The sequence below is a fragment of the Agromyces excoecariae genome (genome assembly GCF_051715505.1).
Taxonomy (GTDB): domain Bacteria; phylum Actinomycetota; class Actinomycetes; order Actinomycetales; family Microbacteriaceae; genus Agromyces.
Genome location: NZ_JBPSLA010000012.1, coordinates 56,281 through 113,951 on the forward strand (window position 1 = coordinate 56,281; position 57,671 = coordinate 113,951).

General features: G+C 71.4%; 45 protein-coding genes, 1 tRNA gene and 1 pseudogene (1 of these 47 running past the window's edge). 3 read left to right on the forward strand and 44 right to left on the reverse strand.

Going from position 1 to position 57,671, the window contains the following annotated elements:
* Window positions 1-70 precede the first annotated feature (70 nt).
* From ACSJD1_RS12020 to ACSJD1_RS12075, 12 genes are all read right to left on the reverse strand, one after another.
* Window positions 71-697 carry a superoxide dismutase gene (locus tag ACSJD1_RS12020; protein ID WP_438855542.1) on the reverse strand — a complete coding sequence of 209 codons (627 nt, stop codon included), beginning with the start codon at window positions 695-697 and terminating at the stop codon, window positions 71-73.
* 127 nt (window positions 698-824) lie between these two features.
* A complete protein-coding gene (whiA, locus tag ACSJD1_RS12025) occupies window positions 825-1,805 on the reverse strand; it encodes a DNA-binding protein WhiA (RefSeq protein WP_438855543.1) in 981 nt (326 codons plus the stop codon).
* Window positions 1,806-1,847: 42 nt separating this feature from the next.
* Complete coding sequence (rapZ, locus tag ACSJD1_RS12030; protein ID WP_438855544.1) at window positions 1,848-2,720, reverse strand: RNase adapter RapZ; 873 nt, start codon at window positions 2,718-2,720, stop codon at window positions 1,848-1,850.
* Between the two features lie 42 nt (window positions 2,721-2,762).
* Complete coding sequence (gene uvrC / locus ACSJD1_RS12035) at window positions 2,763-4,733, reverse strand: excinuclease ABC subunit UvrC (RefSeq protein ID WP_438855545.1); 1,971 nt, start codon at window positions 4,731-4,733, stop codon at window positions 2,763-2,765.
* A gap of 2 nt (window positions 4,734-4,735) precedes the next feature.
* Window positions 4,736-7,627: an excinuclease ABC subunit UvrA gene (gene uvrA, locus ACSJD1_RS12040; RefSeq protein ID WP_438855546.1), complete on the reverse strand. Its 2,892-nt coding sequence runs from the start codon at window positions 7,625-7,627 to the stop codon at window positions 4,736-4,738.
* Window positions 7,628-7,735: 108 nt separating this feature from the next.
* Window positions 7,736-9,799: an excinuclease ABC subunit UvrB gene (uvrB, locus tag ACSJD1_RS12045; RefSeq protein ID WP_438855547.1), complete on the reverse strand. Its 2,064-nt coding sequence runs from the start codon at window positions 9,797-9,799 to the stop codon at window positions 7,736-7,738.
* 102 nt (window positions 9,800-9,901) lie between these two features.
* On the reverse strand, window positions 9,902-10,519 hold the full coding sequence (coaE, locus tag ACSJD1_RS12050) for a dephospho-CoA kinase (protein ID WP_438855548.1): 618 nt from the start codon (window positions 10,517-10,519) through the stop codon (window positions 9,902-9,904).
* A 203-nt stretch (window positions 10,520-10,722) separates the two neighbouring features.
* Window positions 10,723-12,171, reverse strand: coding sequence for a 30S ribosomal protein S1 (gene rpsA, locus ACSJD1_RS12055; protein WP_438855549.1), 1,449 nt, complete (start codon window positions 12,169-12,171; stop codon window positions 10,723-10,725).
* 219 nt (window positions 12,172-12,390) lie between these two features.
* Window positions 12,391-14,055, reverse strand: a complete 1,665-nt coding sequence (locus tag ACSJD1_RS12060) for a DUF885 domain-containing protein (RefSeq protein ID WP_438855550.1) — start codon at window positions 14,053-14,055, stop codon at window positions 12,391-12,393.
* Window positions 14,056-14,140: 85 nt separating this feature from the next.
* The gene (polA, locus tag ACSJD1_RS12065) at window positions 14,141-16,828 is read right to left on the reverse strand and encodes a DNA polymerase I (RefSeq protein WP_438855551.1); all 2,688 of its coding nucleotides are present in this window, start codon (window positions 16,826-16,828) and stop codon (window positions 14,141-14,143) included.
* Between the two features lie 52 nt (window positions 16,829-16,880).
* Window positions 16,881-19,220, reverse strand: coding sequence for a phosphoenolpyruvate synthase (ppsA, locus tag ACSJD1_RS12070; protein WP_438855552.1), 2,340 nt, complete (start codon window positions 19,218-19,220; stop codon window positions 16,881-16,883).
* 101 nt (window positions 19,221-19,321) lie between these two features.
* Window positions 19,322-19,927 carry an ANTAR domain-containing response regulator gene (locus tag ACSJD1_RS12075; protein WP_376950762.1) on the reverse strand — a complete coding sequence of 202 codons (606 nt, stop codon included), beginning with the start codon at window positions 19,925-19,927 and terminating at the stop codon, window positions 19,322-19,324.
* Between the two features lie 37 nt (window positions 19,928-19,964).
* On the opposite strand from ACSJD1_RS12075, the gene ACSJD1_RS12080 reads away from it, so the two are divergent.
* A tRNA-Leu gene (locus ACSJD1_RS12080) sits at window positions 19,965-20,050 on the forward strand.
* Window positions 20,051-20,149: 99 nt separating this feature from the next.
* On the opposite strand, the gene pyk is transcribed toward ACSJD1_RS12080, so the two are convergent.
* The 29 genes and pseudogenes from pyk to pyrR all read right to left on the reverse strand — a co-directional run.
* Window positions 20,150-21,565 (reverse strand): pyruvate kinase, encoded by a 1,416-nt coding sequence (pyk, locus tag ACSJD1_RS12085; protein WP_438855553.1) that lies wholly within the window; start codon window positions 21,563-21,565, stop codon window positions 20,150-20,152.
* Window positions 21,566-21,633: 68 nt separating this feature from the next.
* On the reverse strand, window positions 21,634-23,091 hold the full coding sequence (locus ACSJD1_RS12090) for a glutamate synthase subunit beta (RefSeq protein ID WP_438855554.1): 1,458 nt from the start codon (window positions 23,089-23,091) through the stop codon (window positions 21,634-21,636).
* Between the two features lie 50 nt (window positions 23,092-23,141).
* Window positions 23,142-27,665, reverse strand: a complete 4,524-nt coding sequence (gltB, locus tag ACSJD1_RS12095; protein ID WP_438855656.1) for a glutamate synthase large subunit — start codon at window positions 27,663-27,665, stop codon at window positions 23,142-23,144.
* 166 nt (window positions 27,666-27,831) lie between these two features.
* Entirely contained in the window at window positions 27,832-28,821 is a 990-nt protein-coding gene (lgt, locus tag ACSJD1_RS12100; protein ID WP_438855555.1) for a prolipoprotein diacylglyceryl transferase, read from the reverse strand.
* A 65-nt stretch (window positions 28,822-28,886) separates the two neighbouring features.
* Window positions 28,887-29,672 (reverse strand): tryptophan synthase subunit alpha, encoded by a 786-nt coding sequence (gene trpA, locus ACSJD1_RS12105; RefSeq protein ID WP_438855556.1) that lies wholly within the window; start codon window positions 29,670-29,672, stop codon window positions 28,887-28,889.
* Window positions 29,669-30,874: a tryptophan synthase subunit beta gene (trpB, locus tag ACSJD1_RS12110; RefSeq protein WP_438855557.1), complete on the reverse strand. Its 1,206-nt coding sequence runs from the start codon at window positions 30,872-30,874 to the stop codon at window positions 29,669-29,671. Before trpB ends, trpA begins: the two co-directional genes overlap by 4 nt.
* Window position 30,875: 1 nt before the next feature.
* A complete protein-coding gene (gene trpC, locus ACSJD1_RS12115) occupies window positions 30,876-31,646 on the reverse strand; it encodes an indole-3-glycerol phosphate synthase TrpC (RefSeq protein WP_438855558.1) in 771 nt (256 codons plus the stop codon).
* A 3-nt stretch (window positions 31,647-31,649) separates the two neighbouring features.
* The gene (locus ACSJD1_RS12120) at window positions 31,650-31,880 is read right to left on the reverse strand and encodes a DUF6704 family protein (protein ID WP_438855559.1); all 231 of its coding nucleotides are present in this window, start codon (window positions 31,878-31,880) and stop codon (window positions 31,650-31,652) included.
* Between the two features lie 32 nt (window positions 31,881-31,912).
* On the reverse strand, window positions 31,913-32,626 hold the full coding sequence (locus ACSJD1_RS12125; protein ID WP_438855560.1) for a Trp biosynthesis-associated membrane protein: 714 nt from the start codon (window positions 32,624-32,626) through the stop codon (window positions 31,913-31,915).
* Window positions 32,623-34,164: an anthranilate synthase component I gene (locus ACSJD1_RS12130; RefSeq protein WP_438855561.1), complete on the reverse strand. Its 1,542-nt coding sequence runs from the start codon at window positions 34,162-34,164 to the stop codon at window positions 32,623-32,625. The genes ACSJD1_RS12125 and ACSJD1_RS12130 overlap by 4 nt, the downstream gene beginning before the upstream one ends.
* Window positions 34,161-34,610 (reverse strand): phosphoribosyl-AMP cyclohydrolase, encoded by a 450-nt coding sequence (gene hisI / locus ACSJD1_RS12135; RefSeq protein ID WP_438855562.1) that lies wholly within the window; start codon window positions 34,608-34,610, stop codon window positions 34,161-34,163. The genes ACSJD1_RS12130 and hisI overlap by 4 nt, the downstream gene beginning before the upstream one ends.
* A complete protein-coding gene (hisF, locus tag ACSJD1_RS12140) occupies window positions 34,607-35,368 on the reverse strand; it encodes an imidazole glycerol phosphate synthase subunit HisF (RefSeq protein WP_438855563.1) in 762 nt (253 codons plus the stop codon). Before hisF ends, hisI begins: the two co-directional genes overlap by 4 nt.
* 11 nt (window positions 35,369-35,379) lie before the next feature.
* On the reverse strand, window positions 35,380-36,219 hold the full coding sequence (hisG, locus tag ACSJD1_RS12145) for an ATP phosphoribosyltransferase (protein WP_438855657.1): 840 nt from the start codon (window positions 36,217-36,219) through the stop codon (window positions 35,380-35,382).
* A 46-nt stretch (window positions 36,220-36,265) separates the two neighbouring features.
* A complete protein-coding gene (locus ACSJD1_RS12150) occupies window positions 36,266-36,529 on the reverse strand; it encodes a phosphoribosyl-ATP diphosphatase (RefSeq protein WP_438855564.1) in 264 nt (87 codons plus the stop codon).
* Window positions 36,526-37,218, reverse strand: coding sequence for a ribulose-phosphate 3-epimerase (rpe, locus tag ACSJD1_RS12155; RefSeq protein ID WP_438855565.1), 693 nt, complete (start codon window positions 37,216-37,218; stop codon window positions 36,526-36,528). The genes ACSJD1_RS12150 and rpe overlap by 4 nt, the downstream gene beginning before the upstream one ends.
* Before the next feature lie 31 nt (window positions 37,219-37,249).
* Window positions 37,250-38,752, reverse strand: coding sequence for an RsmB/NOP family class I SAM-dependent RNA methyltransferase (locus ACSJD1_RS12160; RefSeq protein WP_438855566.1), 1,503 nt, complete (start codon window positions 38,750-38,752; stop codon window positions 37,250-37,252).
* Window positions 38,749-39,684 (reverse strand): methionyl-tRNA formyltransferase, encoded by a 936-nt coding sequence (gene fmt / locus ACSJD1_RS12165; RefSeq protein WP_438855567.1) that lies wholly within the window; start codon window positions 39,682-39,684, stop codon window positions 38,749-38,751. Before fmt ends, ACSJD1_RS12160 begins: the two co-directional genes overlap by 4 nt.
* 17 nt (window positions 39,685-39,701) lie before the next feature.
* Entirely contained in the window at window positions 39,702-41,645 is a 1,944-nt protein-coding gene (locus tag ACSJD1_RS12170; RefSeq protein WP_438855568.1) for a primosomal protein N' family DNA-binding protein, read from the reverse strand.
* Window positions 41,646-41,680: 35 nt separating this feature from the next.
* The gene (gene metK / locus ACSJD1_RS12175; protein WP_438855569.1) at window positions 41,681-42,874 is read right to left on the reverse strand and encodes a methionine adenosyltransferase; all 1,194 of its coding nucleotides are present in this window, start codon (window positions 42,872-42,874) and stop codon (window positions 41,681-41,683) included.
* The gene (coaBC, locus tag ACSJD1_RS12180) at window positions 42,871-44,139 is read right to left on the reverse strand and encodes a bifunctional phosphopantothenoylcysteine decarboxylase/phosphopantothenate--cysteine ligase CoaBC (protein ID WP_438855658.1); all 1,269 of its coding nucleotides are present in this window, start codon (window positions 44,137-44,139) and stop codon (window positions 42,871-42,873) included. Before coaBC ends, metK begins: the two co-directional genes overlap by 4 nt.
* Before the next feature lie 19 nt (window positions 44,140-44,158).
* A complete protein-coding gene (gene rpoZ, locus ACSJD1_RS12185; RefSeq protein WP_092669843.1) occupies window positions 44,159-44,416 on the reverse strand; it encodes a DNA-directed RNA polymerase subunit omega in 258 nt (85 codons plus the stop codon).
* Window positions 44,409-45,395 (reverse strand): guanylate kinase, encoded by a 987-nt coding sequence (gmk, locus tag ACSJD1_RS12190; RefSeq protein ID WP_438855570.1) that lies wholly within the window; start codon window positions 45,393-45,395, stop codon window positions 44,409-44,411. Before gmk ends, rpoZ begins: the two co-directional genes overlap by 8 nt.
* Window positions 45,388-46,263: an orotidine-5'-phosphate decarboxylase gene (pyrF, locus tag ACSJD1_RS12195; RefSeq protein WP_438855571.1), complete on the reverse strand. Its 876-nt coding sequence runs from the start codon at window positions 46,261-46,263 to the stop codon at window positions 45,388-45,390. Before pyrF ends, gmk begins: the two co-directional genes overlap by 8 nt.
* Window positions 46,260-49,553, reverse strand: coding sequence for a carbamoyl-phosphate synthase large subunit (gene carB / locus ACSJD1_RS12200; protein ID WP_438855572.1), 3,294 nt, complete (start codon window positions 49,551-49,553; stop codon window positions 46,260-46,262). The genes pyrF and carB overlap by 4 nt, the downstream gene beginning before the upstream one ends.
* The gene (gene carA / locus ACSJD1_RS12205) at window positions 49,553-50,737 is read right to left on the reverse strand and encodes a glutamine-hydrolyzing carbamoyl-phosphate synthase small subunit (protein ID WP_438855573.1); all 1,185 of its coding nucleotides are present in this window, start codon (window positions 50,735-50,737) and stop codon (window positions 49,553-49,555) included. The genes carB and carA overlap by 1 nt, the downstream gene beginning before the upstream one ends.
* A complete protein-coding gene (locus ACSJD1_RS12210; RefSeq protein ID WP_328289114.1) occupies window positions 50,730-51,287 on the reverse strand; it encodes a PH-like domain-containing protein in 558 nt (185 codons plus the stop codon). Before ACSJD1_RS12210 ends, carA begins: the two co-directional genes overlap by 8 nt.
* Window positions 51,280-52,626 (reverse strand): dihydroorotase, encoded by a 1,347-nt coding sequence (locus ACSJD1_RS12215; RefSeq protein ID WP_438855574.1) that lies wholly within the window; start codon window positions 52,624-52,626, stop codon window positions 51,280-51,282. The genes ACSJD1_RS12210 and ACSJD1_RS12215 overlap by 8 nt, the downstream gene beginning before the upstream one ends.
* On the reverse strand, window positions 52,623-53,576 hold the full coding sequence (locus ACSJD1_RS12220; protein ID WP_438855575.1) for an aspartate carbamoyltransferase catalytic subunit: 954 nt from the start codon (window positions 53,574-53,576) through the stop codon (window positions 52,623-52,625). The genes ACSJD1_RS12215 and ACSJD1_RS12220 overlap by 4 nt, the downstream gene beginning before the upstream one ends.
* Window positions 53,573-54,142 (reverse strand): annotated as a pseudogene (gene pyrR, locus ACSJD1_RS12225) (bifunctional pyr operon transcriptional regulator/uracil phosphoribosyltransferase PyrR); the annotation flags it as partial. The pseudogene pyrR and the gene ACSJD1_RS12220, both read right to left, overlap by 4 nt.
* Before the next feature lie 97 nt (window positions 54,143-54,239).
* On the opposite strand from pyrR, the gene ACSJD1_RS12230 reads away from it, so the two are divergent.
* Window positions 54,240-54,884: a hypothetical protein gene (locus tag ACSJD1_RS12230; RefSeq protein WP_438855576.1), complete on the forward strand. Its 645-nt coding sequence runs from the start codon at window positions 54,240-54,242 to the stop codon at window positions 54,882-54,884.
* Between the two features lie 168 nt (window positions 54,885-55,052).
* Here ACSJD1_RS12230 and ACSJD1_RS12235 read toward each other — a convergent pair whose 3' ends face one another.
* Window positions 55,053-55,577 carry a DoxX family membrane protein gene (locus ACSJD1_RS12235; protein ID WP_438855577.1) on the reverse strand — a complete coding sequence of 175 codons (525 nt, stop codon included), beginning with the start codon at window positions 55,575-55,577 and terminating at the stop codon, window positions 55,053-55,055.
* Between the two features lie 252 nt (window positions 55,578-55,829).
* On the opposite strand from ACSJD1_RS12235, the gene ACSJD1_RS12240 reads away from it, so the two are divergent.
* A complete protein-coding gene (locus ACSJD1_RS12240) occupies window positions 55,830-57,134 on the forward strand; it encodes a glycosyltransferase (protein WP_438855578.1) in 1,305 nt (434 codons plus the stop codon).
* Window positions 57,135-57,150: 16 nt separating this feature from the next.
* Here the strand turns inward: ACSJD1_RS12240 and nusB are convergent, their stop codons facing one another.
* A complete protein-coding gene (gene nusB / locus ACSJD1_RS12245) occupies window positions 57,151-57,564 on the reverse strand; it encodes a transcription antitermination factor NusB (RefSeq protein WP_438855579.1) in 414 nt (137 codons plus the stop codon).
* Window positions 57,564-57,671, reverse strand: the end of a protein-coding gene (gene efp / locus ACSJD1_RS12250; RefSeq protein WP_438855580.1) for an elongation factor P. It continues 456 nt past the right edge of the window; 108 of the gene's 564 nt are visible here — the last part of the coding sequence; its start codon lies off the right edge, out of view; it ends in the stop codon at window positions 57,564-57,566. Before efp ends, nusB begins: the two co-directional genes overlap by 1 nt.

Below are 57,671 nucleotides of genomic sequence, written 5' to 3' on the forward strand. Positions count from 1 at the left end.
GCGATCGCGCTTTCGAGATGGATCTGTTCGGACGGCGGTGTCCCCGGACGGCGTCCGGGGACACCATCCGCTATGACAGTAGCAGCAGGCCTGAGGTCTTCTCAGTGGCGGCCTGGAAGCGCCGCTGGACGTTCTCCCAGCTCACGATGTTCCAGAACGCCTTCACGTAGTCGGCGCGCACGTTCTTGTAGTCGAGGTAGTACGCGTGCTCCCACACGTCGAGCATCAGCAGCGGCACGATGCCCGCGGGGAGGTTCGCCTGCTGGTCGAAGAACTGGACGATGATCAGGCGCTGCCCGATCGAGTCCCATGCGAGCACGGCCCAGCCCGACCCCTGCACGCCGAGCGCGGTCGCGGTGAAGTGCGCCTGGAACTTCTCGAACGAGCCGAAGTGGTCGCCGATCGCCGAGGCGAGCTCGCCGGTCGGCTCGTCGCCGCCGTCGGGCGACATGTTGGTCCAGAAGATCGAGTGGTTGACGTGACCGCCGAGGTTGAACGCGAGGTCCTTCTCGAGCTTGTTCACGTTGGCCAGGTTGCCGGAGTCGCGCGCCTCGGCCAGCTGCGCGAGCGCCGTGTTCGCACCGGTCACGTACGCCTGGTGGTGCTTCGAGTGGTGCAGCTCCATGATCGTGCCGCTGATCGACGGCTCGAGGGCGCCGTAATCGTAGGCGAGCTCAGGGAGGGTGTAGTCAGCCATTGCTTCTCCTTGTCAGCAGCCGGGTGAACCGGACGTCTGCCCGGGGACCGCGGCGTTCTCGATCCTATGCCCGTGGTCGGGCCGGATGACGGGGGTTGACGGCCTTCGGCCGCCGTTCGGGCATCGTTCAGACGTCGTCGAGGTCGGCCGGGAGGTTCGCCTCGGTGCCCGGCACCCCGAGTTCGACGGCGCGCTTGTCGGCCATCGCCAGCAGGCGGCGGATGCGACCTGCGACCGCGTCCTTGGTCAGGGGCGGGTCGGCGTGGTGGCCGAGCTCGTCGAGGCTCGCGTCGCGATGAGCGAGGCGGAGGTCTCCCGCGTACTTCAGGTGCTCGGGGATCTCGTCGCCGAGGATCTCCATCGCGCGTTCGACCCGCGCGCACGCAGCGACCGCGGCCTGTGCGGAGCGCCTGAGGTTCGCGTCGTCGAAGTTCACGAGCCGGTTCGCCGTCGCCCGGACCTCGCGGCGCTGGCGAAGTTCCTCCCAGTTGCGGACGGTCTCCTCGGCACCCATGACCGCGAGCATCGAGCTGATCGCCTCGCCGTCGCGGATGACGACGCGGTGCACGCCGCGGACCTCGCGCGCCTTCGCCGAGACGCCGAGGCGCCCAGCGGCACCGACGAGCGCCATCGCGGTCTCGCCGCCGGGGCAGGTCACCTCGAGTGCGGCCGAGCGGCCCGGATCGGTCAGGCTCCCCCGCGCCAGGAACGCGCCCCGCCAGACGGCGGCGACCTCGTCGCGCGAACCCGTGGTCAGCTTGTTCGGGAGCCCCCGCACCGGACGGCGACGCGCGTCGAGGAGCCCGGTCTGGCGCGCGAGCGTCTCGCCGCCATCGAGGACGCGCACCAGGTACTGGTTCGTCCGACGCAGGCCCGACGCCCCGATCACCGAGACGTCGGGCCGCACGCCGTACAGTTCCCCGAGGTCGCGGGTGACTCGGCGCGCGATCGAGGGCGCGTCGAGTTCGGCCTCGATGGCGATGCGCCCCGAGATGATGTGGAGTCCCCCGGCGAAGCGGAGCACGGAAGCGAGCTCCGCGGCGCGGACCGAGGTCCGGGTCACCTCGACGTTCGCCAGCTCCTCTTTCACCTCAGCGGTCAGGGCCACGTGGTCGTCCTCTCTGTGTTGCGTCGGCGCAGCGGCGCCCGTTCATTCCCGTCCGAGATCGCGGTGCTTGATGCTGACCGCCAGTCCGGGGATCGTGCTCAGCCTCGCCGCGAGCTCGCGGACGAGGGCCACCGAGCGGTGCTTGCCACCGGTGCAGCCGAGTGCGATGGTCGCATGGCGCTTGTTCTCGCGCTGGTACCCCTCGAGGACCGGCCGGAGCGCCTCGACGTACGCGTCGAGGAACTCGAGCGCTCCGGGCTGTGCGAGAACGTAGTCGGAGACCTCGGCGTCCTCGCCGGTGTGCGCGCGCAGTTCGGGCTCCCAGAACGGGTTCGGAAGGAACCTCGCATCTGCCACCATGTCGGCGTCGGTCGGCAGGCCGTACTTGAATCCGAAGCTCTGGACGATCACGCGCAACCCCGCGCGGTTCTCCTCGGCGAAGGTCTCGGTGACGAGGGTCGCGAGCTGGTGGATGTTGAGGTCGGAGCTGTCGACGATGATGTCGCTCGATTCGCGGACCTCCGCGAGCTTGCCCCGCTCGGCGGTGATCCCGTCGAGCAGGGTGCCGTCGCCCTGCAGCGGGTGGGGCCGGCGCACCGACTCGAACCGGCGCACGAGCACCGCATCGTTGGCGTCGAGGAAGACCACGCGGACGTCGACCCTGTCGCGGAGCGACTCGACCATCTCCTGCAGTTCGGAGAAGAACGTGCCGCCGCGGATGTCGACCACCGCGGCGATGCGCGGCAACGAGGCCCCCGCCCGCTGGGCGAGTTCGACGAGCGGCCGGAGCATCTGGGGCGGCAGGTTGTCGACGACGTACCAGCCGAGGTCCTCGAGCGCGTCGGCGACGGTGGAACGGCCCGCTCCCGACATCCCCGTGACGATGAGCATCTCCTGGCGATCACCGTCGGTCATCTCGCTCGGCGCTCCCTTCCTGCGTTCCCCCGATGATCCAGCCTAGTCCGCGGCGGACCGGCGCGTTCCCTCCAGGTGGGCTCGAATCGACGCCGCGAGGCTCGGGCCGATCCCCGGCACTTCCGCGATCGCGGACTCGTCGGCCTGGCGGAGTCGGGCCACGGAACCGAAGTGCTTCAACAGCGCCTTGACGCGTGCCGGCCCGAGACCCGGCACTTCTGAGAGGACCGTCGTGATGTCGCGCTTGCGGCGCTGGCGCTGGTGGGTGATCGCGAAGCGGTGCGCCTCATCGCGGATGCGCTGGAACAGGAAGAGGGCGTCGCTGTTGCGCGGGAGGATCACGGGGAATTCGGAGTCCGGCGTCCAGATCTCCTCGAGCCGCTTGGCGATGCCGCAGAGGTAGACGCCCTCGACGCCCGACTCGCGGAGCGCCCGCTCGGCGGCCGCCACCTGCGGTTGACCGCCATCGACCACGAGCAGGTTCGGGCGGTACGCGAACTTCGCACGACGCGTGGGAGTGACGATCTCGCCGTCGACCGTCGGATCGACGGTGGCGTCCGCCTCCCGCTCGCCCGAGGCGACCCGGGCGTCGCCGACGCCCGAGGCATCCGACCCGCCCGCATCGCTCGCCGGCGCTGCAAGGTAGGCGAGGCGCCGCGTGAGCACCTGGTGGATGGAGTCGGTGTCGTCGGTGGTGTTCGGGATGGTGAACCGACGGTACTCGTCCTTCCGCGGCAGGCCGTCCTCGAAGACGACCATCGAGGCCACGACGTTCGTGCCGCTCAGGTGCGACACGTCGAAGCATTCGATGCGCAGCGGCGCGTCGGCCATGCCGAGTGCCTCCTGGATGTCCTCCAGCGCGCGCGATCGCGCCGTGAAGTCGGCGCTGCGCCGCGTCTTGTAGAGCACGAGCGTCTGGCGCGCGTTCTGCGTCGCCGTCTCGAGCAGCGCGGCCTTGTCGCCCCGGCGGGCGGCGCGGAGGCGGACCTTCCGACCACCGAGCGCCGCCAGCCATCCCTCGAGCGCCTCGGCGTCGTCGGGCAGCGCGGGCACCACGACCTCGGCGGGTGGACGGGTGTCGTCGCCGTACGCGTTCTGCACCACCGAGTCCACGAGCTCGCCGAGGCTCATGTCGAGCTCGGTGTCGACGGTCCACGACCGCACGCCGCGGATCCGACCGCCGCGGACCATGAACAGGTGCACGGCTGCGGCGAGCTCGTCGTGGTCGATGCCGAAGACGTCGACGTCGACGTGCTCGCGGAGGACGACGGCGCTCTTCTCGAAGAACGACTCGGCCGCGACCAGCTCGTCGCGCCGCCGGGCCGCGGTCTCGTAGTCCTGCACGGCGGCCGCTGCGCGCATCTGCTGCGTGAGGTCGGTGATGATGCGGCGGTCCTGGTTCTGCATGAAGGCGACGAAGCGGTCGACGTTCGCCCGGTGCTCCGCCATCGTCACCCGGCCGGAGCACGGGCCGAAGCATCGTCCGATCTGCCCGGCGAAGCAGGGCTTTCCCGTCTGCATCGCGCGCTTGTAGTCGGAGTCCTTGCACGTGCGGATCGGGAAGAGCTTCAGCAGCAGGTCGAGCGTCTCGTTGACGGCCCAGACCTTCGGGTAGGGACCGAAGTACTTCGCGCCCGGGATGCCGCGCCGGCGCGTGACGATCGCACGCGGCGCCTCGTCGGCCAGCGTCACCGCCAGGTACGGGTACGACTTGTCGTCGCGGTACTTGACGTTGAACGGCGGATCGAATTCCTTGATCCAGGTGTACTCGAGCTGGAGCGCTTCGATGTCGTTGCCGACCACGGTCCATTCGACGGAGGCTGCCGTCGTCACCATCCGACGCGTGCGCTCGTGCAGGGTCCGGAGCGGCGCGAAGTAGTTCGACAACCGAGCGCGCAGGTTCATCGCCTTGCCGACGTACAGGACGCGTCGGTCGGCGTCGCGGAATCGATACACGCCCGGATCGGTCGGGATCTCGCCCGGACGCGGACGGTAGGGGACGGTGCTCGCCATGCTCAGCTGGCGGCGACCGCCGGGCCGGCGGCGGCCTCGAGGATCTCGCGCAGGAAGTACCCCGTGTGGCTCTCGTGGACCTCGGCCACCTGCTCGGGCGTACCCGTCGCGACGACCTGCCCGCCGCCCGAGCCGCCCTCCGGCCCGAGGTCGATGATCCAGTCGGCCGACTTGATGACGTCGAGGCTGTGCTCGATGACGATCACGGTGTTGCCCTTCTCGACGAGCTTGCCGAGCACCTTCAGCAGCTTCCGCACGTCTTCGAAGTGCAGGCCGGTCGTCGGCTCGTCGAGCACGTAGACGCTCCGACCGTTCGACCGACGCTGCAGCTCGGTGGCGAGCTTGACCCGCTGCGCCTCACCGCCGGACAGGGTCGTGGCGCTCTGGCCGAGCTGGACGTAGCCCAGGCCCACGTCGACGAGCGTCTTCAGGTATCGGTGGATCGCCGAGATCGGCTCGAAGAACGCGGCCGCCTCGCTGATCGGCATCTCGAGCACCTCGGCGATGTTCTTGCCCTTGTAGTGGACCTGCAGCGTCTCGCGGTTGTACCGCTGGCCGCCGCAGACCTCGCACGCGACGTACACGTCGGGGAGGAAGTTCATCTCGATCTTGATCGTGCCGTCGCCCGAGCAGGCCTCGCAGCGGCCGCCCTTGACGTTGAAGCTGAACCGGCCGGGCAGGTACCCGCGCGCCTTCGCCTCCGCCGTCTCCGAGAAGAGCGTGCGGATGCGGTCGAACACGCCCGTGTAGGTCGCGGGGTTCGAGCGCGGGGTCCGGCCGATCGGGGCCTGGTCGACGTGCACCACCTTGTCGAGGTGCTCGAGACCGCTCACGCGGCGGTGCTTGCCCGGCACCTTGCGCGCCCCGTTCAGCCGGTTGGCGAGCACCCGGTAGAGGATGTCGTTCACGAGCGACGACTTGCCCGATCCGCTCACGCCCGTCACCGCGGTGAAGGTCCCGAGGGGGAACTCGACGTCGACGCCGCGAAGGTTGTTGGCCTGCGCGCCCTCGACGCGGATGACCCGGGACGGGTCGACCGGGCGGCGCGTCGACGGGATCGCGATCTCCTTCCGGCCGGCGAGGTAGTCGCCCGTGAGGGACCGGGTGTTCTTCATGAGGTCGGCGTAGCTGCCGCTGTGGACGACCGTGCCGCCGTGGACTCCGGCACCCGGGCCGATGTCGACGATCCAGTCGGCCGTGCGGATCGTGTCCTCGTCGTGCTCGACCACGATGAGCGTGTTGCCGAGGTCGCGAAGGGCCACGAGCGTGTCGATGAGCCGCCGATTGTCGCGTTGGTGCAGTCCGATGCTGGGCTCGTCGAGCACGTAGAGGACGCCGGTCAGGCCGGACCCGATCTGCGTCGCCAGCCGGATGCGCTGCGCCTCGCCGCCCGAGAGCGTGCCGGCCGCGCGCGCCAGGTCGAGGTAGCTGAGGCCGACGCGGATGAGGAAGTCGAGCCGGAGCTTGATCTCGCGGAGCACCTGGGCCGCGATCGCCTGCTCGCGATCCGTCAGCTCGAGGCGGTCCATGAACGCACGCGCGTCGTGCAGGCTGAGCCTGCAGACGTCGGCGATCGACGCGTCGTGGATCAGGACCGACAGCACCTCCGGCTTCAGCCGGTCGCCGCGGCAGACCGGGCAGGGGATCTCGCGGAGGTACTCGGCCCAGCGCGCACGCTGCACGTCGGTCTCGGCCTGGAGGTACTGCCGTTCGATGTAGGGCACCACGCCCTCGAAGCCCGAGGTGTAGCTCATCTCGCGCCCGTATCGATTGCGCCAGCGCACGCGCACCTCGAAGTTGTCGCCGCGCAGGACGGCGTGGCGGGCGTCAGCGTCGAGCTCCTCCCACGGCGTGTCCAGCGAGAAGCCGAGGTCGCGGGCCAGCCCGTCGAGGAGCTTCTCGTAGTAGTTGTAGAGGCTCTTGCCCTGCGAGGTCCACGGGAGGATGACGCCCTCGGCGATGCTGAGGGCCGGGTCGCCGAGCAGCAGCTCCTCGTCGACCGACATCCGGGTGCCCAGCCCGGAGCACTCGGGACACGCGCCGAAGGGGGCGTTGAACGAGAACGTCCGCGGCTCGATCTCGGTGAGCGCGATCGGGTGCTGGTTCGGACAGCTCAGCTTCTCGGAGAAGGTCTGCCAGGCGGCATCGCCCTCGCGGTCGACGAAGTTGACCTGCACCAGGCCATCGGTGAGGCGCAACGCGGTCTCGAGCGAGTCGGTGAGCCGACCGAGGATGTCGTCGGAGGCCACGAGCCGGTCGATGACGACCGAGATGTCGTGCTTGACCTGCTTCTTCAGCTTCGGCGCCTCGTCGAGGCGGATGAGCTCGCCGTCGACGACGGCGCGGGAATACCCCTGCCCGGAGAGTTCGCGGAAGAGATCGACGAACTCGCCCTTCTTCTGCGAGACGACCGGGCTCAGCACCTGGAAGCGCGTGCCCGATTCGAGCTCCATGAGTCGATCGGCGATCTGCTGCACGGTCTGCCGCTGGATCCGCTCGCCGCACACCGGGCAGTGCGGCACGCCGATTCGCGCCCAGAGCAGGCGCATGTAGTCGTAGATCTCGGTGATCGTGCCGACCGTCGACCGCGGATTGCGGTTCGTGGACTTCTGGTCGATCGACACCGCCGGGCTGAGGCCCTCGATGAAGTCGACATCGGGCCGATCGACCTGGCCGAGGAACTGCCGCGCGTACGCGGAGAGCGACTCGACGTAACGACGCTGGCCCTCGGCGAAGATCGTGTCGAACGCGAGGGAGGACTTGCCCGACCCCGAGAGGCCGGTGAACACCACCATCGCGTCGCGAGGGATCTCGACGTCGACGTCGCGCAGGTTGTGGACGCGTGCCCCGCGGACACTCAGGCGCGAATGGGCATCGAGACGTGAAACTGGCACCCTACGAGTCTACGAACGGCCTCCGACACTCTCGCCGTGAGCGCACCTGCTGAGAGCGAACACACGTTCGAAGCGCTCTCGGATGTCGCGTGGTCGTACCGTCGTCGATCAGCCGAGATGCCCGGCCTTCTCCATCTGGCGCAGCTCGCGCTTCAACTCCGAGACCTCGTCGCGCAGCCGCGCCGCGAGCTCGAACTTCAACTCGCCGGCGGCCTCGAGCATCTGGTCGTTGAGGTCGCGGATGAGCTCCTCGAGGTCGTTCGCCCCGGCCGCGGCGATGCCGTCGCGTCGCATCGGGACCGGCGACGACTTCCGCCCGTCGCGCCCGGCGAGGAGCGCGGCGGTGTCGGCCTCCTCGCGGGCGAGCACTTCGGTGATGTCGGCGATCCGCTTCCGGAGCGGCGTCGGGTCGATGCCGTTCACCCGGTTGTAGTCGATCTGCCGGTCGCGCCGACGATTCGTCTCGTCGATCGCGAGCCGCATCGATTCGGTCATCACGTCGGCGTACATGTGGACCTGGCCGGAGACGTTGCGCGCTGCTCGACCGATCGTCTGGATGAGCGAGGTCGATGACCTGAGGAAGCCCTCCTTGTCGGCGTCGAGGATCGCAACGAGCGACACCTCGGGCAGGTCGAGGCCCTCGCGGAGGAGGTTGATGCCCACGAGGACGTCGTAGACCCCCGCGCGCAGCTCCGTCAGGAGCTCGACGCGTCGGAGCGTGTCGACGTCGGAGTGCAGGTACCGCACGCGCACGCCGGCCTCGGTGAGGAAGTCGGTGAGCTCCTCCGCCATCCGCTTCGTGAGCGTCGTGACGAGCACACGCTCGTCGCGCTCGGCGCGACCTCGGATCTCCTCGAGCAGGTCGTCGATCTGGCCCTTGCTGGGCTTCACGACGATCTCGGGGTCGACGAGCCCGGTCGGACGGATGATCTGCTCGACCACGCCGTCGGCGATGCCCATCTCGTACCGGCCCGGCGTCGCCGAGAGGTACACGGTCTGGCCGACCCGGTCCTTGAACTCGTCCCACTTCAAGGGCCGGTTGTCGAGCGCGCTCGGCAGCCGGAACCCGTGCTCGACGAGCGTGCGCTTGCGCGACGCATCGCCCTCGTACATCGCGCCGATCTGCGGCACGGTGACATGCGACTCGTCGATCACGACGAGGAAGTCGTCGGGGAAGTAGTCGAGCAGGCAGTGCGGCGCCTCGCCCGGCGCCCGGCCGTCGATGTGGCGCGAGTAGTTCTCGATGCCCGAGCAGAAGCCGATCTGCTCCATCATCTCGAGGTCGAACGTCGTGCGCATCCGCAGCCGCTGCGCCTCGAGGAGCTTTCCCTGGCGCTCGAGCTCCTGCAGCCGCTCGTCGAGCTCGTCGCGGATCGTGCCGATCGCCCGCTGCATGACGTCGACGCTCGCGACGTAGTGCGAGGCCGGGAACACCGGTACCGCATCGAGCTTCGCCACGACCGTGCCGGTCAGGGGGTGCAGGCTGTGCAGCGCCTCGACCTCGTCGCCGAACATCTCGATCCGGATGGCGTGCTCCTCGTAGACCGGGATGATCTCGATCGTGTCGCCGCGCACGCGGAACGTGCCGCGCGAGAAGTCGACGTCGTTGCGCTGGTACTGCATGGAGACGAACTTCCGGATGAGCCAATCGCGGTCGACGCGCTGGCCGACCTGCAGCGGCATCATCGCGCTGAGGTACTCCTCGGGTGTTCCGAGGCCGTAGATGCACGAGACGGTCGAGACCACGACGACGTCGCGGCGGCTCAGCAGCGAGTTCGTGGTCGAGTGCCGGAGTCGCTCGACCTCGGCGTTGATCGAGGAGTCCTTCTCGATGAAGGTGTCGGTCTGGGGAACGTACGCCTCGGGCTGGTAGTAGTCGTAGTACGAGACGAAGTACTCCACCGCGTTGTTCGGCATGAGCTCGCGGAACTCGTTCGCGAGCTGTGCCGCGAGCGTCTTGTTGTGCGCGAGCACGAGCGTCGGCCGCTGCACCTGTTCGATCAGCCAGGCGGTGGTGGCGGACTTGCCGGTGCCCGTCGCGCCGAGCAGCACCACATCGGTCTCGCCGGCATTGATGCGGGCCGCGAGATCGGCGATCGCCTGGGGCTGGTCGCCGCTCGGCGCGTACTCGCTGATGACCTCGAACGGGCGCACTGAACGGGTCGACTGCATGGATTCGAGTCTAGGTCGGTGCACCGACACTCGGTCCGGGTACGCCGTGGGCGTACCCGCACGTCGCTCGGCGCTCACCGGACCGGGTGGCACCGGCCCGGATCACGCGTGCTCGGCGCGCCTCGCGCGGTCGATGTCGACCCAGAGGGCATCGGCCTGGCTCATCGTGTGGGCGATCGTGCCACCCGTGTCGATGACGACATCCGCCACCGCACGCCGCTCCTCGTCGCTCACCTGCGCATCCACGCGCGCCTCGGCCTGGATCGGATCGAGCCCGCGCTCCTCGACGAGTCGCTTGACCTGGGCGCGCTTCGGCGCGCTGGTGACGACGACGAGGTCGAACGGATGGTCGACCTGCGCCTCCACGAGGAGCGGGACGTCGTAGACGACGACCGCCTCCGGATCGTCGGCTTCGGCCTTCGCGATGAGCTTCGCGGACAGCTCTCGGACCGCGGGATGCACGATCGCGTTCAGCCTGGCTCGTGCGTCGTCGTCGCGGAACACGAGCTCGCCGAGTCGCTGCCGATCGAGGGTGCCGTCGGGCCTTCGCACCTCCTCGCCGAACGCGTCGACGATCTCCTGCAGGCAGGTGGTTCCCGGCTCGACCACGCGTCGGGCGAGCTGGTCGGCGTCGAGGTGGATGGCGCCGTGCTCGACGAGTCGACGCGCGACGGTGGACTTGCCCGACGCGATGCCGCCGGTGAGGCCGATCAGATACACACGACCACTCTATTGGTGCGCGACTCCTCACCCGACGACGCGACGATGCCGAGGCGGGATGCTCTGGGCGGCCGCCGCGTCGCGCTGTCGTGCGCGGCGCCGTCCGAACCGTGCTCGAGCGTTCGCGGAGACGCCGGAAGGCCGGCCCCCGTGGGGACCGGCCTTCCGCGTGCCGTTCGCGCAGCGCGAGCCGCGCGTTTCGACTAGTTGCTCGAGAGCTTCTCGCGCAGCGCCGCCAGCGAGGCGTCGTCGGCGAGGGTGCCCGCGCCGGCCGAGTCGCTGGAGTACGACGAGGTGCCCGACGAGAACGAGTCGTCCGACGCCTGCGCCGCGAGCGAGGCCGCGACCTGCTTCTTGTGCGCCTCCCAGCGAGCCTGGGCGGCAGCGTACTCCTGCTCCCACTTCTCGCGCTGGGCGTCGAAGCCCTCGCGCCACTCGTTGGTCTCGGGGTCGAAGCCCTCGGGGTACTTGTAGTTGCCCTGCTCGTCGTACTCGGTGAGCATGCCGTAGAGCGCCGGGTCGAACTCGGTGCCCTCGGGGTCGACGCCGTCGTTGGCCTGCTTGAGCGAGAGCGAGATGCGGCGACGCTCGAGGTCGATGTCGATGACCTTGACGAAGACCTCCTCGCCCACCGACACGACCTGCTCGGCGAGCTCGACGTGACGGCCCGACAGCTCCGAGATGTGCACGAGGCCCTCGATGCCGTCCGCGACGCGCACGAACGCACCGAACGGCACGAGCTTCGTGACCTTGCCCGGGGTGACCTGGCCGATCGCGTGCGTACGCGCGAAGACCTGCCACGGGTCCTCCTGGGTCGCCTTGAGCGACAGCGAGACGCGCTCGCGGTCGAGCTCGACGGAGAGCACCTCGACGGTGACCTCCTGGCCGACCTCGACGACCTCGGACGCGTGCTCGATGTGCTTCCACGAGAGCTCCGAGACGTGGACGAGGCCGTCGACGCCACCGAGGTCGACGAACGCACCGAAGTTGACGATCGACGAGATGACGCCCTTGCGGATCTGTCCCGGGTGGAGGTTCTGCAGGAAGGTCGAGCGCGACTCCGACTGGGTCTGCTCGAGGAGGGCACGACGCGACAGGACCACGTTGTTGCGGTTCTTGTCGAGCTCGAGGATCTTCGCCTCGATCTCCTGGCCCAGGTACGGCGTGAGGTCGCGGACGCGGCGCAGCTCGATGAGCGACGCGGGCAGGAAGCCGCGGAGGCCGATGTCGACGATGAGGCCGCCCTTGACGACCTCGATGACCGAGCCGGTGACGACCCCGTCGTTCTCCTTGATCTTCTCCACGTCGCCCCACGCGCGCTCGTACTGCGCGCGCTTCTTCGACAGGATCAGGCGGCCTTCCTTGTCCTCCTTCTGGAGGACGAGGGCCTCGACGGTGTCGCCGACCTCGACGACCTCGCTGGGGTCGACGTCGTGCTTGATGGAAAGTTCGCGCGAGGGGATGACACCCTCGGTCTTGTAGCCGACGTCGAGGAGGACCTCGTCGCGGTCGATCTTCACGACGGTGCCCTCGATGAGGTCGCCGTCGTTGAAGAACTTGAGCGTCTTCTCGACCGCGGCGAGGAAATCGTCAGCAGATCCGATGTCGTTGATCGCGACCTGCTTGGGCGCCTTGGTCGTTGCGGTTGTCATGTAGTGGATGCTCCGAATGGACAGTATCGGGCCCGACGCGGGAAGAGCGGTGTCTTTGGTTGGTCCGCGACGGGCAGGCGGACAGGATCGTCACACGAGTGACACTCCATCCTAGCGGGACGCGACTGCACGCAGCAACCCGGGCGTGTCGCGGCATCGTCCGCCCCGACCGCCCGTGCGACGGTCCCGCGTCGCCGGCCGATCCGAGCCGGCAGCGCCTCAGGCCGCCAGGGCGCCGCGCAGCGTGTCGAGCCCGACCCCGCCGAGCGAGAGCGCCCGTCGGTGGAACTCGCGGATGTCGAAGCGCTCTCCGTCGCGCCGGCGCACGTCGTCGCGAAGCTGCTCCCAGATGCGCTGCCCGACCTTGTACGAGGGCGCCTGACCGGGCCAGCCGAGGTAGCGGTGCACCTCGAATCGCACGAACTCGGGCGGCATGTTGACGTTGCGTCCCATGAACTCGAACGCGTACTCCCCCGTCCACGCGCCTTCGCCGTCGGGGCGCTGCTTGCCGAGGTGCACGCCGATGTCGAGGACGACCCGCGCCGCGCGCATCCGCTGGCCGTCGAGCATGCCGAGCCGGTCGGCCGGGTCGTCGAGGTACCCGAGGTCCTGCATGAGCCGCTCCGCGTAGAGCGCCCACCCCTCGGCATGCCCCGACGTGCCCGCGAGCTGCCGTCGCCAGGTGTTCAGCTGCCTCCGGTTCACGACGGCCTGGCCGATCTGCAGGTGATGGCCGGGCACGCCCTCGTGGTACACCGTGGTCTTCTCGCGCCATGTGTCGAACTCGGTGACGCCCTCGGGCACCGACCACCACATCCGACCCGGGCGCGTGAAGTCGTCGCTCGGACCCGTGTAGTAGATGCCGCCCTCCTGGGTCGGCGCGATCCGGCACTCGAGCGTCCGGATCTCATCCGGGATGTCGAACTGGGTCGTCGCGAGCTCGGCGACGGCACGGTCGCTGGTCTCCTGCATCCAGCGTTGCAGCGCGTCGGTGCCGACGAGCTTGCGCGCCGGGTCGGACTCGAGGTGGGCGACCGCCTCCTCGACGCTCGCGCCCGGGAGGATCTCGTTCGCGACGGCCTCCTGCTGGGCCACCATCCGGGCCAGCTCCTCGATGCCCCACTCGTACGTCTCGTCGAGGTCGATCACCGCGCCGAGGAAGTGCCGCGATCGGAGCGCGTAGACCTCCCGCCCCACCGCGTCGGCCTCACCGGCGCGCGGTGCGAGCTCGCCCTCGAGGAATTCGGCGAGTCGGCCGTAGGCGGATGCCGCCTCCGCGGCGCCGGCGTCGAGGTCGCGTCGCAGCGCCTCGCCGGCCGCCGCGCCCGCGCCCCCGACGAAGGCGGCGAAGAAGCCATCGGGTCGGGCGTGCCGCTGGGCCTGGACCGCGACCTCATGGACCTGGCGGGCCGCCGGCACGATGCCGCGCTCGATCCCGAGGCGAAGGGTCTGGACGTAGCCGTCGAGCGCCCCGGCGACCGCGCCGAGCCTCGTCGAGATCCGCGCCCAGTCCTCTTCCGCGGCGGTGGGCATCAGGTCGAAGACCTCGCGGATCTCCTGGGCAGGGCTCGCGATGACGTTGAGGTCGCGGAGGTGCAGTCCTGCGGCATCCGCCTCGAGGTCGAGCCCGAGCTCGCCGCCGAGGTCGGCCACCGTGATCCGATCCACGTCGTCGACCGGGCCCGCCGCCTGGAGCGCCGCTCGTGTCGCCCGCGCCGCCGCGACGCGCGCCTCGTGGCCGTCGGGCGAGAAGTCCGGAAGGCGGTGGTCCTGGTCGGTGCGACCGATGTAGGTCCCGACGTTCGGATTCAGTCGGACGACCGTGTCGACCCACTCCTCGGCGATTCGGTCGACGTCTGTGGGAGTGCGGTCTTCGGTGGCCATGACGGCGAGCCTAGACGAGCGGATGCCGCGCCCGCGAAGTCGCGAGGAGGCCTCGCGTCCGGGCGATCGTCCGGGCCACCTGGGCTCAGTGCGCCGCATCCTCCCAGTCGCGCCCGCGACCGACCTGCACGTCGAGCGGCACGAGGAGATCGGCCGCGTGCGCCATCCGGTCGTGCACCAGCGCCTCGAGCTCGTCGCCCTCGCCCTGGGCCACCTCGAAGATGAGCTCGTCGTGCACCTGCATGAGCATCCGCGAGCGCAGGTCGCGCTCCCGCAGCTCGCGCTCGACGCCGATCATCGCGAACTTCATGATGTCGGCGGCCGAGCCCTGGATCGGTGCGTTGAGCGCGGCACGCTCGGCGTTCTCGCGGAGCACCCGGTTCGGGCTGTTCAGGTCGGGGAACGGGCGGCGTCGGCCGAAGATCGTCTCGGTGTACCCGTCGAGCTTGGCCTGGGCGACCACGCCGCGGAGGTAGTCGCGGACCGCGCCGAAGCGCTCGAAGTAGTCCTTCATCAGCTGCGTCGCTTCAGCCCGATCGATGCGGAGCTGCTTCGAGAGGCCGAACGCGCTGAGGCCGTAGGCGAGGCCGTACGACATCGCCTTCACCTTCGTGCGCATCAGCGGCGTGACCTCGGCCGGGTCGACGTCGAAGATTCGCGCGCCCACGAAACGGTGCAGGTCCTCTCCGGAGTGGAAGGCCTCGATGAGTCCCGGATCCTCCGAGAGGTGCGCCATGATGCGCATCTCGATCTGCGAGTAGTCGGCCGTGAGCAGCTCGACGTAGTCGGCGCCGTGCGTGAACGCGGCGCGGATGCGCCGCCCCTCCTCGGTGCGGACCGGGATGTTCTGCAGGTTCGGGTCGGTCGACGAGATCCGGCCGGTCGTGGTGCCGACCTGCACGTAGCTCGTGTGGACGCGGCCGTCGGACTGGATCGACTTGTCGAGCGTCTCGACGATCTGCCGGAGCTTCGTGGCATCGCGGTGCTCCAGGAGCAGGCCGAGGAACGGGTGCGGGTTCGTCTCCTGCAGATCGGCCAGCGCTCCGGCATCGGTCGAGTAGCCCGTCTTCGTGGCGCGCGTCTTCGGCATGCCGAGCTGGTCGAACAGCACCTCCTGGAGCTGCTTCGGCGACCCGAGGTTCACCTCGCGGCCGATCTCGTCGTACGCCGACTGCGCGAGCGCGGCCGCCCGCTCCCCGAGCTGGCCCGAGAGCTCGGTGAGCTTCGCGTGCTCGACCGTGACGCCGCGCAGCTCCATCTCGGCCAGGACCCCGACGATCGGGATCTCGATCTCGGCAAGGACCCGCCGCGATCCCTCGGAGAGCGCCGCGAGCACGTGCGGGGCGACGCGCAAGGAGTACCACGCGAACTCCGGCGCACCGGCCGTGCTGTCGGCGTCGGGCACGAGTTGCGACGGGTCGGCCATCGGAACGGTCTCGCCGAGGTAGCGGGAGACGAGGTCGACGAGGTCCTTCTCCGCCAGGCTCGGGCGGACGAGCCATCCGGCGATCAGCGTGTCGACCACGAGTCCGTCGAAGGGCAGCCCGGATCTCCGCAGCGCCTTGAGCTGCGGCTTCGCATCGGTCATCACCTTCGGGGCATCGCTCGCGAGCCAAGCCTCGAACGGTGCGAGCTCGATCGAGCCGGCGGTCCAGTCGAGCCGCACGCTCTCGGCCGTGCTCGCGATGCCGGCGCCGATCACCCGGCCGTCGAGCACCTCGAGGCTGAGGCCGAGGCCGGCGGGCTCTGCCGCCGTCGCCCGGGCGAACCAGGCTGCGAGCTCATCGCCCCGAAGTGCTCGCGCGACCGGGGCGACCGCGGCCGGCTCGGCCTCCGCGGAGAGCGCGGCGGTGCCGTCGGCAGTCACGCCGTTCGACTCGGCCGCCATCTTGGTGACGCGCTCGAGCAGGGTCTTGAACTCGAGCCGGTCGAACAGCTCGCGCACGGCGGCCTCGTCCATCGGCTGCGCCGCGAGGTCGGGGAGCTCGACGTCGAGGTCGAGATCGCGGACGAGTCGATTGAGCCGGCGGTTGCGGACCGCGTTCTCGCGCTCGCGGCGCAGGTTGTCTCCGACGACGCCCTTGATCTCGTCGATGTGCTCGAGGATGCCGTCGAGGCTGCCGTACAGGCCGAGCCACTTGACGGCGGTCTTCTCCCCGACCTTCGTGATGCCGGGCAGGTTGTCGCTCGTCTCGCCGACGAGCGCGGCGACGTCGGGGTACTGCTCGGGACGGACCCCGTACCGCTCGAGGACGGCGTCGGCGTCGTAGCGCTTCAGCTGCGACACGCCCTGCACGTTGGGGTACAGCAGCGTGACGTCGTCGTCGACGAGCTGGATGGTGTCACGGTCGCCGGAGACGACGAGCACGTCGAAGCCCTCCGCTGCGCCACGCGTGGCGAGCGTGGCGAGGATGTCGTCGGCCTCGAAGTCCTCCTTCTCGAGCACCGTGATCCGCATGGCGCGCAGCGCCTCCTTCAGGAGGCCGATCTGCCCCTTGAACTCCTGCGGCGTCTCGCTGCGGTTGGCCTTGTACTCGGTGTACTCGCGAGTGCGGAACGACTGCCTCGACGTGTCGAAGGCGACGGCCAGGTGCGTCGGCTTCTCGTTGCGCAGCAGCATGAGCAGCATCGACAGGAAGCCGTGGATGGCGTTCGTGTGCTGACCGTCTCGGGTGCTGAAGCTGTCGACGGGGAGGGCGTAGAAGGCGCGGTAGGCCAGCGAGTGACCGTCGACGACGAGCAGGGTGGGCTTCACGGGGGTGGGGTCGGGCACTCGTCAAGAGTACAAGCGGGCACCGACACCCCTCCGCCGCGAGTCCGGTCCGTCAGGGCGCCGACGCGCCCCGCGCCGCGTCGAGGAGGATCCGCCGCTCCGCGGCCGCGACGACCCGGCGCGTGCGCTCCGCGGCATCCGGGTTGACCGAGATCGAGTCGATTCCGAAGCGCACGAGGTGCTCGGCGAACGCCGGGTCGTTCGAGGGCGCCTGGCCGCACAGGGACGAGGTGATGCCGGACGCGTGACAGGCCGTGATGATGCGCTCGATCGCATCCAGGACCGCGGCGTCGGACTCGTCGAACAACTCGGCGCAGATCTCTGAGTCGCGGTCGACGCCGAGCATGAGCTGCGTGAGGTCGTTCGAGCCGATCGAGACGCCGTCGATGCCCATCGCGGCGTACTCCGGAATGCGATGGACCACCGAGGGGACCTCGGCCATCACCCATCGCCTGAGGCCGCGCTGGCGGCCCAGCGGGCTCGCGTCGATGAGCTCGAGGCACGCCTCCAACTCCCAGCGCGTGCGCACGAACGGCAGCATCACGTGCAGGTTCGGCGTCTCCTCGCGCACGATCGCGAGCATCTCGAGCTCGAGCGCGAAGAGCTCGGGCTCCTTCACGTACCGGTACGCGCCGCGGTACCCGATCATCGGGTTGTTCTCCTGCGGCTCGAAGCGGTCGCCGCCCTCGAGGCCGCGGAACTCGTTCGTGCGGAAGTCGATGGTGCGGTAGACCACCGGCCGTCGCCCGAACGCGCGCGTCACCGTCAGCAGCGACCCGGTCATGCGGCGGACGAACTCGTCGCGCTCCCCGCGCGCGAGCATCTCGCGCGGGTGCAGTCCGCCGAGGGCGTCGGTGATCATGAACTCCGCGCGCAGCAGCCCCACCCCGTCGACGTCGAGGGCGGCGACGTCCGCCGCACGGTCGGCGATCGCGAGGTTGACGTAGAGCTTCGTGGCGAGCGACTCGGCCCCGATGCCGCCTCCGGACGGCGGCGCGACCGGCGAGGTCGTGGCCGGGGATGCGGATGGCGCGGCCGACGCCGGCCCCGCGGCATCCGCCCCCTCGACCACCTCGCCCTTCGCGCCGTCGACCGTGACGAGTTCGCCGTCGCGCAGCAACGTGGTCGCGGTGCGCGCACCGACGACCGCGGGCACGCCGAGCTCGCGCGCGACGATCGCGGCGTGGCAGGTCATGCCGCCCCCGTCGGTCACGACCGCGGCCGCGCGGCGCATGGTCGGGACCCAGTCGGGATTGGTCATGGGCGCGACGAGGATCTCCCCCGCCTGCAATGCCCCGCCTTCGGCCGGGCTCTGCAGGATCCGGACGCGTCCGGTCACGTGCCCGGGCGCGGCGCCCAGGCCGCGCAGCAGCACCGTCCCGACGGGCGGGCCGTCGGCCGGCGAGGCCTCGTCCGCCGGTCCGCCCCCGAGCGTGGTCACGGGTCGCGACTGCAGCAACCACAACCGGCCGCCCGAATAGGCCCACTCGACGTCCTGCGGCTCGCCGTAGTGCGCTTCGACGCGAAGGCCGAGGGCGGCGACCTCGAGCACCTCGTCGTCGGTGAGCACGCGCGCGTCCGCTTCGGCACCGTCCAGGTCCTCGCGCACGACCGCGCCGTCGGCGGTGGGGACCAGCCGGTGCGTCTGGCGGCCGACCCGCACCGAGAGCAGGCGCGGGCCCTGCTTCGCGACGACGTACGTGTCGGGCTCGACGGCGCCGGAGACGACGACCTCGCCGAGCCCCAGCGCCGCCTCGACCACGAGCCGGTCACGGGCACCCGTCGACGGGTCGACCGTGAACATCACGCCCGAACGGTCGGACGCGACCTGCGCCTGCACGACGACGGCGAGCATCGGCTCCTCGTCCATGCGCTGGCTCGAGCGGTACGCGATGACGCGGTCGCCGTAGAGCGAGGCCCAGCAGTCCCGGATGCGATCGAGCACGGCCGCCTCGCCGATGACGTTGTTGTACGTCTCGTGCATGCCGGCGAACGACGTACCCGCGGCGTCCTCGGACGTCGCCGACGAACGGACGGCCACCGAGGCGCCCCCGAGGCGGCGGTACTCGCCGAGGACGGCGTCGCGCACGCGCTCGGGGAACGTCACCGCGCGCACCGCCTCGCGAAGCTCGGCGGCCGCACGCGGGAGCGCCTCCGGGTCCTCGGACACCGCGGCGGCGGCCCGGAAGCCGTCGAGCAGCCGCGACCGGATGCCGGCGTGCTCGATCGCCTCCAGGTAGGCCTCGGCCGTGACGATGAAGCCCGGCGGGACCGGAAGCCCCGCTGAGGTCGTCTCGCCGAGGTTCGCCCCCTTGCCGCCGACGGATGCCGCGTCGCCGAGGCGCACGTCCTCGAAGCGGGTGACCAGGGTGGACGTGACCTCGTGCAGCATCGTGCGCTCCGATTCGCTCGGCACCGGGGCCGGGCCGCCCGGGTACGCACACATCGTGCACATGGGCCCGCTCACCGGCCTAGGGCCGGAAGGCCCGGCGGCTACTTCTTGGGCGCGAGCTGCTCGATGATGGCCTGCGAGACGTCCTTCATCGTGAGACGGCGATCCATCGAGGCCTTCTGGATCCAGCGGAACGCCTCGGGCTCGGTGAGCCCCATCTTCTCGTTCAGCAGGCCCTTCGCGCGGTCGACGAGCTTGCGGGTCTCGAATCGCTCGACGAGGTCGCCGACCTCGGCCTCGAGGGCGATGATCTGCGCGTGGCGGGCCAGCGCGATCTCGATCGCGGGGAGCAGGTCGTTGGGGGTGAACGGCTTCACGACGTACGCCAGCGCGCCCGCCTCGCTCGCACGCTCGACGAGTTCACGCTGGCTGAACGCGGTCAGCAGGACGACCGGGGCGATGTGGCCCTTCGAGAGTCGCTCCGCCGCCGAGATGCCGTCGAGCTGGGGCATCTTCACGTCCATGATGACGAGGTCGGGTCGCAGCTCGGTCGCGAGCTGGACCGCGGTCTCGCCGTCGCCGGCCTCGCCGACCACCTCGTAGCCGTTGTCGCGCAGGATCTCGACGATGTCGAGGCGGATGAGCGACTCGTCCTCCGCGACCACGACGCGACGCGGTGCCGGCTGGGTGTCTTCGGTGTCTGTCACGCAGAAGAGCCTACGGTATTCTGGCCGGGGCCCTGAGGCCGGTGTGGCGGAATGGCAGACGCGGAGCACTCAAAATGCTTTGCCCGAGAGGGCGTGTGGGTTCGACCCCCACCACCGGCACCACGCGATCCGAAGCCTCGGTCGGAATCCCTTCGCGGCATCCACCGGGCACGGCGAACGGCCCGGCCACTGAGCGCGACCGGGCCGTTCGGACGAACCGTGTCAGAGCACCTCGCCGACGACGTGCACGCGCACGTCGTTGGTGGTGCCGGGGATGCCGGGGGGCGACCCCGAGATGATGACGATCTTCTCGCCGGCCTCGGCCTTCCCGGTCTTGCCGAGGACCTCGTCGACCTGGCCGACCATCTGGTCGGTGTGGGTCACCGGAGCGACGACGAACGACTCCACGCCCCAGTTGAGGGCCATCCGGCGGCGGATCTCGGGATACGGCGTGAAGGCCAGGATCGGGATGGTGCTGCGCAGGCGCGACATCCGTCGCACCGACTCCCCCGTCTCGGTGAACACGCAGAGGTACTTGGCCTCGACGAAGTCGGCGACCTCGACCGCAGCGAGCGTGATCGCTCCGGCCTGCGTGCGCGGCTTCGTGCCGAGCGGAGCGATCCGGTGCAGGCCGTGCTGCTCGGTCGACTCGATGATGCGGGCCATGGTCTTGACGGTCTGCACCGGGTACTCGCCGACGCTCGTCTCGCCCGAGAGCATGACCGCGTCCGCGCCGTCGAGGATGGCGTTCGCGACGTCCGAGGTCTCGGCGCGGGTCGGCACGGGAGCGTGGGTCATCGACTCGAGCATCTGGGTGGCGACGATGACCGGCTTGGCAAGGCGCCGGGCGATCTCGATCGCGCCCTTCTGCACGATCGGCACCGCCTCGAGCGGGAGCTCGACGCCCAGGTCGCCGCGCGCGACCATGATCGCGTCGAACGCCTCGATGATCTCCTCGAGGGCCTCCACGGCCTGCGGCTTCTCGATCTTGGCGATCACCGGCAGCCGGCGTCCCTCCTCCGCCATGATCTGGTGCACGCGGTCGATGTCGGTGGCGTTCCGGACGAAGGACAGCGCGATGAGGTCGGCGCCGAGCTTGAGCGCCCACCGCAGGTCGGCCTCGTCCTTCTCGGACAGCGCGGGCACGTTCACGGCGACGCCCGGCAGGTTGATGCCCTTGTTGTTCGACACCGGGCCCGCGACGACCACCTTCGTGGTCACGACGGTGCCATCGGTGTCGAGGACCTCGACGCGGACCTTGCCGTCGTCGATGAGGAGGTGGTCCCCGGCCTCGACGTCGTGCGGGAGTCCCTTGAAGGTGGTGCCGACGATCTCCTTCGTGCCGAGGATGTCCTCGGTCGTGATCTTGAAGATGTCACCCTCGGCGAGCTCGTGCGGCCCGTCGGCGAACTTGCCGAGGCGGATCTTCGGCCCCTGGAGGTCCACGAGCACGGCCACCGCCCGACCCGAGTCGTTCGCCGCCTTCCGGACGTTCTGGTAGACGCCCTCGTGCACGTCGTAGCTGCCGTGGCTGAGGTTCATGCGCGCCACGTCGATGCCCGCATCGATGATCGCGCGGATCTGCTCGTAGCTCGATGTCGCCGGCCCGAGGGTGGCGACGATCTTCGCTCTTCTCATGTGGTGTGTGCTCCAGGGGTTACGCGCCGAAGCGCTGGATCGGGGTCTGCAGGCGCCGTCGGCGCCGGTCACACGGCGAAGGCTCGCGCCGTCGCGGGGATGGGGCTGGGCAGCTGCGTCTCACCTTCAAGGTACCGGTCGACGGATGCCGCCGCAGCCCGCCCCTCGGCGATGGCCCAGACGATGAGGGACTGTCCGCGACCGGCGTCGCCGGCGACGAACACGCCGGGCTCCTCGGTCGCGTAGTCGTCCTCGCGGGCGAAGTTGCCGCGGTCCGTGGCGCGCAGGCCGAGCTGGTCGTTCGCCGCGTCGGTCTCCGGTCCGGTGAACCCGAGGGCGAGCAGCACCAGGTCGGCCGGGATCTCGCGCTCGGTGCCGGCCTTGGGCACGCGGCGTCCGTCGAGGTACTCGGTCTCGGCGACCCGGATGGCGCGCACCTCGCCGACCTCGTTCGCGAGGAACTCGACCGTGGAGGCGAGGTACTGGCGCTGGCCGCCCTCCTCGTGGGCGCTCTGCACCTCGAACACGTTCGGGTGCATCGGCCACGGCTGCTCCGCCGAACGGGTCGAGCTCGGCTGCTTGCCGATGGCGAGGTTCGTCACCGACAGTGCGCCCTGGCGGTGGGCGGTGCCGATGCAGTCCGCGCCCGTGTCGCCGCCGCCGAGGACCACGACGTGCTTGCCCTCCGCGCTGATCTGGTCGAACACGTCGTCGCCCGCGACCACGCGGTTGGACTGCACGAGGTACTCCATCGCGAAGTGCACGCCGGGAAGGTCTCGACCGGGGATCGGCAGGTCGCGGGGCACGAGCGCACCCGTGGCGACGACCACGGCGTCGTATCGACGACGGAGCTCGTCCCACGCGAGGTCGACGCCGATCTCGACGCCGGCCCGGAAGCGCGTGCCCTCGGCGGTCATCTGCGCGAGCCGCTGCTCGAGGTGCTTCTTCTCCATCTTGAAGTCGGGAATGCCGTAGCGGAGGAGCCCGCCGATGCGGTCGTCCCGCTCGTACACCGCGACCGTGTGGCCCGCACGCGTGAGTTGCTGGGCGGCCGCGAGTCCGGCGGGGCCGGAACCGACGACCGCGACCGTCTTGCCGGTGAGGCGACCGGGCGGCTGCGGCTGCACCCAGCCGCTGCCGAACGCCTGGTCGATGATCGAGACCTCGACCTGCTTGATCGTCACCGCGGGCTGGTTGATGCCGAGGACGCACGCCGACTCGCACGGGGCAGGACAGAGCCGGCCCGTGAACTCCGGGAAGTTGTTCGTCGCGTGCAGCCGCTCGATCGCGGCGCGGCCCTCGCCGCGCCATATCAGGTCGTTCCACTCGGGGATCAGGTTGCCGAGCGGGCAGCCCTGATGGCAGAACGGGATGCCGCAGTCCATGCATCGTCCGGCCTGGCGTCGGAGCTGGGCGGAGTCGCCCTGCTCGTAGACCTCTTTCCAGTCCATGATGCGCACCGGAACGGGGCGACGCTTCGGAAGCTCCCGCTCGGTGACCTTCAGAAAGCCCTTCGGGTCAGCCACCCGTCACCTCCATGCAGTCGATCGGGACCGTGCGGCCGTGCGTCATGAGCTCACCCACCGGTCACCTCCAGGATGCGGCTCCACACCACGTCGCCGTCGGGGTCGAGACCCTCGTCGACGGCGCTCTGCCGGGTCCGGAGGACTGCGGCGTAGTCGCGCGGGAGCACCTTCGTGAATCGGTCGAACGCGACGTCGCCCTCGGCGAGGAGCGTCGCGGCGACCGCCGAATCGGTGTGCTCGAGGTGCTGCTCGAGCAGGTCGCGGACGATCTCGTGGTCGGCGCTGCCGAGCTCGTGGAGCTCGAGCTCACCGCTCGAGAGGGACTCGCGGTTCACCTTGGGCTCGGCGAGGTCGAGTACGTACGCCGTGCCGCCCGACATGCCGGCGCCGAGGTTGCGGCCGGTCGGACCGAGGATCAACGCGAGCCCGCCGGTCATGTATTCAAGGGCGTGGTCGCCGACGCCCTCGACCACCGCGGTGGCCCCGGAGTTGCGGACGAGGAAGCGCTCGCCGACGATGCCGCGGATGAACATGCTGCCCCGCGTCGCGCCGTAGCCGATCACGTTGCCCGCGATGACGTTGCGCTCCGCGACGAAGCCCGCCTCGCGCGACGGACGGACGATGATCTGGCCGCCCGAGAGGCCCTTGCCGACGTAGTCGTTCGAGTCGCCCTCGAGGCGCAGTCGGATGCCGCCGGGGAGGAACGCGCCGAACGACTGGCCGGCGCTGCCCGTGAGCGTCACGTCGATCGATGCCTCGGGCAGGCCCTGGGCGCCGTGGCGCACCGTGACCTCGTGGCCGAGCATGGTGCCGACCGCGCGCTCGGTGTTCCGCACCGGCAGCTCGATCTCGACCCGGCCGCCCTGCTCCAGGACGAGCGCGCTGCGCCGGATGAGCTCGTTGTCGAAGTGCTCGTCGAGCTCGTGGTCCTGGCGGCGGCCGTTGCGCCGCGGCTCGGAATCGGAGAAGTCGGGTCCGACGAGGACGGGCGTGAGGTCGAGACCGGACGCCTTCCAGTGCCGGACCGCGCGCTCGACGTCGAGGAGCTCGCGGCGGCCGATGATCTCATCGAGCGAGCGGTAGCCGAGCTCGGCGAGGTACTCGCGCACCTCCTGCGCGATGAACTCGAAGAAGTTCACGACGAACTCGGGCTTGCCCGTGAAGCGCTTGCGGAGCTCGGGGTTCTGCGTCGCGACGCCGACCGGGCACGTGTCGAGGTGGCACACGCGCATCATGACGCAGCCCTCGACGACGAGCGGTGCCGTCGCGAATCCGAACTCCTCGGCGCCGAGCAGCGCGCCGATCACGACGTCGCGGCCGGTCTTCAGCTGCCCGTCGACCTGCACGACGACACGGTCGCGCATGCCGTTCAGCATGAGCGTCTGCTGCGTCTCGGCGAGGCCGAGCTCCCACGGCGTGCCCGCGTGCTTGAGCGAGTTGAGCGGACTCGCACCTGTGCCGCCGTCGTGGCCGGAGACCAGGATGACGTCGGCCAGCGCCTTGGCCGTGCCCGCCGCGACGGCGCCGATGCCCGACTGGCTCACGAGCTTGACGTGCACGCGTGCGCCGGGGTTGGCCCGCTTCAGGTCGAAGATGAGCTGCTTCAGGTCTTCGATCGAGTAGATGTCGTGGTGCGGGGGCGGCGAGATGAGGCCGACGCCGGCCGTCGCGTGCCGCGTGCGGGCGACCCACGGGTAGACCTTCGTCGGCGGCAGCTGCCCGCCCTCGCCGGGCTTGGCACCCTGCGCCAGCTTGATCTGGATGTCGTCGGCGTGCGTGAGGTACATGCTCGTCACGCCGAATCGACCCGACGCGACCTGCTTGATGGCGCTGCGCCGCTCCGGGTCGAGCAGGCGATCCAGGTCTTCGCCGCCCTCGCCGGTGTTCGACTTCGCGCCGAGGCGGTTCATGGCGATCGCGAGGGTCTCGTGCGCCTCCTTCGAGATCGAGCCGTAGCTCATCGCACCCGTCGAGAAGCGCTTGACGATCGACTCGACCGGCTCGACCTCGTCGATCGGCACCGCGGGACGCACGCCGGTCCGCAGCGCGAACATGCCGCGGAGGGTCATCAGCTGTTCCGCCTGCGTGTCGACCATGTCCGTGTACTCGCGGAAGACGTCGTAGCGTCGGTTCCGGGTCGAATGCTGGAGGCGGAAGACCGTCTCGGGGTTGAAGAGGTGCGGCGAGCCGTCACGACGCCACTGGTACTCGCCGCCGGTCTGCAACCGCTCGTGCGCCCGCACCGCGACATCCGCCGGATAGGCCACCGCGTGGCGCGACCGGTTCTCATCGGCGATCACGTCGATGCCGACGCCGCCGAGCTTCGAGGTCGTGCCAGTGAAGTACTCGTCGATGAACTCCTGCGCGAGCCCGACGGCCTCGAAGGCCTGCGCGCCGGCGTACGACGCGATGGTCGAGATGCCCATCTTCGACATGATCTTCAGGACGCCCTTGCCGAGGGCGGTGATGACGTTCCGCACCGCCTGCTCGGGCGTGACACCGGTGAGCACGCCCGAGCGGACGAGCTCCTCGCACGTCTCCATGGCGAGGTACGGGTTCACGGCCGAGGCGCCGTAGCCGACGAGCAGTGCGACGTGGTGCACCTCGCGCACGTCGCCGGCCTCGACCACGAGGCCGACCTTCATCCGGGTCTCGGAGCGGATGAGGTGGTGGTGCACGGCCGAGAGCATGAGCAGGGACGGGATCGGCGCGAGGTCCTTGGTCGTGTCGCGGTCGCTCAGGACGATGAACGACGCGCCCTCCTCGATCGCCTCGTCGACCTCCCGGCACAGCTCGTCGATCCGTTCGCGCAGCCCGGCCGCGCCCTCGTCGACGCGATAGAGGCCGCGGAGCGTGCGTGCGGCCCGGGCGCCCGACGGGGCGGTCATGTGCACGATCTTCGCGAGCTGGTCGTTGTCGATGACGGGGAAGTCGAGCGACACCTGGCGGGCGTGCTCCGCGCCTGCGCTGAGCAGGTTCCGCTCCGGGCCGAGCGAGGTCGAGAGCGAGGTGACGACCTGCTCGCGGATCGAGTCGAGGGGCGGGTTGGTCACCTGCGCGAACTGCTGGGTGAAGTAGTCGAACAGCAGTCGTGGGCGCTGCGAGAGCACGGCGATCGGCGTGTCGGATCCCATCGCGCCGATGGGCTCCTGGCCGGCCTTCGCCATGGGCGCGAGGAGGACCTTCACCTCCTCCTCGGTGTACCCGAAGGTGCGCTGGCGACGGTTCACCGAGGCCGGCGGGTGCACGATGTGCTCGCGCTCGGGCAGGTCGGCGAGGCGGATGCGGCCCTCGTCGAGCCACTCCTGCCACGGAGCGGATGCCGCGAGCTCGGCCTTGATCTCGTCGTCCTCGATGAGGCGGCCCGCCTCCGTGTCGACGAGGAACATGCGGCCCGGCTGCAGCCGGCCCTTGCGCACCACGCGACGCTGCGGCAGGTCGATGACGCCGATCTCGCTCGCGAGGACGACGAGCCCGTCGTCGGTCACGAGGTAGCGGCCGGGACGCAGGCCGTTGCGGTCCAGCGTCGCACCGACGAGCGTGCCGTCGGTGAACACGATCGCCGCGGGGCCGTCCCACGGTTCCATGAGCATCGAGTGGTAGTCGTAGAACGCCCGCCGTGCCGGGTCGATCTCGGTCTGCTTCTCCCACGCCTCGGGCACCATCATCATGACGGCGTGCGGCAGGCTCCGTCCGGCCAGCGTGAGCAGTTCGACGACCTCGTCGAACGAGGCCGAGTCGCTCGCGCCCGGCGTGACGATGGGCATGACCGGCGCGAGTTCACCGAGGACCTCGGACTCGAGCTGGGACTGGCGCGCGCGCATCCAGTTGCGATTGCCCTGGATGGTGTTGATCTCGCCGTTGTGGGCGATCATCCGGAACGGCTGAGCGAGCGGCCACGACGGGAACGTGTTCGTCGAGTACCGCGAATGGACGAGCGCGAGCTTCGACGCGAACCGCTCGTCGGAGAGGTCGGGATAGAAGGGCTCCAGCTGCAGGGTCGTGACCATGCCCTTGTAGACGAGGGTGCGGCTGGACAGCGATGCGAAGTAGAGCTCGAGCTCGCGCTCGGCGCGCTTGCGCAGCCGGAACGTCAGACGGTCCAGGGCGATGCCCGTGACGTGCGCACCCTCCGACGTCGTCGCGGACCCCCGGACGAAGAGCTGCTGGACCACCGGCATCGCCGCACGGGCGAGCGTGCCGAGCTCGTCGGGGCGGACCGGCACCTCGCGCCATCCGATGACCTCGAGGCCCTCGGAGGCGGCGATGCGTCGCAGCTGCTGCTTGACCTGGCTCCGCGCGGTCGGGTCCACCGGGAGGAAGGCGTTGCCGACCGCGTAGGCCCCGGCCTCGGGGAGCGGGAAGTCCGCGACCTCGCGGAGGAACGCGTCGGGCACCTGCGTGATGATGCCCGCGCCGTCGCCCGTGCCCGCGTCGGAGCCGACGGCGCCGCGGTGCTCGAGGTTCCGCAGTGCGTCGAGCGCCGCCGTGATGATGTCATGCCCGGCGGTGCCGCGCAGGGTCGCGACCATCGCGAGCCCGCAGGCGTCCTTCTCTGCGGCAGGGTCGTACATGCCCTGGGCGGGCGGGGTCAGACCGAACCTGGCGTGGGGAGGGGGAAGCGACACGTTGGACCGTCCTCGGTATCTCGGTGGCAACGGGGACGTCGTCGGCCCACGATGGAGGATTCGCAGCGCGAGGTGCGGCGCGGCGATGGGGAACGCGGTTTCGGCGTGGCCCCTATTCGGAGGCCGAGCGGCTCGAGCTTGTGGCAGCCGGCTCGCCGTGTGCGTTCTCGCCCTCGACGCCATCGTCGAGAGAGTCGGTGTCGGACTCGGTGTCGTCAGAGTCTACCTCAGCATCCGCGGGCACCCATTCACGCCCCGGTCGGTACACGCTCGGCTCGATGCCGGTGTGCCGACGGCTCTGGACGATGATGATCACGATGCCGATCAGGATCGCGGCGAACGACGCCCAGACGTTCGAGCGGATGCCGAGGAACATCTCGCTCGGGTCGACGCGGATCGTCTCGAACACGGCCCGGCCGGCGCCGTACCAGATGAGGTAGGCGCCGAACATCTTGCCCCAGCGGAGGCGGAATGCGCGCTCGAGCGCGAGCAGGACGACGACGCCGAGCAGGTTCCACACGATCTCGTACAGGAACGTCGGGTGGAACAGGGTGCCGTCGGGCAGGCCGGCGGGGAACGCCGCGTTGTCCGCCTCGATCTCGAGGCCCCACGGCAGGTCGGTCGGCCAGCCGAACAGCTCGTGGTTGAACCAGTTGCCGAGGCGCCCGACCGCCTGCGCGACGAGCAGGCCGGGAGCGAGTGCGTCGGCGAACGACCAGAAGCGCAGGCCGGTGAGTCGGCAGGCGATGATGACGCCGACCGCGCCGCCGATGAGCGAGCCGTAGATGGCGTTGCCGCCCTCCCAGATCGCGAAGACCTTCCACCACTCCTGGCCGGCGAAGTAGTCGTCGGGGTGCGTGACGACGTGGTAGAGCCGGGCGCCGATGATGCCGAGCGGAACCGCCCACAGGACGACGTCGAGCACGATCCCCGGCTCCGCACCGCGCTTCGTGAGGCGCCGCGAGGTGATGATGGTGGCCAGGATGATGCCCGCGAGGATGCACAGCGCGTACAACTGGATGTTGAGCGTCAGTCCGAAGATCGGGATCTCCAGCGTGCGCCACGCCGGGTCGGGACTCGGGATGCTGAGCGGTGCGATCACGCCGGGCTCTGCCTTTCGTCGATGATTCGGGAGACGCCGTGAGGGGCGGCCTCGTCGAGACTACTTCACTGTCGGACGGTGCCGCGCGCGAGCTCGGCCGCGAGCGCACCGGCCGCATCCACGCCGCCGTCGGCGAGCGCCTTGACGAGCGCCGAGCCGACGATCGCGCCCTCGGCGTACTCGAGCACCTCGGCGACCTGCGCGGCCGTCGAGATGCCGACGCCGACGCAGCTGGCGGGCGAGCCCGCCTCGCCGAGGCGGGCGACGAGCGTGCGGGCGGCTCGGTCGACGTCGCTTCGCGCGCCCGTGATGCCCATGGTCGAGACGGCGTACACGAACCCGCGGCTCGCGTCGATCGTCTGCCGGAGGCGCGCGTCGGTCGAGGTCGGCGCCGCGAGGAAGACGCGGTCGAGACCCGTGCGCTCGGAGGCGGCGATCCAGTCGGCCGCCTCGTCGGGGATGAGGTCGGGCGTGATGAGCCCCGATCCCCCAGCGGCGGCGAGGTCGTCGGCGAACCGGTCGACGCCGTACTGCACGACGGGATTCCAGTAGGTCATGACGAGCACCGGCGCGTCGACGCGGTCGGTCACGCGGCGCACCGCCTCGAAACCGTGCGCGAGCCGGAAGCCGTTCGCGAGCGCCTGCTGCGTCGCCGCCTGGATCACGGTGCCGTCCATGACGGGGTCGGAGTAGGGCAGTCCGAGCTCGAGCACGTCGACGCCGTTCTCGACGAGCGCGACCGCGGCCTCGACGCTCTCGTCGAGCGTCGGGAAGCCCACGGGCAGGTAGCCGATCAGCGCGCCGGCGGCCTCCTCGTTGCGCCTCGCGATGACGGGGCCGACGTTCCTCACTGCTCGCCTCCGTCGTACAGCCCGAAGTAGCGGGCGGCGGTGTCCATGTCCTTGTCGCCACGGCCCGAGAGGTTGACGAGGATCGTGGCGTCCCCTCCGAGTTCGTTGCCGAGCTCGATCGCACCGGCGAGCGCGTGCGCCGACTCGATCGCCGGGATGATGCCCTCCGTGCGCGTGAGCAGTCGCAGGGCCTGCATGGCCGCGTCATCCGTCACCGCACGGTAGGTCGCCCGGCCGAGCGCGGCGAGCCAGGAGTGCTCGGGGCCGACACCCGGGTAGTCGAGGCCCGCGGAGATGGAGTGCGACTCGATGGTCTGGCCGTCCTCGTCCTGCAGGAGGTAGCTGCGCGCCCCGTGGAGCACGCCCGGTCGGCCCTTGGCGATGGTCGCGGCGTGGCGCGGCGTGTCGACGCCCTCGCCGCCCGCCTCGAAGCCGAAGAGCGCGACGTCGGCGTCATCCAGGAACGCGTGGAAGATGCCGATCGCGTTCGACCCGCCGCCGACGCACGCGGCGACCGCGGTCGGCAGCCCGCCCGTCAGGTCGAGCACCTGCTGGCGCGCCTCCTCGCCGATGATCTTCTGGAAGTCGCGCACCATCTCGGGGAACGGGTGCGGGCCGGCCACCGTCCCGAAGATGTAGTTCGTCGTCTCGACGTTCGTGACCCAGTCGCGCATCGCATCGTTGATCGCGTCCTTCAACGTGCGCGAGCCCGTCTTCACGGCGACGACCTCGGCACCGAGCAGGCGCATGCGCGCGACGTTCAGCGCCTGGCGCTCGGTGTCGACCTCGCCCATGTAGATGGTGCAGTCGAGCCCGAAGAGCGCTGCCGCGGTCGCGGTCGCGACGCCGTGCTGGCCGGCGCCCGTCTCGGCGATGACGCGCTGCTTGCCGATCCGCTTGGTGAGGAGCGCCTGGCCGAGCACGTTGTTGATCTTGTGCGAGCCGGTGTGGTTCAGGTCCTCGCGCTTGAGGATGACCCGCGCGCCGCCCGCATGCTGGGCGAAGCGAGGCACCTCGGTGATGATGGACGGTCGCCCCGTGTAGTTGCGGCCGAGGTCGGCGAGCTCGTCGCCGAACGCCGGGTCGAGCTTCGCGAGCGCGTACGCCTCGGAGAGCTCGTCGAGGGCCGCGACGAGGGATTCGGGCACGAAGCGCCCGCCGAACTCGCCGAAGTAGGGACCGGTCTGGGCACGCAGGGCCATGTCACACCGCCAGGAATGCAGAGAGGTTCGAGATGGGGTCGCCCGTCACGAGCGCCTCGCCCACGAGGACCGCGTCGGCGCCGGCCTCGCGGTAGTGCGCGACATCCGCCGCCGAGAGCACGGCCGACTCGGCGACCTTGATCGCCCCGTCGGGGAAGCGATCGACGATTCGGCCGAACAGGTCGCGATCGAGTTCGAAGGTGGTGAGGTCGCGGGCGTTCACGCCGATGAGCTTCGCACCGACCTGGGTGGCGCGGTCGAGCTCCTCGGCCGAGTGCGTCTCGACGAGCGGCGTCATGCCGAGCTCGGTGATCAGCCCGTACAGCTCGGCGAGGGTCGCGTCGTCGAGCGCGGCGACGATCAGGAGCACCATGTCGGCACCCGCGGCGCGCGCCTCGAACACCTGGTAGGCCGACGCGATGAAGTCCTTGCGGAGGATCGGGAGCGAGACTGCGGCGCGCACCGACTCGAGGTCGGCGAGCGAACCGCCGAACTTCCGTCCCTCGGTCAACACGCTGATGGCGCTGGCCCCGCCGAGTTCGTAGGTGCGGGCGAGTGCGGCGGGATCGTCGATCGCGGCGAGCGCGCCGCGCGAGGGGCTCGACCGCTTGATCTCGGCGATGACCTTGACCCGGTCGGCCGGGGCCAGGGCGACGAGCGCGTCGAGTGCGTCGGGGCGCGCGAGCGCTGCGGCCTCGACCTCGGCCATGGGGCGGTCGGCACGACGCGCTTCGGCGTCGGCGACGGCGTTCGCGGTGAGCTCGGAGAGCACGCGTCAGTGCGCCTTGGGCGCGACCTTGTCGCCGTCGACACCGTAGCCCGCGCGGGCGAGCGCCCACCCGACCACGAGGCCGACGACGAGGAGCACCGCGGACGCCCACACGAGCCACTGCACGTCGAGGAAGAAGGCGACCGTGCCGATGGTGAAGGCGAGGAGCATGATCACCACGGCCGTCCAGGCCGCGGGCGAGTGTCCGTGGCCGGGGTCAACGTGCTCAGTGCTCATGGTGCTCCTTCTGTGCGGGGTCGGGGAAGAGTCTAGCGGGTGGGCTCGGCGCCCTCGTCGCCATCGCCAGCGTGGTCGGGTTCGCCGCCGAGCGGCCGGTCGTGCGCATCGCCGAGGGTCGACGGCGCGGATGCCTCGGTCGGATCATCGCCGCGACTGAGGTCGTCCCACGCGTCGACGGCACGGTCGGATGCCGGACCCGGCGTCGAGCCGTCGGCCGCCATGCGCACACCGCCGCCGTACCGGCGCGACGTGGGCCAGGCGCGGCCCGTGACGACGACCGCCAGTCCGGCGAGCAGCACGACCACGCCCCCGGCGACCGCGACCGCCGGCCATGGCGACGAGACCACGTCGGCGACGAGCTCGGCGGTCGGCTCCGCGCCGGCGACGCCCGTGGCGTCGGCGACCGCCGAGGACACCGCGGCGACCGGATCGGCGATCGCGAGCGAGGCGGCGAGCACGACGCTCCCGCCGAGCAGCGCCGCGAGGAGCCCGAGGACGATCCGGATGAGCGGACCGGCGATCGTGAGCGCGCCGGCCAGCGCCAGTCCGGCCAACGCGAGTGCGGAGAGGGCCGGAGACGCGGTCCGGCCTCCGACGTCGAGGGTCGACGCGGAACCCGCGGTCGCGCCGTCGACCAGCGTCGCCGTGTACCATACCTGGCTCCACGACAGGAGCGCGAGCCCGGATCCGACGAGGATGCCGAGGATCGCGACGAGCTTCACGCGACGGGCCGGCACGCTCACCCCGCCTGCACGGGACGCATGGCGTTCGCGACGGCGACCGCGCGCAGCGGCGCGGCCGCCTTGTTCACCGACTCCTGGTACTCCGACTCGGGATTCGAGTCGGCCACCAGGCCGCCGCCCGCCTGGACTCGGGCGATGCCCCCGATGATGGTCGCGGTGCGGATCGCGATCGCGAGGTCGGCGTCGCCGCCGAAGCCGAAGTACCCGACCACTCCCCCGTAGACGCCGCGCTGGGCCGGCTCGAGCTCGTCGATGATCTCCAGCGCACGCGGCTTCGGCGCGCCCGAGAGGGTGCCCGCCGGGAACGTCGCACGGAACACGTCCACCGCGTTCGCGTCGGGTGCGAGGTCGCCTTCGACGGAGGAGACGAGGTGCATGATGTGGCTGAACCGCTCGACCCGCATGAACTCGGTGATCTCGACCGTTCCGGCCGTGCACACCTTCGCCAGGTCGTTGCGCGCCAGGTCGACGAGCATGAGGTGCTCGGCCTGCTCCTTCGGATCGGCGATCAGCTCGGCCTCGAGGTCGGCGTCGTCCTCGGGCGTCGCGCCGCGCGGCTTCGAGCCGGCGATGGGATGCGTGTACACGCGACCGTCCTCGACCTTGACGAGGGCCTCGGGCGACGAGCCGACGATCCAGTACGGCTCCCCCGCGACGTCCTCGAGGTGGAGCAGGTACATGTACGGGCTCGGGTTGAGGCTCCGGAGGACCCGGTACACGTCGATCGGGTGCGCCGTCGCCTCCTGCTCGAACCGCTGCGAGACCACGACCTGGAAGATGTCGCCCTCGCGGATGTACTCCTTGGACCGTTCCACGGCGGCGAGGAAGTCGGCCTTCTCGGTGCGGTGGCGCGGCTCGGGGGCGCGCGACAGGTCGATCTCGGCGAGGTGCGCCGCAGCCGGCTCCGCGAGCGCCGCCTGCATGCGGTCGAGCCGCGCCTGCGCGTCGGCCCAGAGCTGCTCGGCGGGCTCGTCGCGGTCGTTGAGCACGGATGCGACGAGCTGGACGGTGCCCGTCCGGTGATCCATCACGACGAGCTCCGAGACGAACGCGAACGCCTGCCCGGGCACATCGAAGTCGGCCGGCGGCCGGTTCGGCAGGTGCTCGATCTGGCGGATGGCCTCCCAGCCGATGAACCCGACGAGCCCTCCCGTCAGCGGCGGCGCGCCCGGGACGTCCTCCGTCCGCCAGCGCGCGTACAGCGCCTCGAGTGCGGCGAGCGGCGCGAGGTCGGCGGATGCCTCGCCGAGTGCGCGCTCGCGTGACATCCCGTAGTCGAGCCACTCGACGCGTCCGTCGCGGTCGGTCAGCACGCCGTGCGACGCCGCGCCGATGAACGAGTACCGCGACCAGATGCCGCCCTGCTCCGCGGACTCCAGCAGGAAGGTGCCGGGCCGGCCGCCCGCGAGCTTGCGGTAGATGCCGACGGGCGTCTCGCCGTCGGCGAAGAGCTCGCGCACGACGGGCACGACGCGTCGGCCGGCACGCAGCGTCGTGAACTGGTCGAAGCGGGTCGTGGCGGTGCGTGCGGCCGTCATCGTGCTCCTCCAAGCGTCTGGTCGGGGTCGGGTGCGCGCTCGACGGTTTCCGGAGTTCCGACCAGCACCTGCAGCGGGTCGCCGTCGAAGCACGTGCGGGTACCGGTGTGGCAGGCCACGCCCACCTGCTCGACCCGCACGAGCAGCGTGTCGGCGTCGCAGTCGAGCGCGGCGGACCGGACGTACTGCGCGTGTCCCGAGGTGTCGCCCTTCCGCCAGTACTCCTGGCGCGAACGCGACCAGAACGTCACGCGCCCCTCGGTGAGCGTCCGACGCATGGCCTCGCGGTCCATCCAGCCGAGCATGAGCACTTCACCCGTGTCCCACTGCTGGATGACCGCGGGCAGCAGCCCGTCGGCGTTGAATGCGGCCCGGTCGACCGCGGTCGCGTCGGGCGCCCAGCCCTCGACGTCGCGCTCGAGCTCCTCGTCGTCGCGGTACGTCATCGCACGACCCTTCCGTCCGCGGCGAGGGCCTGCTTGACCTCGCCGATGGTGAGCTCGCCGTTGTGGAACACGGATGCCGCGAGGACGGCATCGGCGCCCGCCTCGATCGCGGGCGCGAAGTGCTCGAGCGCACCGGCGCCGCCCGAGGCGATGACCGGCACGCTCGAGAGCTCGTGCATGAGACGCACGAGCTCGAGGTCGAAGCCCTGCTTGGTGCCGTCGGCGTCGATGGAGTTGACGAGCAGCTCGCCCGCGCCGAGCTCGATGGCGCGGCGCGCCCAGTCGAGCGCGTCGAGGTCGGTCTCCGTCCGACCGCCGTGCGTGGTGACGACGAATCCCGACTCGGTGCGATCGGAGCGCTTGACGTCGAGCGAGAGCACGCAGACCTGGGCGCCGAACCGGTCGGCGATCTCGGCGATGAGCTCCGGGCGCGCGATCGCCGCACTGTTCACGCCGATCTTGTCGGCGCCGTGGCCGAGCAGCCGCGCGACGTCGGCCGTGGAGCGGACGCCGCCGCCGACCGTGAGCGGGATGAAGACCTGCTCGGCGACCCGCCGGACCATGTCGAACGTGGTCGAGCGGTCGTCGACCGTAGCGGTGACGTCGAGGAAGGTGAGCTCGTCGGCACCCTGCTCGGCGTAGCGCGCGGCGAGCTCGACCGGATCTCCGGCATCGCGGAGGTTCAGGAAGTTGACGCCCTTGACCACGCGGCCGCCGGCCACGTCGAGGCAGGGGATCACGCGGACGGCGAGGGACATGCGTCGCTCCCCTACAACCGCGCGGCGTGGATCGCGCTCACGAGGATCGCGCGCGCGCCGAGCTCGTACAGGGCGTCCATGACGTGGTTGGTCTCGACGCGCGGGATCATCACGCGCACGGCGACCCATTCGGGGTCGTGCAGCGGCGAGACCGTGGGCGACTCGAACCCCGGCGCGGCGGCGGTCGCCGCCTCGAGCTTCGCGACCGGCACGTCGTAGTCGACGAGGACGTACTGCCGGGCGACGAGGACGCCCTGCAGCCGCCGCACGAGGGTCTGCGTGCCGGGCCGCTCCACGCCGGAGCCGATGAGCACGGCCTCGGAGTCGAGGATCACCGGGCCGAAGATGTCCAGGCCGGCCTTCCGCAGCGTCGACCCCGTGGAGACGACGTCGGCGACGGCGTCGGCCACGCCGAGCCGAACGGCCGACTCGACGGCGCCGTCGAGCTTGACGAGCTTCGCCGTCACGCCGTGGCGGCCGAGGAAGTCGCCGACCAGGCCGGGATAGCTGGTCGCGACGCGAACGTCCTCCAGGTCGGCCAGCTCGGCGTACGCGCCGGGCGGGCCTGCGAACCGGAAGGTCGAGTCGCCGAAGCCGAGCGGGGCGATCTCGACGGCCTCGCTGCCGGAGTCGAGCAGCAGGTCGCGCCCGGTGATGCCGACGTCGAGCGCGCCGGATCCCACGTAGGTCGCGATGTCGCGCGGGCGGAGGTAGAAGAACTCGACCCCGTTGCGGGGGTCGGCGACCACGAGTTCGCGCGAGTCCCTGCGGCCGGTGTACCCGGCCTCGTGGAGCATCTGCGCGGCGGTCTCGGAGAGCGAGCCCTTGTTGGGCACGGCGATTCGGAGCATCCCCTGGCTTTCGTGTCGACGGAACTGATCTGCGGTCATGGCGTGATCAGAGATGTCGGTACACGTCGGCGGGCTCGAGGCCCTTCGCGAGCATCAGCACCTGCAGGTGGTAGAGGAGCTGCGAGATCTCCTCCGCGGTCTCGTCGTCGCTCTGGTACTCGGCGGCCATCCAGACCTCGGCCGCCTCCTCGACGATCTTCTTGCCGATGGCGTGCACGCCGGCGTCGAGCTGACGGACGGTGCCACTGCCCTCGGGGCGGGTGCGGGCCTTGTCCTGGAGCTCGACGAAGAGGTCGTCGAAGGATTTCACCCGTCCAGACTAGCGGGGTCGTCGCGGCGCTCGTGGCGGTGTGACGCCACCGCGTCGCGGAGCTGCGCGATCCGCTCCTCCGGCACGCCGCGGAACACGGCCGACCCGGCGACGAACGTGTCGGCGCCGGCCTCGGCGGCGATCCCGATCGTGTCCACCGTGATGCCGCCGTCGACCTGCAGCCAGACGTCGAGTCCGGCCGCCTCGACCGCGTCGGCGACCCGGCGGAGCTTCGGCATCGTCTCGGAGATGAAGGACTGCCCGCCGAAGCCCGGCTCGACGGTCATGATGAGGACCTGGTCGAACTCGGGCAGGAGATCGAGGTACGGCGCGGCATCGGTCCCCGGCTTGAGCGCGATGCCCGCGCGCGCGCCGATCTGCCGCAGGTGCCGGGCGAGTGCGACGGGCTCGTTCACGGCCTCGGCGTGGAACGTCACCGATGCCGCCCCCGCCTCCGCGTAGCCGGGTGCCCAGCGGTCGGGGTCGTCGATCATGAGGTGCACGTCGAGCGGGATCGGGCTGACCTGCTGCAGCCGCTGCACCATCGGCAGGCCGAAGGTGAGGTTCGGAACGAAGTGGTTGTCCATGATGTCGACGTGCACGAGGTCGGCGGTGCCGATGCGACCGAGTTCCCGCTCGAGGTTCGCGAAGTCGGCCGCGAGGATGCTCGGGTTGATGCGCGTCGCCATGTCCGCAACCCTATCGGCGTCGGCCGCCCGTTCAGCGCTTGCGCACGAGCGCGATGAACATCGCGTCGGTCCCGTGCCGGTGCGGCCAGAGCTGCACCGTGCTCCCGTCGCCTGCGAGGTCGAGCGGATGCTCCGCCAGCCGCTGCACGACCGCGGCCGTGTCGATCGCCTCGGCCGCGTCCCCCCATCGTGCGAGCGCGCGCCCGAGGCTGCCGTGCGTCTCGGCCGTATGCGGCGAGCACGTGACGTAGGCGAGCACGCCGCCGGGTGCGAGCGCGGCGAACGCGGCATCCGCCAGCTCGCCCTGCAGCTCGGTGAGCTCGGCGACATCCGTCGGCGATTTCCGCCAGCGGGCCTCGGGCCGGCGGCGCAGCGCGCCGAGGCCCGTGCACGGTGCGTCGAGCAGGATTCGGTCGAAGCCGCCCTCCGCGCCGAATGCGGCCGGATCCAGCTCGCGACCGTCGCCGACGTGCACCGCGACGTCCAGGGGCACCGGCGCGACGGCCTTCCTGACGAGTTCGGCACGCGCAGGGACGACCTCGTTCGCGACGAGCGACGCACCGCCCGCGAGCGCCTCGGCCGCGAGCAGCGCGGTCTTTCCGCCGGGTCCGGAGCACAGGTCGAGCCAGTGCTCGCCGGGTCGGACCGGGGCGACCCGGCTGAGCGCCAGCGCCGCGATCTGCGAACCCTCGTCCTGCACGCGAACCGTGCCGTCGTTCGCGGAGACGAGGTCGAACGGCGCCTCGGCCGTCAGGCCCGTCGGCGAGTAGCGATCGGGCTCGCCGAGCTCGGCCGGGTCGCCCGCGAGGCCTGGAAGGGCGGCGAGGTTGACGCGCGGCGACGCATTGTCGGCCTCGAGGAGGGCGACCAGCTCGTCACCGCGACCCTCGCGCTCGAGCGCCGTCCGAAGCGCTCGGATCACCCAGAGGGGGTGCGAGTGCACGGCGGCCAGCGCAGCGTCCGCCGACCCGGCCTCCTCCGCGATCATCTGGAGCCAGTCCGCGGGTTCGCGCCTCGACACGGTGCGCAGCACCGCGTTCGCGAACCCCGCCGCCGACGGCGCGACGCGGCGTGCGAGCGCGACCGACTCGTTGACGGCGGCGTGCGTCGGCACGCGCGTGGCCAGCAGCTGGTGGCTGCCGAGTCGGAGCACGTCGAGCACCGGCGGGTCGATCGCGGCGACGTCGCGACCCGCCGCGAGCGCGATGATCGCGTCGTAGCGGCCCAGGAGGCGGAGCGTGCCGTAGGTCAGCTCGGTCGCGAGTGCCGCGTCCGCCGGACCGAGCTTCGCCCGCTCGATCCGAGTCGGCAGCAGCAGGTTGGCGTACGCGTCGGAGTCGCGGACGGCCGCGAGGACCTCGTAGGCGACGACCCGCGCGGGCGAGATGCGTTCCTGCCGCGGGCGCGCGCTGCGCCCCCGTTCCGCTTGACCCCGTCGGTGCGGCCCGCGTCCGCCCGCTCCCCGGGCACCGCCCGACCGACCTGCGTCGGCAGCGCCGTCCGGCCGGCCGTTTCCGTGCGCGTTCCCGCTCATCGTGCCTCCGCCTGGTCGATGCCGAGCCCACGCCACCAGTCGGCGGCGGCCATCGCGTTCCGTCCCGCCGGCTGGACGCGACGGAGTTCCATGGCCCCATCGGCCGTGCCCACCAGGAGACGCTTCCGATCGAGCCGGAGTTCGCCCGGCGCGAGTCGCAGAGCCTCGGCCGCGGCCGGAGCGGGCCGGGCCTCCAGGACCTTCAGCCGGATGCCGTCGACCTCCGTGTGCGCGCCCGGCTCGGGCGTGACGCCGCGGACGCGCGCGTCGACCTCGACGGTCGATCGCGCCCAGTCGATCCGGCCGTCCTCGATGGAGAGCTTGGGCGCGAACGTCGGTTCGCCCGCCTGCGGGACGGCGACGGCGGTGCCGGACGCGATCGCGTCGACGACATCGAGCACGAGGTCGGCCTCGGTCTCGGCCAAGGACTCGAGCGCCAGGCCCGCCGTCTCGCCCGGTGCCACCGGCCGGGTGCGTGAGGCGTACACGTCGCCCGCGTCGAGCTCCGGCACGAGCCGAAAGACGCTCGCGCCGAGCTCGGCATCGCCGGCGATCAGTGCCCTCTGCACGGGCGCGGCACCGCGCCAGGCCGGAAGCGCCGAGAAGTGCAGGTTGATCCAGCCGTGCGCGGGTGTCGAGAGGAGCGGCTCGCGGACGAGTCCGCCGTAGGCGACCACCACGCCGAGGTCGGGACGAAGCGCCGCGATGCGCTCCGCGGCCTCGGCGTCGAGGCGCGCCGCGTCGATCACCGGGAGGCGGAGGCGCTCGGCGGCCTGTGCGACCGGCGACGGCGTGAGGACGCGCTTGCGGCCGAGCGGTGCGGGCGGCCTCGTGACGACGCCGACGACCTCGTGGTCGGATGCGGCGAGTCGTTCGAGGGTGGGCACGGCGACGGCGGGGGTTCCCGCGAACACGATCCGGAGGTGGGGCACACCCCATTGTCCCAGTGTCACGGGAGGTCGGGATCGTCCATGCGGACGCGCACCACGGGCGGCCGGCCCGGGCGTCGACCCGCGACCGGGCGGCGGCGTTCGGTCGCGGCGCGGATCGCCTCGCCCTTCAGCCGCTGGGCGACCTCGACGCCGGCGCCGTAGCCGAAGCGGACGATCGCCCGCTCGAGGCCCTCGTCGTCAGCGGGCGTCGGGCCGAGCACGTCGACGCCGTCGACCCCGCGCACGCGCTCGAGCGCCGCGGCGAGCCGGTCGTGCGACGAGACGACGGAGGCCATTCGCACGGCGGGCGGGAATCGCAGGGCGCGGCGCGTCTCGAGCTCCTCAGCGGCCCAGGCCGGCTGACGCCACGTCGCGAGCGCCGTGCCGAGCGCGCCGCCGACCCCGACGAGGAACACCGGAGCGGCCGGAGCCGCCAGCGCGGCGGCGTTCGACCACCACCGCAGGCAGTCCTCGGCGACGCGGAGCGATTCCCGCAGCAGCATCCGCTCGCCGTCGAGCAGCAGCACCGCGCGGTACCCGCCGTCGGCGATCGGCTCGGCCCCGCGGGTCGCCACGACGAGCTGCGGGTCGGCGCCGACGCGGAGGATCGGTCGCTCGCCGTCGGAGACCACCACGCGCGATCGCGGGAACGCGCGACCGAGTTCCTCGGCGGTGCGACTCGCGCCGACGACCGCCGCGCGGAGCTTCGTGCCCTCGCACACGCCGCATCGCCACGTCGCGGCGACGGTTCCGCAGAGCCCGCACGCCGGCGTGCCGCCCGTTCGAGGCACCGTGAGCGCGCCACCGCACGCCGCGCATCGCGCCGGCTCCCGGCAGCGGTCGCACACGAGCATGGGCGTGTGGCCCGGTCTCGCCACCTGGACGAGCACGGGCCCGTCGACGACGGCGGCCTGCGCCTCACGCCAGGCCGCTGACGGGATGCGGGCCCCGCCGCTGTCCGGGGCGGCCTGCTGCTCGGTGAGCACGACCCGCGGTCGGGAACCCCGTTGCAGCGGCACGTCGTCGACCCAGCCCACCTCCACCAGGCGCTGCACGTCGACGCTCCGGCTGTGCGCGAGGAACAGCAGCGCCGCGCCCGACTGCTCCTGTCGGATGAGCGCCGCGTCGCGGCTGTGGACGCCCGGAGCGAGTGGCTCGGACTGCAGCGCGTCGCCGTCGTCGACGATCACGATGAGCCCCAGTCGCGCTGCGGGCGCGTACACGGTGGACCTGTTGCCGATCACGACGCGCGCGGCGTCACCGGTCGCGTCGAGGAATGCTCGATACCGTGCGGGCCCGGTCTGGCGCGCATCGGTGCGGAGCACGCGACGCGCATCGACCGACTCGGCGAGGGCGGCTTCGAGCTGCTCCTGGTCGCGGTAGTCGGGAACGGCGACGATCGTCGAGCGGTCCTGCGCGAGCGCGTGCGCGGCGGCCTGCGCGACCGTGCGAGCCCAACCGCCGACCCACTCGCCGGACGCCAGTCGGACCGGCCGTGCGTCGGCGACCAGGGCCATCCGCTCGCCCGCCGCGATGCCCTGCTCGACGCGCCCTGGCGGGTACCCCTGGAGCGCCGAGGGCGCATCCGGCAGCGGGCCCGGATCGGGCTCGGCCGCGCGCCAGGCCTTCTCGGCGCGGACGTACCTGGGAGGGATCGCGATGCGGAGGACGTCGCTCGCATTGCCCGCCGCCCGGTCGGCGGCGGCTCGCGCGAGCCGCCAGACGTCGGGCACGAGGACGGGGACGTCGGAGACGACGTCGTCGAGTTCGCTGAGCTCGCCACGGTACTCGGAGCGCTCGGCGAGCTCGACGATCCAGCCCTGCGCGATGCGCCCACCCGAGCGGAGCGGCACTCGTACCCGCGCACCGCGCACTGCGGCCTCGGCGAGCCGGTCGGGCACGCGGTAGTCGAACAGCTGGTCGAGCTGCGGCAGCGGCGAGTCGACGAGGACCCGCGCCACCGGACGATCGGTCACCTCAGCGCCCGCAGGCCACGTCAGAGCCCGGCGGCGGCGCGCAGGTCGTCGACGCGGTCGAGCCGCTCCCAGGTGAAGTCGGGCAGTTCCCGGCCGAAGTGGCCGTAGGTCGCCGTCTGCGCGTAGATCGGACGCAGCAGGTCGAGATCGCGGATGATGGCGGCCGGGCGCAGGTCGAAGACCTCGCGGATCGCCTCGGTGATGCGCTCCTCAGGCAGGTGGCCCGTGCCGAACGTCTCGACGTAGAGCCCGACCGGCGCGGCCGCGCCGATCGCGTACGCGACCTGCAGTTCGAGCCGGTCGGCGAGTCCGGCCGCGACCGCGTTCTTCGCGACCCAGCGCATGGCGTAGGCGGCCGACCGGTCGACCTTGGACGGGTCCTTGCCGCTGAAGGCGCCGCCTCCGTGGCGGCTCGCGCCGCCGTAGGTGTCGATGATGATCTTGCGCCCGGTGAGCCCGGCGTCGCCCTGGGGGCCGCCGATCTCGAATCGACCCGTCGGGTTGATCAGGACCTTGAGGTCGGGGCGCGCGAGCTCGACGCGGTCGAGCGTCGGCCGGATCACGAGCTCCTCGACCTCCGCGCGCAGTTGCTCCGTCGAGACCTTCGGGGAGTGCTGCGTCGAGAGCACGACGGTCTCGATGGTCCGCGCGGTCTGCCCCTCGTAGCCGACCGTGACCTGGGTCTTCCCGTCGGGACGGAGGTAGTCGAGCTCGCCCTGCTTGCGGACCTCGGCGAGGCGCTCGGCGAGACGGTGCGCGACCCAGATCGGCACCGGCATGAGCTCGGGGGTCTCGCGGACCGCGTAGCCGAACATGATGCCCTGGTCGCCGGCGCCCTGGCGGTCGAGCTCGTCGACGCTCGTGCCCTCGCGCGTCTCGAACGCGTCGTCGACGCCCTGCGCGATGTCGGGCGACTGGCCCCCGATCGACACCGAGACGCCGCACGAGCGACCGTCGAACCACACGTCGGACGAGTCGTAGCCGATCGAGGTGATCCGCTCGCGCACGATCGCCGGGATCTCGACGTAGCCCTCGGTCGACACCTCGCCGGCGACGTGCACGAGGCCCGTGGTCACGAGCGTCTCGACGGCCACGCGCGACGTCGGGTCGACCGTGAGGAGTGCGTCGAGGATGGCGTCGGAGACCTGGTCGCAGATCTTGTCGGGGTGCCCCTCGGTCACGGACTCGGAGGTGAATTGGCGCAGTGCGCTCATGCGGGGTCTGTGTCCTTCGTCGTGGGCTCGGCGCCGTGCACGATGCGCGCGGCGATGACATCGACGATGGCGTGCGCCACCGACATCTTGGTGCCGGACGCCTCGGCCGCGACGGCGTCGTCGGCGCCGATCACGCTCACCGCGTTCTCGTCGGACGCGAAGCCGTGGTTCCATCCGACGCGGTTGACGACGAGCAGGTCGGCGCCCTTCGCCCGGCGCTTGGCCCGCCCCAGCTCGAGCAGGCGCGTCGGGTCGGACTCGGTCTCGGCGGCGAAGCCGACGAGCACGGTGCCGTCATGCGGCGCTGCGCCGAGCCCGGCGAGGATGTCGGGGTTCCGGACGAGTTCGATCGACATGCGCTCCTGGCCGTCGACCTTCTTGATCTTCACGTCACTGACGTCGGCGGGTCGGAAGTCGGCCACCGCAGCGGCCATCACGACGACGTCGGCATCGGCCGCGGCCGCGGTCACGGCCTCCTGCAGCTCGAGCGCGGTCGAGACGGGCACCACGCGGCATCCGCCGGGCGAGGCGACCTCGAGGTTGGCGGCGATGAGCGTGACCTCGGCGCCGCGCGCCGCGGCCGCCTCGGCGATCGCGACGCCCTGCTTGCCGCTGGAGCGATTGCCGAGGAAGCGCACGGGATCCAGCGGCTCGCGCGTGCCGCCGGCGGTCACCACGATGCGGCGATCGGTGAGGTCGCGAGCGGATGCCGCAGCCGACGCCCCGATGTCGAGGCCGTGCCGCTCGGCGACCTCGAGGGCCGCCGCCACGATCACGTCGGGCTCCTCGAGGCGTCCGGGTCCGCTGTCGGCGCCCGTGAGCTGGCCGACGGCGGGGCCGACGATCGTGACCCCCCGTTCGCGGAGCGTCGTGATGTTCGCCTGGGTCGCCGGGTGCCGCCACATCTCGGTGTGCATGGCCGGCGCGACGACGACCGGTGCCTCGCTCGCGAGGATCGTGTTGCCGAGCAGGTCGTCGGCGAGGCCGGTCGCGAGCTTCGCGATCGAGTTCGCCGTCGCCGGGGCGATGACGATGAGGTCGGCCGCCTGGCCGATCGCGACGTGCCGCACCTCGGCCACGCCCTCGAACAAATCGACGTGGACGGGATTGCGCGAGATCGCCTCGAGCGTCGGGCGCCCGACGAACCGCAGCGCCGACTCGGTCGGCACCACGTGCACGTCGTGGCCCGCGAGGACCAGCGAACGCACCACCGACACGGCCTTGTACGCCGCGATGCCGCCGGTGATGCCGACGACGATGTTCAGCGGCATCCGGGCCTGCCGGCTACTCGCCGATCGGGCGGAGGCGCAGCTTGTCCTCGTTGACCTCGTGGAGGGCGACCGAGAGGGGCTTGTCGTCGATCGACGAGTCGACCAGCGGGCCGACGTTGTCGAACAGGCTGCCCTCGTGGAGGTCGGCGTAGTAGTCGTTGATCTGGCGCGCCCGCTTGGAGGCGAAGATGACCAGCTGGTACTTCGAGTCGACCTTCGACAGCAGGTCGTCGATCGGCGGGTCGATGATGCCGGACAGCTTCTCAGCCATGGAGGGACTCCTTCAGGTGGGGCGCACCCGCGGTGCGCGGAAATTCGTGGCGCGAGGCAGGCTGACGCCGACCCCGACGAGGCCGCATCAAGTCTACGACCTTTTGCGCGGCCTCGCGGACCTCGTGGTTGACGACCTGGTGGTCGAACTCCTCGACGGCGGCGAGTTCGACCTTCGCGGTCTCGAGCCGGCGCTGCTGCTCGGCGGGGCTCTCGGTGCCGCGACCGACGAGCCGTCGCACCAGTTCGTCCCACGTCGGCGGGAGCAGGAACACGAGCGTCGCCTCGGGCATCGCCCGGCGGACCGAGCGGGCGCCCTGGATGTCGATCTCGAGGAGCACGCTGTTGCCCGCGGCGATCGCCTCCTCGACGGGACGACGCGGCGTGCCGTACCGGTACGCGTTGTGCACGGTCGCCCACTCGAGCAGCTCGCCGGCCTCGACCATGCGGTCGAACTCGTCGTCGGAGACGAAGAAGTAGTGCTCGCCCTCGACCTCGCCCGGCCGTGGCGCCCGCGTCGTCGCCGAGACGGAGAGCTTGACCTCGGGATGGTGCTCGCGGATGTAGCCCGCGACCGTGCCCTTGCCGACGGCCGTCGGGCCCGCGAGGACGACCAGCCGGTCGCCCGTGCCGCCATGGGCGGCGACCCAGCCGGAGGTGAACTCGCGCAGGCGCCGGCGCTGGAGGCGGCCGAGGCCGCCGAGCCGCTTGGAGTTCGCGATCTGCAGCTCCTCCATGATGCGCGCGCACTTGGTCTGCCCGATCGCGGGGATCGAGGTCAGGAACTCCGACACCCGCAGTCGCCCCTCGACGCCCTCCGGTTCGTCGTAGGCCGCACGGAGCACGTCGAGCGGGCTCCGTGCGCCGTCGGCGATGTCGTGCTTCACGGCGGCGCGGGCGCGGCGGGCGGCGACCGCCGCGCGCGATGCGGCGACCCGGTCGACCTCGGGCGGAGCGGATGCCACGGCGCGGTCAGACATCGAGCGCTCCCACCTCGTCGGCCCGGCGCGAGATCGCGTCGGCGATGCCGTCGGGGCCGGCGGCGAGGAGCCCGCGGCTGTCGGTGAGGATCGCGCCGGGCGCGAGCGCACCCAGTCGCGCCGGGACGTCTCGCAGTTCGCCGCCCTGGAACCCGATCCCGGGCACGAGGACGGGCACGCGCGGCCGCGCGTCGCTCGAGATGTCGATGCCGAACTCCTCCGGCACGATGGTGGCGCCGAGCACGACCCCGATCGAGCCGAACGGCCGGTCGTCGGCGCCCTCGCGGCTCCGGTTCCACGCGTCCACGCCAGACACGATGGCACCGGCCACCGACGATCCCTCGCGACTCGAGCCCTGCAGGACGGCCTGCTGGATCGCAGCCGCCTCGGGGTTCGAGGTCGCCGCGACGACGAACAGTCCGGCCTGGGCGGCTTCCGCCTGGCGCATGACGCCCTCGATCGAGCCGAGGCCCTGGTAGGCATAGATGGTCATGGCGTCGGCTCGGAGCGGCGAGCCGGGCGAGAGCCAGGCCTCGCCGTACGCCTCGACGGTCGAGCCGATGTCGCCGCGCTTGACGTCGGCGATCACGATGAGGCCCGCGTCCCGCGCGAGGTCGAGCACGCGTTCGAGCGCGGCGTAGCCGGCCGAACCGTGGCGCTCGAAGAACGACACCTGGGGCTTCACGATCCCGGCGCGGCCGGCCGCGGCATCCACCACCCGGAGGCCGAACTCGCGGGCGCCGGCGCCCGAATCGGGCAGCCCCCACTCGTCGAGGAGCCACGCGTGCGGGTCGATGCCCACGCAGAGGCGCCCACGGGTGCCGAACGCCTCGTCCAGGCGCTCGCCGAACGTCGCGGCGACGCTCACGCGACCACCTCTGCCGCACGACGGCGCGCGTACTCCTGCAGGCTCGTGACGTCGAAGCCCCCGTCGTTGGCGTCGAGCGAGGCGACCGCGGCCGACAGCTCGGCGATGGTCGTGAACAGCGGGATGTCGGCGGCGACGGCCGCCGCGCGGATCTCGTAGCCGTCGGCACGTGCCGACCGACCGCTCGGCGTGTTCACGACGACGTCGATCTCACCTCGGTGGATGAGCTCGACCACCGAGGTGGCATCCTCGCCCTGCTTCTCGCTGTACTTCAGGACGACGTCGGCGGCGATGCCGTTGCGACGCAGCACCTCGGCGGTGCCCTCCGTCGCGACGAGGTCGTAGCCGAGCTGCTGCATGCGCAGCACGGGCAGGATGATCGCGCGCTTGTCGCGGTCGGAGACCGACACGAACACGCGTCCCGACAGCGGCATCCCGCCGTACGCGGCGAGCTGGCTCTTGGCGAAGGCGCGCGGGAAGTCGCGGTCGATGCCCATGACCTCGCCGGTCGAGCGCATCTCGGGGCCGAGCACCGAGTCGACCATGATGCCCTCGCGCGTGCGGAAGCGGTGGAAGGGCAGGACGGCCTCCTTCACCGCGACCGGCGCGTCGAGGGGCACCTTCGAGCCGTCGACCTCGGGCAGCATGCCCTCGTCGACGAGGTCGCGGATCGAGTCGCCGACCATGATCCGCGAGGCGGCCTTCGCGAGCGGGATGCCGAGCGCCTTGGAGACGAACGGCACCGTGCGGCTGGCGCGCGGGTTGGCCTCGAGCACGTAGAGCACGCCCGCGCCGATCGCGAACTGGACGTTCAGCAGTCCGCGGACGCCGATGCCCTCGGCGATCGCACGCGTCGCTTCGCGGACGCGGTCGACCTCGGCGCGGCCGAGCGTCACGGGCGGAAGGGTGCAGCTCGAGTCGCCCGAGTGGATGCCGGCCTCCTCGATGTGCTCCATGACGCCGCCGACGTAGAGCTCGGTGCCGTCGTAGAGCGCGTCGACGTCGATCTCGATGGCGTCGTCGAGGAAGCGATCCACGAGCAGCGGATGCGTCGGGCCGACGATGCCCTGGTCCTCGATGCGTGCGAAGTAGTCCACGAGCGAGGCCGTGTCGTACACGATCTCCATGCCGCGTCCGCCGAGCACGAAGCTCGGGCGCACGAGCACCGGGTAGCCGATCTCCTCGGCGACCTGCACGGCGCCGCCGAGCTCGGTCGCGGTGCCGTTGCGCGGCGCGAGCAGGCCCGCACCGTCGAGGATCGCCGCGAACTGCCCGCGCTCCTCAGCCAGGTCGATCGCCTCGGGGGTCGTGCCGAGGATCGGCACGCCGGCGGCCTCGAGTCCCTTGGCGAGCCCCAGCGCGGTTTGACCGCCGAGCTGGACGACGACGCCGACGAGCTCGCCCGACTGCGACTCCGCGTGGATGACCTCGAGCACGTCCTCGAGCGTGAGCGGCTCGAAGTAGAGACGGTCGCTCGTGTCGTAGTCGGTCGACACGGTCTCGGGATTGCAGTTGATCATGATCGTCTCGTACCCGGCGTCGGAGAGGGCGAACGACGCGTGCACGCACGAGTAGTCGAACTCGACGCCCTGGCCGATGCGATTCGGGCCGGAGCCGAGGATGACGACCTTGCGGCGATCGCTCGGGACGACCTCGGTCTCGAGGTCGTAGCTCGAGTAGTGGTACGGCGTGAGGGCGGGGAACTCGCCCGCGCAGGTGTCGACGGTCTTGAACACCGGGCGGATGCCGAGGATGTGACGCACCTCGCGGGCGTCGGCCTCGCCGAAGCCGCGGAGCTGGCCGATCTGCGCGTCGGAGAACCCGTGCTCCTTCGCGAGCAGCAGCGTATCGGTGTCGAGCGCGTCGACGCCCGCGATCCGCTCGGCGACCTCGTTGACCAACACGATCTGGTCGAGGAACCACGGGTCGATCTTCGTCGCCTCGAACGCCTGCTCGATCGACGCGCCCTTGCGCAGCGCCTGCTGCACGAGCACGATGCGGCCGTCGGTCGGCACCGCGGCCGCCTCGAGCAGCTCGTCGACGGACCGCGCCTCGTCGCCCCAGTGGAAGCTCGAGCCCCGCTTCTCGAGCGAGCGCAGCGCCTTCTGCAGCGCCGTCGTGAAGTTGCGGCCGATCGCCATCGCCTCGCCGACCGACTTCATGGTCGTCGTGAGCGTGGGGTCCGCCGCGGGGAACTTCTCGAAGGCGAAGCGCGGGACCTTCACGACGACGTAGTCGAGCGTCGGCTCGAAGCTCGCCGGGGTCACCTTGGTGATGTCGTTCGGGATCTCGTCGAGGCGGTACCCGATCGCGAGCTTCGCGGCGATCTTCGCGATCGGGAAGCCGGTGGCCTTCGACGCGAGCGCGGAGGACCGCGACACGCGCGGGTTCATCTCGATGACGATGATCCGGCCGTCCGCCGGGTCGACGGCGAACTGGATGTTGCAGCCGCCCGTGTCGACGCCGACCGCGCGGATGATGTCGATGCCGATGTCGCGGAGCTTCTGGTACTCGCGGTCGGTGAGCGTCAGCGCCGGCGCGACCGTGATCGAGTCGCCCGTGTGCACGCCGACCGGGTCGACGTTCTCGATCGAGCAGACCACGACGGTGTTGTCGTGCGTGTCGCGCATGAGCTCGAGCTCGTACTCCTTCCAGCCGAGGATCGACTCCTCGAGGAGCACCTCGGTGGTGGGCGAGTCGTGCAGGCCCTGCGTCACGATGCGGACCAGGTCCTCCTCGGTGTACGCGAAGCCCGAGCCGAGGCCGCCCATCGTGAACGACGGACGCACCACGAGCGGGTAGCCGAGGTCGAGTGCGAACTCCTTGGCCTGCTCGAGCGTCGTCGCGACGTGCGAGCGCGCGACGTCGGCGCCCGCCTCGATGACGAGGTCCTTGAAGAGCTGGCGGTCCTCGCCCTTGCGGATCGCGTCGACCTTCGCGCCGATGAGCTCGACGCCGTGCTTGTCGAGGATCCCCGCGTCGTGGAGGGCGATGGCCGCGTTCAGCGCGGTCTGGCCGCCGAGCGTCGGCAGCACGGCATCCGGCTTCTCCTTCACGATGATCGACTCGATCACCTCGGGGGTGATCGGCTCGACGTAGGTGGCGTCGGCGAAGTCGGGGTCGGTCATGATCGTGGCCGGGTTCGGGTTCACGAGGATGACCCGCACGCCCTCGGCCCGGAGCACCCGGCAGGCCTGGGTGCCGGAGTAGTCGAACTCGGCCGCCTGGCCGATGACGATCGGGCCCGACCCGATGACGAGGACGCTGTTGATGTCGTCGCGCTTGGGCATCAGCGGGTGGTCTCCTTGCTCGCGATGACCATGTCGCGGAAGCGGTCGAACAGGTAGTTGGCGTCGTGCGGGCCGGCCGCCGACTCGGGGTGGTACTGCACCGAGAATGCTGGGATGTCGAGGCAGTTCAGGCCCTCGACGACGTCGTCGTTCAAGTCGACGTGGCTGACCTCGACACGGCCGAAGCCCTCGCTCGACTCGCTGATCGCGTCGGTCGGCGCCGCGACGGCGAAGCCGTGGTTGTGCGCGGTGATCTCGACGCGCCCGGTCGCCCGGTCGAGCACCGGCTGGTTGATGCCACGGTGCCCGAAGGGCAGCTTGTAGGTGTCGAAGCCGAGGGCGCGTCCCAGCAGCTGGTTGCCGAAGCAGATGCCGAAGTACGGCAGGCCGGCGCGGAGCGCGGAGCGGAGGAGCTCGACGTGGCGCTCGGACGCGCTCGGGTCGCCGGGCCCGTTGGAGAAGAACAGCGCGTCGGGCTCGAGTGCGAGCACGTCGTCGGCCGTCACGGTCTGCGGCAGCACGTGCACGTCGAAGCCGCGCTCCGCGAGGTAGTTCAGCGTCGAGGTCTTCACGCCGAGGTCGAGCACGGCGACCGACCCGACGCGCTCCCCCGTCGCGGGCATCGTGTACTGCTCGCTCGTCGAGACCGCACCGGAGAGGTTGCGACCGGCCATCTGCTCGCCGGACTGCACGAGGTCGAGCTGCTCGCCGGGCGAGAGGTAGGCCTCCTCGCCCGAGAACACGCCGGCGCGCATCGCGCCGAGCGAGCGGATGTGCCGGGTCACCGCACGGGTGTCGATGCCGCTGATGCCGACGATCCCGGCGGCGGCGAGGTCGTCGTCGAGGCTCCGCTGCGAGCGGAAGTTCGACACGACCCGGGAGGGGTCGCGCACGACGAAGCCCGCCACCCAGATGCGGGCGGACTCCATGTCCTCGTCGTTCATGCCGGTGTTGCCGATGTGCGGCGCGGTCATGAGCACGATCTGACCGGCGTACGAGGGGTCGGTCAGCGTCTCCTGGTACCCCGTCATGCCGGTCGCGAACACGGCCTCGCCGAGCGTGCGGCCGCGGGCGCCGTACGCGCGCCCCTCGTACCTGGTGCCGTCATCGAGCACGAGCACGGCCCGGGTGAGGTCGACGGCGGCGGGCGCCTGCTCGTCGACGGTGGTCGGGGTCTCAGCCATCCGAGGCCTCGCTCTCTTCTGCTTCCGGCCGCGGCGCCTCGGGCGCTGCGGCGATCTCGTTCACGGCGGCCACGAACCGGGCGGAGTCGCCCGGATACCGGCACCGAAGGTAGCTGTCGACTCTCGTCGGAACCTCGGGCTCCGACCGGTCGTCGACGATCCAGGTGAGGGCCACGAGGCCCTCGGGCTCGACCCCGCGATCGATCGCGTAGGTCGCCGTCCCGGCGGCCGCGATGCGGTCGGCCGGGATGAAGCTCGGGAGTTCGCCGGCGATGCGCAGGAGCACGCCCTTGCGGTGCACCTCCACACGTGCCGAGCCGCGGAACGCGAGGCCCTCGACGGCGAGGCGCTCGAGCGGGTCGCCCTCGGGCGTCGTCGCGACGTAGAGCGCCTCGAGCTCCAGGGTCGCGGTGCCGGGATCGGCCGGCGGCGCGTACGCCGCGAGCGTCTCGTCGCGCACCGTGCGCCGGCGCCACGAACGCCACATGAGCCATGCGGCGACGGCGACGATGGCGACCGCGACGAGCGCGCCGATCCAGCGGCTATCCACGCGCACCGCCGTCGGTCGAGCGAGCGGATGCCTCGGAGACCTCGTCGGCCGGCCGGACCGTGCCGTCGAGCAGCGTCGGCACACCGCGGTGGAACGTCGCGACGACGCGGCCCGGGAGCGTGCGGCCGAGGTAGGGCGAGTTGACGCTCCGCCCGGCGAGCCGCTCGACGCCGAAGGTCGCGGTCGCGCTCGGGTCGACGAGCGTGAGCTCGGCTGCCGATCCGGCGGCGACGGGCTCCCCGTGACCGGACAGGCGGCCGATGCGCGCCGGCGTCGCGGAGAGCACGCGCGCGACGTCCGCCCAGCCCATGAGCCCGGGGTCGACCATGGCCTGCTGCACCACCGACAGGGCCGACTCGAGGCCGACCATCCCGTTCGCAGCGGCGTCCCACTCGGATTCCTTCGCCTCCACGGGATGCGGGGCGTGGTCGGTCGCGACGATGTCGATCGTGCCGTCGGCGAGCGCGGCGCGGAGCGCCTCGACGTCCTCGCTGCGACGCAGCGGCGGGTTGACCTTGTACCGGGGGTCGTAGCCCGCGACCAGGTCCTCCGTCAGCAGGAGGTGGTGCGGCGTGACCTCGGCGGTCACGTCGATGCCGCGGGCCTTCGCCCAGCGGATGACCTCGACCGATCCGGCTGTGGAGACGTGGCACACGTGCAGGCGGGAACCGACGTGCTCCGCGAGGAGCACGTCGCGGGCGATGATCGACTCCTCGGCGACCGCGGGCCATCCGGCGAGTCCGAGCTCCCCGGAGAGCGCGCCCTCGTTCATCTGCGCGCCCTGCGTGAGGCGCGGCTCCTGCGCGTGCTGCGCGATGACGCCGTCGAACGCCTTGACGTACTCGAGTGCGCGTCGCATGAGCAGCGGGTCGAAGACGCAGAAGCCGTCGTCGCTGAAGACCCGGACGCGCGCTCGCGACGCGGCCATCGCGCCGAGCTCGGCGAGCCGCTCGCCCTTCAACCCGACCGTCACGGCGCCGATCGGCTGCACGGTCGCGTACCCCGCGGCCTCGCCGAGCGAGAGCTCCTGCTCGACGACGCCCGCGGTGTCGGCGACGGGGAACGTGTTCGCCATCGCGAAGACCGCCGTGAAGCCGCCGGCGGCGGCGGCCTGCGTGCCCGTGAGCACCGTCTCGCTCTGCTCGTAGCCCGGCTCGCGGAGGTGGGTGTGCAGGTCGACGAGGCCGGGGAGCGCGACGAGGCCGTCGGCGTCGACGACCGTCGCACCCGCGGCATCCGCCACCGAGCCGACCTCGGCGATGCGCCCGTCGTCGAGCAGGATGTCGGCGCGTTCGCCCGTGGGCAGTGCGGCGCCGCGGATCAGGAACGACTCGCTCATCGGGTCTCCCCCCGTTCGCCGGACAGCAACAGGTAGAGGGCGGCCATTCTCACTGATACTCCGTTCGCGACCTGCTCGCGCACCGTCGACTGCGCGGAGTCGGCGGCGCGGGCGGCGATCTCGAGCCCGCGGTTCATCGGGCCCGGATGCATGACCATCGTAGTCTCGGGAAGCTGGGCGAACCGGTGGTCGTCGAGCCCCCAGGTGCGCGCGTACTCGCGGCTGTTCGGGAAGAACGCGCCGTGCATGCGCTCCGCCTGGATGCGGAGCATCATGACGACGTCGGGCCCGTCGGCGAGCGCCCGATCGAGGTCGTACTCGATCGTCGCCGGCCAGCCCGACACGTCGACCGGCACGAGCGTCGGCGGCGCGACGAGCGTGACGTCGGCGCCGAGGGTCTCGAGGAGCCAGACGTTCGAGCGCGCGACGCGCGAGTGCAGGATGTCGCCGACGACGACCACGCGGACGCCGTCGAGGTCGCGACCCCGCGAACCACCGCCGTGGAGGCGGCGGCGCATGGTGAAGGCGTCGAGCAGGGCCTGCGTGGGGTGCTCGTGCGTGCCGTCGCCGGCGTTGACCACGCCCGCGTCGATCCATCCGCTCGTCGCGAGCGTGAAGGGCGCGCCGGACGACGGATGCCGGATCACGACGCCGTCCGCACCCATCGCCTGGAGCGTCTGCGCGGTGTCCTTCAGCGACTCGCCCTTCGAGACGCTCGAGCCCTTCGCGCTGAAGTTGATGACGTCGGCCGAGAGCCGCTTCGCCGCGGCCTCGAACGAGATGCGCGTGCGCGTGGAGTCCTCGAAGAACAGGTTCACCACCGTCCGGCCGCGGAGCGTCGGCAGCTTCTTGACCTCGCGCTCCTGGACGGCCGCCATGTCCTCCGCGACGTCGAGCAGCGTGATCGCCTCGTCGCGCGAGAGGTCGCGCGTGCTGAGCAGGTGCCTCACTCGTCGCCTCCCTCGATCGTGACGGCGTCCTCGCCGTCGACCTCGGCCAGGTGCACGTTGATGCGCTCGCTCGCCGAGCTCGGCAGGTTCTTGCCGACGTAGTCGGCGCGGATCGGGAACTCGCGGTGGCCGCGGTCGACGAGCACGGCGAGGCGCACGGCCCGGGCGCGGCCGAGGTCGGCGAGCGCGTCGAAGGCGGCGCGGATGGTGCGGCCCGAGTAGAGGACGTCGTCGACGAGCACGACGATCCGCCCGTCGATCCCGTCGCCGGGCACCTCGGTCGGGTGAGGGGCGCGGACGGGATTGCGGCCCAGGTCGTCGCGGTACATCGTCACGTCGAGCGAGCCCGCGGGCACGTCGACGCCGGCGATCCGGGAGACGATCCGGGCGAGTCGCTCGGCCAGCACCACGCCGCGCGTGGGGATGCCGAGGAGGATGAGGTCGTCGGCGCCGCGATTGGCTTCGAGGATCTCGTGGGCGATGCGGGTCAGCGCCCGCTCGAGGTCTGCCTGCTGGAGCACGGTGCGCACAGCGGTGCGGACTCCCTTCTCCGCCTCACGGGACGGGCTTCAAGGTTGTCGGTCGATCGATCCTACCAGCGACGCTGGGCGGAGGATGCCGCGGCGCCCGCCGTGCGGGCGGGTCCTCCAGTACGGTGCGAACATGCGATCGCGCCCGAGCCGCCCCGTCGCGGTGACCGCGGCCCTGCTGGCCGCCGCCTGGGCGTTCGTGCTCCTGCCGCCGCAGCAGCACGCGTGGTCGGGCGGGTACGCCATGCCGCGTTGGCTGTACGCCCTCGATCGACTGCCCCCGTACGACGCCGTGCGGAACTGGCTCGTCTCGGTCGGGCAGCCCGACTTCTACCTGGTCTTCGGCGCCGCGGCATCCGTGTCGTTCGCCCTCGCCTGGTTCGCCACCGGCCCGGCCTTCGCCGCGCTCGGCCGGGCGGGGCGGGTGCTCGGCTGGCTCGTGCTCGCCGGCGCCGCGGTCACGCTGCTCGGCTACCTCAACCACGCCGACGGCGCGCCGATGCGGGTGCTCTGGGGTGCGGAGGCGTTCGTGCTCATGGCGATCGGGCTCTGGGCGCTGGTCGTCGCGATCCTCGCGCCGCGCGGCGCGGGGATCCCGGTCTGGGAGCGCGTGCTCCTCGGTGCGACCCTCCCGGTCCTGGTGGGCGCGACCGCGCTCTTCACCTACTGGCCGCACGGGACGCTCATCGGGTTCGGGCTGGAGGCCGCGGCGCTCGCGGCGTGGGGTGCCCGCCCGGACTCGCCCTCGGTCGCGAGCGGAGCCGCCACGGTCGACTGAACGCTCGCGAGACCCGGGAGGGGGGGGGGGGGGGGGGGGGGGGCCCCCCCCCGCGGGGGGGGGGGGGCGGGGGGGGCGCGCCCGCCCGGGTCGAGTGAACGCTGGCGAGACCCGGGAGGGGGGGTTTGGGTGCGCACCCCGCCCCTCGGCCGTACGGCGCGCCGCGGTTCACCGCGAACGCGCCGGTCCGCGCAGCACCCGCGAGGCGATGACGAGCGCCGCGACGATGAGCACGACGTTCTTCGCCACGTACTGGCCGAGGAGGGTGGGGCCGCCCGCCGTGACCAGCTGGTCGGTGAAGAACACGATCGGCGAGAGGATGCCGACGAACGCGACCGCGAGGACCACCAGCCCGAGCCTCGCAGAGCGGCCCGAGATCAGAAGCAGGCCAGCCGTGGTCTCGATGACGGCCGTGAGCACGAGCGCGAGCTGCCCGCCGACGAGGCCGAACGTGAGAACGCCCCAGGTCGCCTCGACGAGCGGCTCGAGCGGGCTCGCACCCGGGATGAACTTCAGGGCACCGAAGACGACGAAGACGGCGCCGAGCGCGACGCGCAGGGCGGGGATGCTCCACCGCTCGAGGAACGCCTTGAGCGCTCCCTCGGCGTCGGCGAGACGTGCGGTGAGCGACCGGTGGTCGGCCGAGCCGCGTGAACCGGTCTGCGAGAGGCCGTGCACGGAGATGGTGGTCATGGCGGAGTGCTCCTTCCAGAGCGGTCGGGTGTGGTGGGTGGCGGATGCCGCGGAATGCGACGCCTCCCAGTGAACGACCGGGCGCGGGCCCGCGGATCAGTGCCCGCGCCGGACTCCGCGGAGGGACGTCCCCGTTTCCGTGCGGGGGTGTGCCCGGGCCGAGCCTCCGGGTGCGCCCGCAGTCGCCCCCCGTCCGGGGGAACCTGCGCCAGGAGGCTGGTCCCGACTCCCGCACACGTGCTGCAATGGCGCATGGCCGACGTCATGATCGCCGTGATGCCCTTCGCGGGCCACGTCGCGCCGCTCGCCGCGGTCGCCGAGGCGTTCGTGGGGGCCGGCCACCGGGTGCGCGTCTACACGGGCCGCGCGTATGCGGACCGGTTCGCGGCGCTCGGCGCGGAGCCCGTCCTCTGGTCGGCCGCGCCCGACTTCGACGAGCTCGACCTCCCCGCGACCTTCCCCGCCTTGCGGAGTCGGAAGGGCCCGCGGCAGCTGCTCGCGAACGTCGAGCACCTGTTCGTGGGGACCGGGGCGGCGCAGGGCGACGACCTCGTCGCGTCGTACGGACAGCGCCCATGGGACGTGATCGTGGCCGACGGCCTCAGCCTCGGCACGCACTTCGCCGCCGAGCGGACGGGCACGCCGTCCGTCACGGTGAGCATCGTGCCGCTCTCGATCCCGACGCCGGAGCTCCCTCCGCCGATCCTCCCGCTCCTGCCGGCGAGGGGGCCGCTCGGCCGGATCCGCGACCGGGTCCTGAACTCGACGCTGGCCCTGGCGGCCCGCGGCATCCAGCGCGCCTACGACGCGCAGCGCGCGGCATCCGGGCTGCCGCCGACCGATGCGCCGCTCGACGCCGCATGGCACTCCCCCGACCTCGTCTGCGCGTCGGGCGTTCCCGAACTCGAGTTCCCGCGGTCAGGCTGGCCCGTGCGCATCGAGTTCGTCGGCGCGCTCGCCCCGACGGGCTCGATCCGCCCCGAACTCCCGGGCTGGTGGCCGGAGCTGCCCGAGGACCGCCCGATCGTGCACGTCACGCAGGGTACGCTGAACGTCGACCCCGACGACCTCATCCGGCCGACGTTCGCGGCCCTCGGTCGACAGCCCGTCTCGATCGTCGCGACCACGGGCCGCGCCGACGCGCCCGAGCTGCCGTTCCCGGCTCCGCCGAACGCCCGCATCGCCGGACTCGTCGACTACGCGGAACTGCTCCCCAGGACCGACGCGATGATCACCAACGGCGGGTGGGGCGGCGTGCTGGCGGCACTCGCGCACGGCATCCCGCTCATCGTCGCCGGCGGCGACATCGACAAGCCGGTCATCGCCGCGCGCGTCGCGTGGGCGGGCGCGGGCATCGACCTCCGCACGGGCAGGCCGTCACCGCGGGCGATCCTGCGCGCGTGGCGGCGGCTCTCCGCCGACCCTGCCTTTCGTGAGCGTGCCGAGGCGATCGGACGCGAACTTCGGAGCCACGACGGTCCGAACGAGGTCGTCGCCCACACGATGGCGCTCGTCGAACGTCGCCGTGCGGAGCGCCGGGCCGCACCCGCGGCCTGACGTCCGCGGCCGGCCGTCAGCCCTTCGCGTGCGAGACGGCCGCGAGCAGCCCGTTCACGAAGCCCGCCGAGTCGTCCGTCGAGAGCACCGTCGCGGCCTCGACCGCCTCGGAGATCGCAACCGCGTCGGGCACCTCGTCGTTGTAGACGATCTCCCACACGCCGATGCGCAGGAGTGCCCGATCGACCGCGGGCATGCGCTCGAGCGTCCATCCGCGCGAGTGCGTGGTGATGAGCTCGTCGATCTCCTCGCGATGGTCGACGATGCCGTCGACGATCTCGCGCGCGTAGAGCCACGAGGCCTGGCGCTCGGGCTCGTTCACGGCCCGTTCGGCCTCGGCGACGAGCACCTGCTCGACCGGGACCTGGCGCATGTCGGCCGAGTAGAGCATGTCGAGGGCGCGCTTGCGCGCCTTCGTACGGGCGCTCACTAGTCGTTCACGCGGCCGAGGTAGTCGCCCGAGCGGGTGTCGACCTTGACCTTGGTGCCGGTCTCGAGGAACAGCGGGACCTGGATCTCGTAGCCGGTCTCGACGGT

Excerpts from the sequence above, each read along its gene's own strand:
- ACSJD1_RS12020 (WP_438855542.1), bottom strand. The coding sequence starts at position 697 with ATGGCTGACTACACCCTCCCTGAGCTCGCCTACGATTACGGCGCCCTC.
- rapZ (WP_438855544.1), bottom strand. The coding sequence starts at position 2,720 with ATGACCGACGGTGATCGCCAGGAGATGCTCATCGTCACGGGGATGTCG.
- uvrC (WP_438855545.1), bottom strand. The coding sequence starts at position 4,733 with ATGGCGAGCACCGTCCCCTACCGTCCGCGTCCGGGCGAGATCCCGACC.
- uvrB (WP_438855547.1), bottom strand. The coding sequence starts at position 9,799 with ATGCAGTCGACCCGTTCAGTGCGCCCGTTCGAGGTCATCAGCGAGTAC.
- rpsA (WP_438855549.1), bottom strand. The coding sequence starts at position 12,171 with ATGACAACCGCAACGACCAAGGCGCCCAAGCAGGTCGCGATCAACGAC.
- ACSJD1_RS12060 (WP_438855550.1), bottom strand. The coding sequence starts at position 14,055 with ATGGCCACCGAAGACCGCACTCCCACAGACGTCGACCGAATCGCCGAG.
- ppsA (WP_438855552.1), bottom strand. The coding sequence starts at position 19,220 with ATGCTGCACGAGGTCACGTCCACCCTGGTCACCCGCTTCGAGGACGTG.
- pyk (WP_438855553.1), bottom strand. The coding sequence starts at position 21,565 with ATGAGAAGAGCGAAGATCGTCGCCACCCTCGGGCCGGCGACATCGAGC.
- gltB (WP_438855656.1), bottom strand. The coding sequence starts at position 27,665 with ATGTACGACCCTGCCGCAGAGAAGGACGCCTGCGGGCTCGCGATGGTC.
- trpB (WP_438855557.1), bottom strand. The coding sequence starts at position 30,874 with ATGGCCCTGCGTGCCCAGACCGGTCCCTACTTCGGCGAGTTCGGCGGG.
- ACSJD1_RS12120 (WP_438855559.1), bottom strand. The coding sequence starts at position 31,880 with ATGAGCACTGAGCACGTTGACCCCGGCCACGGACACTCGCCCGCGGCC.
- ACSJD1_RS12130 (WP_438855561.1), bottom strand. The coding sequence starts at position 34,164 with ATGACGGCCGCACGCACCGCCACGACCCGCTTCGACCAGTTCACGACG.
- hisI (WP_438855562.1), bottom strand. The coding sequence starts at position 34,610 with ATGACGTACCGCGACGACGAGGAGCTCGAGCGCGACGTCGAGGGCTGG.
- hisF (WP_438855563.1), bottom strand. The coding sequence starts at position 35,368 with ATGTCCCTCGCCGTCCGCGTGATCCCCTGCCTCGACGTGGCCGGCGGC.
- hisG (WP_438855657.1), bottom strand. The coding sequence starts at position 36,219 with ATGCTCCGAATCGCCGTGCCCAACAAGGGCTCGCTCTCCGAGACCGCC.
- rpe (WP_438855565.1), bottom strand. The coding sequence starts at position 37,218 with ATGGCGACGCGCATCAACCCGAGCATCCTCGCGGCCGACTTCGCGAAC.
- ACSJD1_RS12160 (WP_438855566.1), bottom strand. The coding sequence starts at position 38,752 with ATGAGCGGGAACGCGCACGGAAACGGCCGGCCGGACGGCGCTGCCGAC.
- metK (WP_438855569.1), bottom strand. The coding sequence starts at position 42,874 with ATGAGCGCACTGCGCCAATTCACCTCCGAGTCCGTGACCGAGGGGCAC.
- rpoZ (WP_092669843.1), bottom strand. The coding sequence starts at position 44,416 with ATGGCTGAGAAGCTGTCCGGCATCATCGACCCGCCGATCGACGACCTG.
- gmk (WP_438855570.1), bottom strand. The coding sequence starts at position 45,395 with ATGTCTGACCGCGCCGTGGCATCCGCTCCGCCCGAGGTCGACCGGGTC.
- carB (WP_438855572.1), bottom strand. The coding sequence starts at position 49,553 with ATGCCCAAGCGCGACGACATCAACAGCGTCCTCGTCATCGGGTCGGGC.
- carA (WP_438855573.1), bottom strand. The coding sequence starts at position 50,737 with ATGGCTGAGACCCCGACCACCGTCGACGAGCAGGCGCCCGCCGCCGTC.
- ACSJD1_RS12215 (WP_438855574.1), bottom strand. The coding sequence starts at position 52,626 with ATGAGCGAGTCGTTCCTGATCCGCGGCGCCGCACTGCCCACGGGCGAA.
- ACSJD1_RS12230 (WP_438855576.1), top strand. The coding sequence starts at position 54,240 with ATGCGATCGCGCCCGAGCCGCCCCGTCGCGGTGACCGCGGCCCTGCTG.
- ACSJD1_RS12235 (WP_438855577.1), bottom strand. The coding sequence starts at position 55,577 with ATGACCACCATCTCCGTGCACGGCCTCTCGCAGACCGGTTCACGCGGC.
- ACSJD1_RS12240 (WP_438855578.1), top strand. The coding sequence starts at position 55,830 with ATGGCCGACGTCATGATCGCCGTGATGCCCTTCGCGGGCCACGTCGCG.